At 49.3% G+C, this 42,543-nt stretch carries 41 protein-coding genes (1 of these 41 running past the window's edge); 8 read left to right on the top strand and 33 right to left on the bottom strand.

Annotated features, from left to right (window positions below; translation table 11 throughout):
• Positions 1–160 precede the first annotated feature (160 nt).
• From Q7Q81_RS02205 to Q7Q81_RS02130, 16 genes are all read right to left on the bottom strand, one after another.
• Positions 161–937, bottom strand: coding sequence for a YdcF family protein (locus Q7Q81_RS02205; RefSeq protein WP_304273343.1), 777 nt, complete (start codon positions 935–937; stop codon positions 161–163).
• A 145-nt stretch (positions 938–1,082) separates the two neighbouring features.
• Positions 1,083–1,967: a protein translocase subunit SecF gene (gene secF / locus Q7Q81_RS02200; RefSeq protein ID WP_303707777.1), complete on the bottom strand. Its 885-nt coding sequence runs from the start codon at positions 1,965–1,967 to the stop codon at positions 1,083–1,085.
• Positions 1,967–3,205 carry a protein translocase subunit SecD gene (gene secD, locus Q7Q81_RS02195; RefSeq protein WP_293721622.1) on the bottom strand — a complete coding sequence of 413 codons (1,239 nt, stop codon included), beginning with the start codon at positions 3,203–3,205 and terminating at the stop codon, positions 1,967–1,969. The genes secF and secD overlap by 1 nt, the downstream gene beginning before the upstream one ends.
• Positions 3,206–3,249: 44 nt before the next feature.
• Positions 3,250–3,834, bottom strand: a complete 585-nt coding sequence (locus Q7Q81_RS02190) for a 5-formyltetrahydrofolate cyclo-ligase (protein ID WP_304273341.1) — start codon at positions 3,832–3,834, stop codon at positions 3,250–3,252.
• The gene (gene yajC, locus Q7Q81_RS02185; RefSeq protein WP_148495370.1) at positions 3,834–4,106 is read right to left on the bottom strand and encodes a preprotein translocase subunit YajC; all 273 of its coding nucleotides are present in this window, start codon (positions 4,104–4,106) and stop codon (positions 3,834–3,836) included. The genes Q7Q81_RS02190 and yajC overlap by 1 nt, the downstream gene beginning before the upstream one ends.
• A gap of 159 nt (positions 4,107–4,265) precedes the next feature.
• Positions 4,266–5,381 (bottom strand): tRNA guanosine(34) transglycosylase Tgt, encoded by a 1,116-nt coding sequence (gene tgt, locus Q7Q81_RS02180; RefSeq protein ID WP_021721033.1) that lies wholly within the window; start codon positions 5,379–5,381, stop codon positions 4,266–4,268.
• A gap of 57 nt (positions 5,382–5,438) precedes the next feature.
• Positions 5,439–6,467: a tRNA preQ1(34) S-adenosylmethionine ribosyltransferase-isomerase QueA gene (gene queA, locus Q7Q81_RS02175; protein ID WP_304134523.1), complete on the bottom strand. Its 1,029-nt coding sequence runs from the start codon at positions 6,465–6,467 to the stop codon at positions 5,439–5,441.
• A 47-nt stretch (positions 6,468–6,514) separates the two neighbouring features.
• Positions 6,515–7,804 (bottom strand): SpoIID/LytB domain-containing protein, encoded by a 1,290-nt coding sequence (locus tag Q7Q81_RS02170; protein ID WP_304273338.1) that lies wholly within the window; start codon positions 7,802–7,804, stop codon positions 6,515–6,517.
• A 264-nt stretch (positions 7,805–8,068) separates the two neighbouring features.
• On the bottom strand, positions 8,069–8,671 hold the full coding sequence (locus Q7Q81_RS02165) for an epoxyqueuosine reductase QueH (RefSeq protein WP_304273336.1): 603 nt from the start codon (positions 8,669–8,671) through the stop codon (positions 8,069–8,071).
• A 26-nt stretch (positions 8,672–8,697) separates the two neighbouring features.
• Positions 8,698–9,705, bottom strand: coding sequence for a Holliday junction branch migration DNA helicase RuvB (gene ruvB / locus Q7Q81_RS02160; RefSeq protein WP_304273334.1), 1,008 nt, complete (start codon positions 9,703–9,705; stop codon positions 8,698–8,700).
• Positions 9,706–9,780: 75 nt separating this feature from the next.
• Positions 9,781–10,383, bottom strand: coding sequence for a Holliday junction branch migration protein RuvA (gene ruvA, locus Q7Q81_RS02155; RefSeq protein WP_304273331.1), 603 nt, complete (start codon positions 10,381–10,383; stop codon positions 9,781–9,783).
• Positions 10,384–10,878, bottom strand: a complete 495-nt coding sequence (gene ruvC, locus Q7Q81_RS02150; protein ID WP_021720245.1) for a crossover junction endodeoxyribonuclease RuvC — start codon at positions 10,876–10,878, stop codon at positions 10,384–10,386.
• A 98-nt stretch (positions 10,879–10,976) separates the two neighbouring features.
• Positions 10,977–11,717, bottom strand: a complete 741-nt coding sequence (locus Q7Q81_RS02145) for a YebC/PmpR family DNA-binding transcriptional regulator (RefSeq protein WP_009146253.1) — start codon at positions 11,715–11,717, stop codon at positions 10,977–10,979.
• Positions 11,718–11,823: 106 nt separating this feature from the next.
• The gene (locus Q7Q81_RS02140) at positions 11,824–12,327 is read right to left on the bottom strand and encodes an NUDIX hydrolase (RefSeq protein ID WP_304273329.1); all 504 of its coding nucleotides are present in this window, start codon (positions 12,325–12,327) and stop codon (positions 11,824–11,826) included.
• A gap of 15 nt (positions 12,328–12,342) precedes the next feature.
• On the bottom strand, positions 12,343–12,558 hold the full coding sequence (locus Q7Q81_RS02135) for a hypothetical protein (RefSeq protein ID WP_021720248.1): 216 nt from the start codon (positions 12,556–12,558) through the stop codon (positions 12,343–12,345).
• Complete coding sequence (locus tag Q7Q81_RS02130) at positions 12,545–13,681, bottom strand: DNA recombination protein RmuC (protein WP_304273327.1); 1,137 nt, start codon at positions 13,679–13,681, stop codon at positions 12,545–12,547. The genes Q7Q81_RS02135 and Q7Q81_RS02130 overlap by 14 nt, the downstream gene beginning before the upstream one ends.
• Before the next feature lie 196 nt (positions 13,682–13,877).
• Between Q7Q81_RS02130 and Q7Q81_RS02125 the strand changes: the two genes are divergently transcribed.
• The 5 genes from Q7Q81_RS02125 (at position 13,878) to Q7Q81_RS02105 (ending at position 20,206) form a co-directional block, all read left to right on the top strand.
• Positions 13,878–14,486, top strand: a complete 609-nt coding sequence (locus tag Q7Q81_RS02125; protein WP_304098929.1) for a TetR/AcrR family transcriptional regulator — start codon at positions 13,878–13,880, stop codon at positions 14,484–14,486.
• A 150-nt stretch (positions 14,487–14,636) separates the two neighbouring features.
• Entirely contained in the window at positions 14,637–15,761 is a 1,125-nt protein-coding gene (locus tag Q7Q81_RS02120; protein ID WP_304273324.1) for an efflux RND transporter periplasmic adaptor subunit, read from the top strand.
• Complete coding sequence (locus Q7Q81_RS02115) at positions 15,761–18,808, top strand: efflux RND transporter permease subunit (RefSeq protein WP_304273322.1); 3,048 nt, start codon at positions 15,761–15,763, stop codon at positions 18,806–18,808. Before Q7Q81_RS02120 ends, Q7Q81_RS02115 begins: the two co-directional genes overlap by 1 nt.
• 620 nt (positions 18,809–19,428) lie before the next feature.
• Entirely contained in the window at positions 19,429–19,932 is a 504-nt protein-coding gene (locus Q7Q81_RS02110) for an Rpn family recombination-promoting nuclease/putative transposase (protein WP_368502101.1), read from the top strand.
• A gap of 82 nt (positions 19,933–20,014) precedes the next feature.
• Positions 20,015–20,206 (top strand): hypothetical protein, encoded by a 192-nt coding sequence (locus Q7Q81_RS02105; RefSeq protein ID WP_304273320.1) that lies wholly within the window; start codon positions 20,015–20,017, stop codon positions 20,204–20,206.
• Between the two features lie 131 nt (positions 20,207–20,337).
• On the opposite strand, the gene Q7Q81_RS02100 is transcribed toward Q7Q81_RS02105, so the two are convergent.
• From Q7Q81_RS02100 to Q7Q81_RS02080, 5 genes are all read right to left on the bottom strand, one after another.
• Positions 20,338–21,561, bottom strand: a complete 1,224-nt coding sequence (locus Q7Q81_RS02100) for a nitrogenase component 1 (RefSeq protein ID WP_304273319.1) — start codon at positions 21,559–21,561, stop codon at positions 20,338–20,340.
• Positions 21,558–22,919: a nitrogenase component 1 gene (locus tag Q7Q81_RS02095; protein WP_304273317.1), complete on the bottom strand. Its 1,362-nt coding sequence runs from the start codon at positions 22,917–22,919 to the stop codon at positions 21,558–21,560. The genes Q7Q81_RS02100 and Q7Q81_RS02095 overlap by 4 nt, the downstream gene beginning before the upstream one ends.
• 9 nt (positions 22,920–22,928) lie before the next feature.
• Positions 22,929–23,693, bottom strand: coding sequence for a nitrogenase iron protein NifH (locus tag Q7Q81_RS02090; RefSeq protein WP_304273315.1), 765 nt, complete (start codon positions 23,691–23,693; stop codon positions 22,929–22,931).
• A 129-nt stretch (positions 23,694–23,822) separates the two neighbouring features.
• Positions 23,823–24,743 carry an ABC transporter substrate-binding protein gene (locus Q7Q81_RS02085; RefSeq protein WP_304273313.1) on the bottom strand — a complete coding sequence of 307 codons (921 nt, stop codon included), beginning with the start codon at positions 24,741–24,743 and terminating at the stop codon, positions 23,823–23,825.
• A gap of 22 nt (positions 24,744–24,765) precedes the next feature.
• Positions 24,766–26,622 carry a TonB-dependent receptor plug domain-containing protein gene (locus Q7Q81_RS02080; RefSeq protein ID WP_304273312.1) on the bottom strand — a complete coding sequence of 619 codons (1,857 nt, stop codon included), beginning with the start codon at positions 26,620–26,622 and terminating at the stop codon, positions 24,766–24,768.
• A 144-nt stretch (positions 26,623–26,766) separates the two neighbouring features.
• Here Q7Q81_RS02080 and Q7Q81_RS02075 point away from each other — a divergent pair, with 144 nt between their 5' ends.
• The 3 genes from Q7Q81_RS02075 (at position 26,767) to Q7Q81_RS02065 (ending at position 29,063) form a co-directional block, all read left to right on the top strand.
• Entirely contained in the window at positions 26,767–27,579 is an 813-nt protein-coding gene (locus tag Q7Q81_RS02075) for a MerR family DNA-binding transcriptional regulator (protein WP_304273311.1), read from the top strand.
• A 325-nt stretch (positions 27,580–27,904) separates the two neighbouring features.
• Positions 27,905–28,762 (top strand): Rpn family recombination-promoting nuclease/putative transposase, encoded by an 858-nt coding sequence (locus tag Q7Q81_RS02070; RefSeq protein WP_304273309.1) that lies wholly within the window; start codon positions 27,905–27,907, stop codon positions 28,760–28,762.
• 85 nt (positions 28,763–28,847) lie between these two features.
• A complete protein-coding gene (locus tag Q7Q81_RS02065) occupies positions 28,848–29,063 on the top strand; it encodes a hypothetical protein (protein ID WP_304222257.1) in 216 nt (71 codons plus the stop codon).
• Between the two features lie 177 nt (positions 29,064–29,240).
• Here the strand turns inward: Q7Q81_RS02065 and Q7Q81_RS02060 are convergent, their stop codons facing one another.
• The 12 genes from Q7Q81_RS02060 to Q7Q81_RS02005 form a co-directional block, all read right to left on the bottom strand.
• Positions 29,241–30,947 (bottom strand): ABC transporter ATP-binding protein, encoded by a 1,707-nt coding sequence (locus Q7Q81_RS02060; protein WP_304273307.1) that lies wholly within the window; start codon positions 30,945–30,947, stop codon positions 29,241–29,243.
• Between the two features lie 266 nt (positions 30,948–31,213).
• On the bottom strand, positions 31,214–31,636 hold the full coding sequence (locus tag Q7Q81_RS02055; protein ID WP_304273305.1) for a flavodoxin: 423 nt from the start codon (positions 31,634–31,636) through the stop codon (positions 31,214–31,216).
• A gap of 15 nt (positions 31,637–31,651) precedes the next feature.
• Positions 31,652–32,227 (bottom strand): DUF3793 family protein, encoded by a 576-nt coding sequence (locus Q7Q81_RS02050; protein ID WP_304273303.1) that lies wholly within the window; start codon positions 32,225–32,227, stop codon positions 31,652–31,654.
• A gap of 123 nt (positions 32,228–32,350) precedes the next feature.
• On the bottom strand, positions 32,351–33,574 hold the full coding sequence (locus tag Q7Q81_RS02045; protein WP_304273302.1) for a nitrogenase component 1: 1,224 nt from the start codon (positions 33,572–33,574) through the stop codon (positions 32,351–32,353).
• Positions 33,571–35,082: a nitrogenase component 1 gene (locus tag Q7Q81_RS02040; RefSeq protein ID WP_304273300.1), complete on the bottom strand. Its 1,512-nt coding sequence runs from the start codon at positions 35,080–35,082 to the stop codon at positions 33,571–33,573. Before Q7Q81_RS02040 ends, Q7Q81_RS02045 begins: the two co-directional genes overlap by 4 nt.
• A gap of 10 nt (positions 35,083–35,092) precedes the next feature.
• Positions 35,093–35,857 carry an AAA family ATPase gene (locus tag Q7Q81_RS02035; RefSeq protein ID WP_021720260.1) on the bottom strand — a complete coding sequence of 255 codons (765 nt, stop codon included), beginning with the start codon at positions 35,855–35,857 and terminating at the stop codon, positions 35,093–35,095.
• Between the two features lie 1,078 nt (positions 35,858–36,935).
• Positions 36,936–37,718, bottom strand: a complete 783-nt coding sequence (locus tag Q7Q81_RS02030; protein WP_304273298.1) for an energy transducer TonB — start codon at positions 37,716–37,718, stop codon at positions 36,936–36,938.
• Between the two features lie 2 nt (positions 37,719–37,720).
• On the bottom strand, positions 37,721–38,128 hold the full coding sequence (locus Q7Q81_RS02025; RefSeq protein ID WP_021720604.1) for an ExbD/TolR family protein: 408 nt from the start codon (positions 38,126–38,128) through the stop codon (positions 37,721–37,723).
• The gene (locus Q7Q81_RS02020; protein WP_304273297.1) at positions 38,125–38,745 is read right to left on the bottom strand and encodes a MotA/TolQ/ExbB proton channel family protein; all 621 of its coding nucleotides are present in this window, start codon (positions 38,743–38,745) and stop codon (positions 38,125–38,127) included. The genes Q7Q81_RS02025 and Q7Q81_RS02020 overlap by 4 nt, the downstream gene beginning before the upstream one ends.
• 109 nt (positions 38,746–38,854) lie before the next feature.
• Complete coding sequence (locus Q7Q81_RS02015; RefSeq protein WP_210684671.1) at positions 38,855–40,864, bottom strand: TonB-dependent receptor plug domain-containing protein; 2,010 nt, start codon at positions 40,862–40,864, stop codon at positions 38,855–38,857.
• 96 nt (positions 40,865–40,960) lie between these two features.
• Positions 40,961–41,818: a ChaN family lipoprotein gene (locus Q7Q81_RS02010; RefSeq protein ID WP_304273296.1), complete on the bottom strand. Its 858-nt coding sequence runs from the start codon at positions 41,816–41,818 to the stop codon at positions 40,961–40,963.
• A 1-nt stretch (position 41,819) separates the two neighbouring features.
• On the bottom strand, positions 41,820–42,543 hold the 3' portion of the coding sequence (locus Q7Q81_RS02005; RefSeq protein ID WP_021720600.1) for an ABC transporter ATP-binding protein. The gene runs 80 nt beyond the window's last position; 724 of the gene's 804 nt are visible here — the last part of the coding sequence; its start codon lies beyond the right edge, outside the window; the stop codon is at positions 41,820–41,822.

The following is a 42,543-nucleotide window of genomic DNA, read 5'->3' as shown; positions in this document are numbered from 1 at the left end:
AGACAAAGCAGCAGACAAATCAAAAACAGTATTTTTTTCATAATATCCCCCACTCAAAAATAATATTTACTTCTATCTGTTACTTATTATACAAAAAAGCAGTAAAATATGCAAATTCACCAACAAGTTTTCGTCGGACAGCTCTCACTTCATCTGCTTTTTAACGCTGCAAAAAGGCTCCTGCCATGCCGACATATTCGTGCAGCGCCATACAGGTAATATCAAATGCCTGCAGCTGCGGCACCAGCCAACGCGGATTAAAGCTGCCATGCGGATTAAGCGTGTAATCGCAGGGATAGGCAGCAACCTTAATGCCCTGCTCACCAAGATAATGCTCAAAAAACTGCATACTACGAGGCATATGCAGCGCGCTTGTCAGCAGCAGTACATTTTTGTAGCCGCGTTCACGGCAGAGTGCAGCAGTATAAGCAGCATTTTCCTGCGTTGTCCTTGCCTTGGTTTCAACGATAATCTGCTCCTGCGGCAGCCCCAGCTGCAGCAGAATACGCTCGGCGACCAGCGCCTCGCTTGCGCCATCGCTGAACACCTGCCCGCCGCTGATGAGCACCGACAGCGAATGCTGCTTCGCCAGGCGCGCTGCCGTCAGCAGGCGCGCCGCACCGGCGGACATCAGGCCGCCGCGCTCAGTGCCATCCGGTACGGAACCGACGCTGCCACCGCCCAGAACAACTATCACCTGCGCAGCGTCAGGCTGCTGCTGGCTGTAACGGTTCTCCAACGGCTGCCCCAACAGCTTGGCTCCCAATAAGGTAGAGCTGAAATATAACAGCAGCGTCAAAACAGCGCTTAAGCTGAAAGCAAAACGGCCGAAGTTTTGCCGCCGCCGCCACAAATAAACACTCAAGATTATTCCCAGGAGCACAAACAACCCCGGAGGCAGCCAAAATGCTGCGATAAATTTCAAAATATAAATCATTCCAGTTCTCCTTAACAACACCGATAAACACAAAAGCTTCTCTTGCGATATCACCTATTATTGTAGCTTTTTCAGCCGCCAAAAACAAGAAAAATAGCCTGCGACATTCATTTTTCCGAATGCACACAGGCTATAAGCTTTAATATTAATCTCTGCCGGGTTTCAGCTTACGCAGCATCATCCATAACGGACCTGCGAGGAAGGTGGAGGTATAAGCACCACTGGAGAAGCCTACCAGCATCGCAAAGGAGAAGTTGCGGATAGTTTCACCGCCCCAGATAAAGATAGCTACAACAGCAAACAGAGATGTACCTACAGTATAGATACTGCGTCCCATGGTCTGCCAGATACTGTTGTCTACCATTTCTGTCATGCTTTCGCTGCGGCGATGGATTTTCAGGTTTTCACGGATACGGTCGAAGATAACGATGGTACCGTTGACAGAATAACCTACAACCGTCAGCAAAGCTGCAACGAAGGAGGAATCAAGCTCCATATGGAAGAGGGAGAAATAGCTCAGAGTTACCAGTACGTCGATAATCAAAGCGACAATAGCTGCCAGAGCAAAGCGGAATTCAAAGCGGATGGTGATATAAGCAATCATCAGGAACCAGGAAAGCACAATCGCCATAACAGCCTGTTGAATCAGCTCGCTGCCGACGGTAGCACCAACGTTTTCAACACGCTGGATAGCAAAGTCACCAACCTTGCTCTTAAGGTCGGTCATTACCTGCTGACGCTGCTCGTCGCTGATAACGCCGGTACGAATCAGCACGCCCTTAGAGCTCTTGGCATTGCTGTCGCTGCTTTCCAGCTGGATAATAGCATTGCCCAGATTCTTTTCTTTAAGCACCTCACGTACCTGAGAAACGGTAACAGGATTTTTGAATTCCAAATCCATGATACTGCCGCCGGTAAAGTCAATGCCCAGGTTAAAGCCCTTGAAAAGCATGGAGCCGATACCGATAATCAGGAAGGTAATGGTAATAGCGAAGAAAATTTTATAACGCTTAACGATAGAGAACTTCATTATTTAGCCACCTCCTCTTTTGCTTTCGGTGCTTTTGCACCAAACAGGAAGGGACTCTTGGTGATGTTACTGTAAATCAAAAAGCGCAGCAGGAATTTGGTAACGGTTACTGCGGTAAACATACTCAGCAAGGTACCAAGTGCCAGGGTAACAGCAAAGCCCTTGATAGGACCGGTGCCCAGGTAGAACAGTACGGCTGCAGCCATGATAGTAGTAAGGTTGGAGTCAAGGATGGTTACGATAGCACGGCCAAAGCCGGAATCCATCGCACTGCGCAAAGTTTTGCCGCGCTTAACCTCTTCCTTGAAGCGTTCGAAAATCAGTACGTTGGCATCAACCGCCATGCCGACAGACAGGATAATACCTGCGATACCGGGCAGTGTCAATGTTGCACCCAGATAACGCATTACCAACAGCAGCAGCATTACGTACAGCAGCAGAGCAATGTCCGCAACTACGCCTGCCAGACGGTAGAACAGCAGCATAAATACAAATACGCCGATGATACCGATGCTGAAGGCTTTAACGCTCTTGTCTTTGGAATCCTGACCGAGGGTAGGACCAACGGTACGGTTTTCCATAACTTCGATTTTAACCGGCAGACTGCCGCTGCGCAGCAGGATTGCCAGATGCTCGGCTTCCTCAACGTTACGGGAGCCGGAAATCTGTGCATGACCGCCGGTGATAGCTTCCTGTACTACAGGAGCAGTCAGTACCTGGCCGTCAAGCTCGATAGCGATTTTTTTGCCTACATTGCGGGCAGTAAGGTCAGCAAATTTTTTGCCGCCCTCATCATTAAATTCCAAGCCTACTACAGCCTGATTGCCTTGGGAAACCTGTGCCTTAGCGTCCTTCAGGTCACTGCCTGTAAGAACAACCTTGCCGCTTTCATCCTTGAACTGCAGCATAGCGGTACGGCCCAGCATAGCAATAGCTTTTTCAGGGTCCTTTACGCCCGGCAGCTCAACAATAATACGGTCCTTGCCCTGACGCTGAATAACAGGTTCGGTCAGGCCCAACTCATTTACACGACGCTCAATAACCTTTACACTGCGGTTGACAGCGTCATCGTCAACCTTAAGTTCCGGCGTATCCACAGCCTGTAAAACTACATGAGTACCACCTTGCAGATCCAAGCCCTGTTTAATGGAATTAGCCAGAGGCGAGATGTATACGCAGAAACCGCCGATAATCGCCAAAGCGACAATCAGAAATTTCCCGAATTCATTCCAACGCAAAATAACTTCCTCCTTAAGATTTTTTTGGATTAACTGGATTTAATTTATAAGCTAAGCGGACTGAGAGTGGTAATCCCGCTTTCACTTGCTAAAAGCTGTACAAGCACGTCAAATTCATCCCGCGGCAGATTCGGCTGAATAAAAGCATCGTAAGCGATGCCCATGAGCAATGCGTTTTCCGCCTGCGGCAGAAAACGGTCGTAATAGCCCGCGCCCATCCCCAGTCTGCTGCCGTCGCGGCCGAAGGCCACTCCTGGCACCAGTACTAGGTCAAGCTGCTGCGGCTGCAGCAGCTTCGCCGGTTGGCGGACGCTGCGGATGCCGTAACGGTCAAGCTCAAAGTTCTGCATGTTTTCCAACTGAACAGGAGCCATCTCCGTTGCCGACTGCACCAGCGGCACGGCAACAGTCTTGCCGTCGGCCAGCGCCTGCTGCAGCACCATATCTACAGACAGCTCATTGCCAAAAGCCAAATAGCCCATGATGCAGTTCGCTTTGCGATATGCATCACAGGCCAGTATCTGACGGGCAGTCAGCAGGCTGCCGGAGGCAACCTGCTCTGCGGTCAATTGCAACCGCAGCCTTTTAAAATACTTGCGCAGCTCAACTTTTTCTTCTGCAATCACCATCAGGAATTTTTAGCGGGGTTTTGGAAGCCGCTGACAGCATTGCGCGCCATTTCGATTACTACGCCTTCGGCAACTTCTACCTTAACGCGTTTTTCGGAAATAGCAGTAATCTTACCATAGATACCGCCAATGGTAATGATTTCGTCGCCTTCCTTCAGGCTGTTTAACAAATCCTGTCTTTTCTGCTGCTCTTTTTTCTGGGGTTTCCACAGCATGAAATAGAATATGCCGCCCATTAAAAAGAAGGGCCAGAGAGAATTGAGCAAAGCCATTGTATCTCCACCTTGCATATTGAACACCTCCACATTTTATCACTTCCCGCAAATTCGGACATATTTGCAGGTTCCTTTTGCAAACATTTTAGTATGCAATAGTTTGGTTTATTTATACCACTTATATATATTCTCTGTAAATCGGAAAAATCCTTGTTATCAACGATAATTTTCTAAGAATCTTTCGCGGAACTCAGGGAAGCAGTCATTAGCGATAGCCTCACGGATTTCCTTGGCGAAATGCAGCAGGAAATGCAGATTATGGATAGACAGCAATCTCAGGCCGAAAATCTCCTCTGCCTTGAACAGATGGCGAATATAAGCACGGCTGAAGTTGCGGCAGGCATAGCAGTCGCAGCCTTCCTCAATCGGACGGAAGTCCTCTGCGTAGGTTGCGTTACGTACTACCAGACGGCCGGTATGCGTCATAGCGGTGCCGTTTCTGGCAACACGTGTCGGGAATACGCAGTCAAACATATCAACGCCCAGGTTTACTGCTTCTACAATGCAGTCGGCAGTGCCTACGCCCATAAGATAACGCGCCTTATCCTTCGGCATCAGCTCAGTGGTTTGCGAAAGGATATCGTACATCATCGGCTTCGGCTCGCCTACGGACAGACCGCCGATACCATAGCCGGCGAAATCAAGCTCCGTCAGCTGCTGCACGCTCATGCGGCGCAGCTCGGGATACATACCGCCCTGTACGATACCGAACATGGACTGATCCTCACGCGTATGCGTTTCCAGACAGCGCTTAGCCCAACGTGTGGTACGCTCGGTAGAACGCTTGGCGTAATCAAAATCAGCAGGATACGGAATGCATTCGTCAAAGGCCATTGCGATATCTGCGCCCAATGCCTCCTGCACCTGAGTAGAAACCTCCGGGGAGAGGAACTGCTTGCTGCCGTCGATATGCGAGCGGAACATTACGCCCTCTTCGGTGATTTTGCGCATAGCGCCCAGGCTGAATACCTGGAAGCCGCCGCTGTCGGTAAGCATACCGCGTTTATAGTTCATAAACTTGTGCAGACCGCCTGCCTTGCGCACCAGCTCGTGACCGGGACGCAAAAACAGATGATAGGTATTCGACAAAATAACCTGGCTGCCCATATCGTACAGCTCTTCCGGTGCCAGAGTCTTTACCGTTGCCTGTGTGCCGACAGGCATAAACATCGGAGTTTCAAACGTACCATGCGGCGTATGCAAGCGGCCAAGACGCGCACCGCTGCGCGGACATTCTTTAATTAGTTCGTAGGTTACTGCGTGTTTTGTCATATGCAACTCCTAAAAATATTTATCAGCGCCTTCGGCTTTACGGCGAAGGCAAAAATCTTATTTATTGAGGTCTGTAATAAACATGGCATCGCCAAAGGAGAAGAAGCGATATTTTTCTTCAACCGCCTTCTTGTAGGTCTGCAGCATAATCTCACGGGTAGACAGAGTGCTTACCAGCATCAGCAGCGTGCTCTGCGGCAGATGGAAGTTGGTTACGAGGTCATCCACCAGACGGAATTTGTAACCGGGATAGATGAAGATATTCGTCCAGCTGCTGCCTGCGTGCAGCTGACCGTCAGCGCCCGCAGCCTCCAGAGTGCGTACTGCCGTAGTACCTACCGCGATAATGCGGCGTCCTTCGGCCTTGGCCTTATTGACAGCATCCGCAGCCTCCTGAGATACGGTGTAGAATTCTTTATGCATCTTGTGGTCCTCAATCTTTGCCTCGCTTACGGGGCGGAAGGTACCGAGACCTACATGCAGGGTTACAAAAACCTCTTCACAGCCGATATCCTTGATTTTCTGCAGCAGCTCCTTAGTAAAGTGCAGGCCGGCAGTCGGAGCGGCAGCACTGCCGCGCTCACGGTTATAAACAGTCTGGTAGCGCTCCTTATCCTCCAGCGGTGCCGTAATGTACGGCGGCAGAGGAGTTTCACCCAGACGGTCAAGAATTTCTTCGAAGATACCGTCATACTTAAATCTTACTACACGTCCGCCGAAATCGGTATGCTCGATAACCTCACAGCTTAATTCATCGCTGAAGTTAATCTTGGCACCAACCTGCAGCTTTTTGCCGGGGCGCACCAGAACCTCCCAGTCGGTTGCATCTCTGCGGGTCAGCAGGAATACCTCAACATGGGCGCCGGTATCCTTTGTGCCGTGCAGGCGCGCGGGAATAACGCGGGTATCATTAAACACCAGCACATCGCCGGGCTTAAGATAATTTACCAGATCATAAAAATGCTTATGCTCAATTTCACCGGTCTTTTTGTCAACAACCAGCAGGCGCGAATGATCGCGCGGCTCCATAGGATGCTGAGCAATAAGCTCCTGTGGCAAATCATAATCAAAATCAGTTACTAACATGCAAAATTCTCTCTTTTCTTATATATTACAGGACGCATAGCTTCCTGCTAACGGACAAGCTGAGTTCCGGGATAATAATGTGCCAGAATCGTTTTATAGGTTGCTTTGGTATCGGCGTTAGCCATACCGCGCGCACCCCAGGCACTCAAACCGAGGCCAGAGCCTTTGCCCTTACCGCGGAAAATAATTTTTTCTTCCTTGCCGCCGCCCAATAAATGGTAGCTACGGACTAAATTTTTCCAGACAGGCTTTTTCGACTCATTGACCTTGATGCCTATATCCTTGCTGCCTATTTCCATACCGTAATGATCTTCGATAGGCACCTTGAGCGTTTCCGGCACCGGCGTACCGGTTTCGATATCAAATAAGGTACTGTTCAAGCCTAACAGATCCTGCAGCTCACTGCCGCTGATTTTGGCAGCGCCGGCCTCACCCGAAAGGATAATATATTTTACCCGTCCCGTGGGCGTTCTGTCAACACCTGCGTCATCAAGCGGGGAGAGGCGTATACTCGTCAGCTTGCCGGTGGTATAACCGCGCTGCGCTGCCAGGCTTTCCAAAAGCGCCGGAGCAATGCGGCTTTCCCAGGTATATTCCGGGCTGTCGCTGTCGCAATCCTCTACCGACTGCAGATAGCTTACGGCAGTACCGCGCAGATTCAGCGCGCTTTCGGTTCTGCCGCCGCTGCTTGAAGTAGTAACTGCCTCTATCGCATTACCGTAAGCATCAACCAGATACTGTCCTTTCGTCGCCTGAATCAGCTTCGTCACAGCATCCTTTTCAATGCGCTTGCCGGTGCCTCCGTAAGGCAGCTCCTTGTCGGTCGCAAGCAAAGCATAGGCCTTATTGCTGTGCTGCATTTTATATAAAGCGTAGCTGCGGGCAGCAACCGCCTGCGCCTTGATAACCTCATCAGGCCATACGGACATCGTTTTGGCAGGCAGTACGCTCGCCAGATAATCCTCCAGCGGCAGTCTGTTGACTACTAAAAGCTTATCCCCCTGCTCGGCCTGCAGTTGAAAATCCCCTTTATAACTGCGTTTATTGATTTGCGGTGACTTTTTGCCTGCCGCCGCAGCAACAACAGCTTCATTACCAAATACATTGTTATCATCAAAGAAAAGCTTTCCCTGCTGCGCATGGATGAAATATTTTCCCTTGGGCATCGTTGTCGTTTTTCCCGATGAATCACGCACTGTGAATTCATCCTCACAGCTCAGCTCTGCCGTTGCCTGCCCCACAACAATTCCTATGCGGATTTGCTCGGCGGCTGCCGCAGCAGAAGCAAATATAAAAGTAAATAACAGTACAGACAGTATCAGTAATTTTCTAAGCATATACTTTTCCTCGATTTTCGCACAACCCTTCCGTCTGCTCGCTTCGCTCGCAGCCACCTCCCCTTTCAGGGAAGATATCATGGGCTATCATAAAGATTCCAGTTGGCAATTACTTCTGACTTCTATATGCTCCCTGCCGTCGCAAAGCGACATTAGCACGACCAACAGTTTCTCGCAGCGCAAGCTCGCGACAAACTGGGTCTTAGCGTCAGGGAGCTGTCAAAATCACTAACGTGATTTTGACTGAGGGTTGTTTTACCCTAATTATCTGTTCACCATTTTAATATTTTTGCTTACAACCACAAACTTATCCTGTGTTGCTTCCGCTTTGGGCTTTTTGCGGATTTCGTAGCGGTCACGCTCGCTGAAGACACAGCCGCAGTACTGCTGGCGATACAGCCCCAGTTCCAGGCTGATATCCACACCGCGCTGATAGCCGATGCGGAAGTCCTCGTAATAGAACGGAATACCGAACTCCGCCGCTGCTGCCTCCGCCTCCTTTTTTATCAGCTCATGGCGCTGATAGGGGCTGACGAGCAACGTAGTCGAAAAGGCATCGTAGCCGTTTTCTTTGGCAAATTGCGCTGCATAGCGCAGACGCATACGGTAGCAGAAGGCGCAGCGCACGGTAGGCTCTGCCAACATGCCGCGGATGCATTCCTCGATAGGATAGCTTTTGTCGATAATAAGATTGTAGCGCTTTTTCTCACAAAACTCCCGCAGGGTGCTCAGCCTGTGCTTGAACTCCTTGTACGGATGAATGTTAGGATTAAAAAACAAAATATCAAAATCTGTTCCTGCCGCCGTCAGCTGCTCCGTAGGGTAGCAGGCACAGGGACCGCAACAGGCGTGTAATAATAATTTCATTTTTCCTCCTGAGCAGCTAAGCTGCTTTACTGATTTTTGGGAAACGGCATTCCCAGATATCTATAGGTTTCGCGTGTTGCCATACGTCCGCGCGAGGTGCGGTTCAGCATTCCCTGTTGCATCAGATACGGCTCGATTACATCCTCAATGGTTGAGGACTCCTCGCTCACGGCTGCGGCAATCGTTTCGATGCCTACAGGACCGCCGCCGAAGGTTTTGACGATGGTCGTCAAAATTTTGCGGTCGTTGCGGTCGAAGCCGTAGCGGTCAACCTCCAGCTTGGCCAGCGCTTCGTCTGCCAGCTGACGGTCGATAACCTCCACGCCCAGCACCTGGGCGAAATCGCGCACACGCTTCAGCAGACGGTTCGCGATACGCGGGGTACCTCTACTGCGGCGGGCAATTTCCAAAGCGCCTTCCTTGTCAATTTTTACATTCAGGATTTCCGCTGCACGCGTAATAATAAACTGCAGCTCCTCCGGCTTGTAAAATTCCAGACAGCACTGCACGCCAAAGCGGTCACGCAAAGGCGCTGCTATCGCGCCCAGGCGCGTGGTAGCGCCGATAAGCGTAAAATGCGGCAGATCCAGACGCACACTGCGCGCCGCAGGACCTTTGCCGATAATAATATCTAAGGCAAAATCCTCCATAGCGGAATAAAGAATTTCCTCTACGGTCTTGGATAAGCGGTGGATTTCGTCAATAAACAGTACATCATTATCGCCAAGGTTGGTCAGAATTGCTGCCAAATCTCCCTGACGTTCAATCGCCGGTCCGCTGGTAACGCGGATGTTGACATTAAGCTCATTGGCAATAATGTTGGCCAGCGTAGTTTTGCCCAAACCCGGAGGCCCGAACAGCAGCACGTGGTCCAGCGCTTCGTGGCGGGCAGCGGCAGCCTTAATGAAAATAGACAGATTATCCTTGACCTGCGTCTGACCTATATATTCATTTAACAGACGCGGACGCAGGCTGTACTGCCAGCCATCTGCTTCCTGTTCCGCCCCGGCAATAATTCTATCATCAAATTCCATAAGTTCCTCCTAGTAAGCCTTGTGCAGCCTACTGCTGCAGGCTCAAATACCGCCAGACTATTTATCTGTGGGAAATTACTTCATCATCAGCCTTAAGGCCTGCTTCAATATTTCCTCGCTCGTCTTGGTTTCTGCGCCTTCGATTTTCTTGATTACGGGCATAATCTCGCTGTTGCTGTATCCTAGGGAAGCAAGTGCTTCGATTGCCTCCGCTACAGCGCCGCTGCCTCCGGCAGCTACCGCCTCGCCGAAGCTGTCACCGCTTTCGGCAGCCACGGAGCCGACCTTGTCCTTCAGCTCCAGCAGCAGGCGCTCCGCCGTCTTTTTGCCGATACCGGGCAGCTTAGTGAGCACCTTGATATCACGGCTCTGCACCGCCAAATAAAAAGCATCCGGCTTTACTGCAGATAAAATACCCAAGGCCATCTTGGGACCTACGCCGCTGATGGTCAGCAGCAGCTCGAAGAGGTCATAATATTCCCGGCTCAAAAAGCCGTAAAGAACAATAGCGTCCTCACGTACCGCAGTATGAATGTGCAGGCGCACTGCTGCACCCTGCGTCAGCTGTGCCAGCTGTGCTGCCGGCATGAAAACGCGGTAGCCTACGCCGCCTGCCGTTTCGATTATGCAGTTGTCTACTCCCAGGCTGTCAACAGTGCCCTTCAATAAACCTATCATTTATCTGCCCTCCTGCCATCTGCGCGTAGACGCAGTATTGATGCCGCAGATAGCCGCTGCCAAGGCATCGGCCGTATCGTCCGGTTTAATTTTTTCGCGGATATTAAGCAGATGCATTACCATATATATAACCTGCTCCTTCGTCGCACTGCCTGTGCCTACTACCGACAGCTTAATCTGCATCGGCGTAAACTCCATCACCGGCAGTCCCTTGTTGGCCGCAGCCAAAAGCACAACGCCGCGTGCCTGTCCTACAGGAATCGCAGTAGTCACGTTACGGTTAAAAAACAGCTTTTCGATACTCAGCAAATCCGGCTTGAAGTGGTCGATAATATCCGAAATATCATCGTAAATCTTCTTCAGCCTCAGCTCCGGCAGCATATCCTTATCCGTCAGCACCGAGCCGTAAAAAACCGGGCGCAGACGGTTGCCTGTCATATCTACCAAGCCATAACCGCAGATGGCGGTACCGGGGTCAATTCCTAAAACCAGCATAAAAAACCTCTCAAAAAACAGAAAGCAGACATCAACTGCCTGCTTTCCTTTCTGCAACTATGCTTCGCGCACATTGCAGTTACTTCGTAATAATAATATTATTCCTCGTCGTCTTCCGGCAAGTCAGCGTTGGTGTAAACGTCTTGTACATCATCGCAATCATCCAATGCGTCCAGCATCTTTTGAACCTTTTCAGCGTCCTCACCGGACAGCTCAGCCATAGTATCGGGAACCATGGTGATTTCGGACATTGCAACTTCAATATTGTTATCAGCCAAAGCTTTTTCTACATCGTCATAAGCAGCCGGATCGGTGATAATTTCGAAGCCGTCTTCGCTGCTCTTGATATCCTCTGCACCTGCGTCCAGAGCAATCATCATCAGATCGTCTTCGCTAACACCGGTTTCGGCGCTTACTGCGAAGATACCTTTTTGTTTGAACATGTAGCTTACGCAGCCGCTGGCACCCAGGTTGCCGCCGTGCTTAGAGAATACGTGACGTACATCGGCAGCGGTACGGTTACGGTTATCGGTCAGGCAGCTGACCATCATAGCAACGCCTGCAGGACCGTAGCCTTCATAGGTAATCTCTTCGAAGCTTTGGCCTTCCAGAGCACCTGCACCCTTTTGGATTGCACGTTGAATGTTGTCTTTAGGGATATTGTTAGCCTTAGCTTTGGACAGAGCCAGCTTCAGCTTCATGTTACCGGTAGGATCAGCACCGCCCATACGAACGGCAATAGTGATTTCACGGCTGATTTTAGTAGTGATTTTGCCGCGCAGAGCGTCAGCCTTGCCTTTTTTATGTTTAATGTTCGCCCATTTAGAATGTCCTGACATTGTAAATTCCTCCAAACTTTCTCTTTGCCATATTTATTTAAGCATTTACCATAATATTTTACCACGCCGGCTGTGTTTTTTCAACCGCAAACGCCGGTATACAGCTTTATTTTGCAAAAACATCCTTAATACTGTCATAATGCAAAAAGATTCCCTGACGCGCCAGCTCCTGAATTTCCTCCAACGTTGCCAGCTTATATTCCAACGCCTCTTCGGTACGGATTTTTACCTCTTCCGGTGTAAACGGCAGCGTAAAGAGATAGCAGTCGACAAAATAATTATCACCCTCACCCGGATTTTCGCGATGATAGGTAAGCGCCGGTCCTCCTGTGCAGGCCGAAACATCCAGACCGGTTTCCTCCAGAACCTCACGGTTCACAGCCTCGCGTGAGCTTTCGCCCGCCTGCACCGCACCGCCGGGAACCTCCCACCAGCCGGCAGCCCAGGCCTTCGTCAGCACGCGTCTGGTAATCAGAAAGCGTCCTTCTGTATTGCGCACAACGCCAAGCACCGTCAGATGATACTCGCCGTCCTGCAGTATCCAGTCATTTTTCTTCATCGTCCGTCCGGTAAGACGGCGTTCACTGTCATAAATATCCCATTGCTCCATGATAAATTCCCCCTCTTAAAGTAAGCGCGGCAAATATTTGAAAATCAGCCAAAAGCCACAGGTCATGGCGAAGGCAATGCTGCCGCTGTCATAATCTATATAACCGAGATACAGGCTGTTTAAGCCCGTAACAAAAATCATATTCAGCCACATAAAGCCGTAGGCCCATAATAATATCTGTACCCACAGCGGCGGCTTTTTATAGGGATGAGGCTCATTATTCTTTGTCATGCTTATCTTCCTCATCTAACAGCTGTACAGCCTCCAGCTGCTTCTGCAAGCGTGCTGTATAGCGCTTGGTGGTGTGCAGAGCATTCTGCCCCTCCTCCAGCTTTTTGGCTGTTTTATCAAGAGCTGTTTCCAAGCCGGCAAGCTCCTGCTTAACCTTGTTCAGCAGCTGCCAGACCTCGGTAGTACGCTGCTGCACCGCCAACGTGCGGAAGCCCAGCTGCAGGCTGTTCACCAACGCCGCCAGCGTCGTCGGCCCCGCTACGCACACTCTGAACTTCAGCTGCAGCTCCTCTGCCAGTCCCGGCAAGGCCAAAGCCTCCGCAAACAGGCCCTCGCTCGGCAGATACATTACGGCAAAATCCGTCGAATACGGCGGGCAGATATATTTTTCGCAAATATCCTTCGCTTCGCTCTTCAAGCGTCGCTCCAGCTGCTTCGCCGCTGCATCCGCCGCCTGCGTATCACCGGCCTCACGTGCCTGCTGCAGGCGTTGGTAATCCTCCAGCGGAAATTTGGCATCAATTGGCAGCAGCACCTCCTGCTCCCGCTGACCGGGCAAGCGCAAGGCATATTCCACACGCAGGCCGCTGTGCGGACGCACCTCCGCATTTTCTACATATCTGGCACGGTCCAGAATATCCTTGAGGATATTGCCAAGCTGCATTTCGCCCCAGGTACCGCGCACCTTGACGTTCGAAAGAACACGCCGCAGCTCGTCCACCCCGCAGGAAAGGCTCTGCATCTGCCCCAAGGACTGGTGCACCTCGCCCAAGCACTTGTTGACCTGCGCAAACTTCTGCTCCAGCGATTGATTGAGGCGCTCGTCCACAGTCATGCGGATGCGCTCCAGGTTCTGGTCCGTCATATCCGCCAGACGCGCCACCCGCTTGTCAATCTGCTCGCTCAGCCTATCGCTCGCCGCCTGGTTTTCCAAGCGTGCCGCCCGCGCCAGCGTGCTCTGCTCGCCGCGCAGGTCGTACATGCTTTCCGCAAGCCTGCGCTCCAAAAGCTCCAGCCGCTGCGCCGTCATGTCCGCCTTGGGGCGTCCCTGTATCAATAATATTATCACACCTGTCAACAGCAGGGCTATGACAATCATCAAAGCTATAGCTAATGTACTCATTTTTCTATGCTGACCTCCGTTATTTTTTTATTATAGCAGAAAAGCCATACATAGCCAACATATTAACGAACAAAATTTTCATATTTAACAAGATATTTTCATAATATCACTTTTTTAACAAAATCAGCTTACATCTGCGCCCAAATCGTGTATAATATATTCATACATTATTTATTCCAACGAGGTATTACGTTATATGATAGATGAAAGTCCTAATCTCAACTCTGCTGATAAAATTCTCGAGGCCGCAACCAAGCTGTTTGCCATGGACAGCTTCGCTGCCGTATCTATTAAGCAGATTTCTGTTGCCAGCGGCGTCAACAGCGCGTTGATTTCCTATTATTTCGGCGGCAAAAAGAATTTATATCAGGAGGTTTTATATACCGAGGCAGAAAAATTTCTGAAGCTGCAGGACAAAATCCGTCAGCAGCCCGGTTCACCGCTTACCAAGCTGCGTACCTATGTAGACGGCATTGCCGAAATGCAGCAGCAGAACCCTTACAACATTCATCTGATTTACCGCGAGCTGCTGACTCCGCAGCCCATGTTTGAAAACTACGTGCGCAGCAAGCTGTACCGCATCCATCAGTTCATGACGGAGCTGGTTGAGGAAGCGATTGCCTGCGGCGAAATCGTTGCGGATATCAAAGCAACCCACGTTGCCTTCACACTGGAAGGTATTATCATGTTCTTCTTTTTGATGCATAGCCATATCTGCGAGCTAGGCAATTTCCAAAACGGCGCTGAGCTTGACTACCTGCTGCAGGCACTCAACACCTACCTTGCGTCACTTAGTAAAAAGTAAATATATTCCTTAAATAAAGCTGCTTCAAAGCAGCTTTATTTTTGTTTACAACTTTGTTGCTTGACGCTATCTTCTTTAGAACCTATAATTTAATTGAACGATTAAAAATTTTACAACAATAAAATTATTCTGCAAGGGAGCTGTTAAATCATGCAGTCTATTATGGAAAAACTTCCCAAACTTCCTGATAAAAAGAAACTTGTTGCCGGAGCTGCCGTTGTCGTACTGGCAGCCGCAGGCTGGCAGCTTTACAGCAGTATTATGCATAAGCCACAGGAGGCAAACTACATCCCCATCGTCCGGACTATGACGATCGGCGAAAGCATTGTCGATTCCTCCACCGTTTATCCAGGTGAGGTGCGCGGCCGCTACGAAAGCCAGCTGGCCTTCCAGACTGCCGGCAGAATCGCTTCCCGTCTTGTCAACGTAGGCGACCGGGTACACGCCGGCCAGATTCTGATGACCATCGACCCGAAGGACGTAAACCAAAGCGTAGAAGCTGCCAATGCGCAGCTGGCATCCGCAGTTGCCAACCAAAAGCTGGCAGCCGACAATGCGGCACGCTTTAACAAGCTGTATGCCGGCGGTGCTGTAAGCGAAGCAACGCGCGACCAATACAATACCCAGCTGGAGGCAGCCAATGCTACCCTGCGCCAGGCACAGGCCAACGCCAACGCCAGCGGCAACCAGCTGAGCTACACGCAGCTGACGAGTGATGCCGACGGCGTTGTGGCAGCCATCACCGGCGAAGCAGGCCAGGTAACGGCAGCCGGTACGCCGATGGTCACCATCGTGCGCAGCGGTGAGCGTGAAATCCAGATAAACGTGCCGGAAAACGTCAAGCTGAGCGTCGGCCAGCAGGCGGATATCAGCTTCTGGGCGCTTCCCGATGTTACGGCGAAGGGCACTGTCCGCGAAATATCGCCTATTGCCGACAGCATTACACGTACCTATAAGGTGCGCGTTGCTGTGCCGCAGCTGCCTGCAGAAGCCAAGCTCGGCATGACTGCCAAGGTCAGCTTTAAGGACGCCGCTGCGTCCGAGGACGAGCTGGTTATCCCGGCAACAGCACTGTATCAGGTAAATGGCAAGACTCAGGTCTGGCTGGTGCGCAATAACCGCGCTGTGCTGCAGGACGTTAAGGTTGCCGGCTATGTAGGCAACAATGTGCGTCTGGCAGGCGGCTTAAACAAGGGTGATATTCTGATAACCGCCGGCCTCAGCAAGCTTGTCGATAACCAACAGGTGCGTCTGACCAAAGGCGGTGATATCTAATGTCAAACAACGAAAAGCATCATGCGAACTGGGCAGAATGGGCTATTAACCATCGCCAGTTAGTTTACTTCTTCGCTGTGCTTGTGCTGATTATGGGTATGTTTTCCTTTAAATCGCTCGGACGCAGCGAGGACCCCAGCTTTGCCGTCAAGCAGATGGTAGTATCCGCAGCCTGGCCCGGCGCCAGCGCCAAGGATGTTGAGATGCATCTGACCAATACGCTGGAAAAGCAGATTCAAAGTCTGCCGCAGGTTAAAAAAATCACCAGCTATTCGCGTCCCGGCGTCTGCGTTATTACCGTAGCGCTCAAGGATGAGGTTGCCGGCAACACGGTACGTCAGCGCTGGCTGGAGCTGCGCAATATCGTCAACGACGGCAAAAAGGACTTGCCGTCGGGTACCGTAGGTCCGTTTTATAACGACCGTTTTGATGATGTTTACGGCAATATCTACGCAATTACCGGTGACGGCTTCACCTATGAGGATATGCGTAAATACGCCGAAAAAATTAAGCTCGACTTCTTCAGCGTGCCTGATGTCAAAAAGGTTGAGCTGGTGGGCGTGCAGCCGGAGAAAATCTTCGTGCAGATGCAAACCGCCAAGCTATCACAGCTGGGACTGGATATCAACAGCATTGCCAACACCATCAAAGCACAGACCTCGGTCAATGCCAGCGGTATGATTGAGGCTGATACAGCCAACTCCTACCTGCGCATTACCGGCAGCCCCGATAGCGTGGAAAATATTGCTGCCATCCCCATCAATGCCAATGGGCGTGTCTTCCGCCTGGGTGATATCGCAACCATCACCCGCGGTTATGCAGACCCGCCGGAAACAATGATGTACTATAACGGCAAGCCCGCAGTCGGCATCGCACTTTCTATGGAGGACGGCGGCGATAACATCAAGCTCGGTGAAAATCTGGCCAAGGAAATCGCCCGCATCCAAAAGGAGCTGCCGCTGGGACTGGAGCTTAATCAGGTTGCCAACCAGCCTGAGGTAGTAAAAAAATCCATCAGCGAATTCTCCGAAAGCCTTTACGAGGCAATTATCATCGTGCTGGTAGTCAGCCTGATGACGCTCGGACGCCGCAGCGGTTACGTAATTTCCTGCTGCATCCCGCTGATTTTGTTAGGCTCCTTCTGCGCCATGTTCGCTTTGGGCATTGATTTGCATAAGGTATCCCTGGGCGCACTGGTTGTTTCCCTGGGTATGCTGGTCGATGACGCCATCGTCGTTGTTGAGCTGATGGAGGTAAAAATGTCCGAAGGCATGCCGCGTAAGGAAGCAGCCTCCTATGCCTTCAAAACCTGCGCCTGGCCGCTTTTGACAGGCACCACCATCACCTGCCTCGGCTTTATGCCGATTGCCTTCTCTAAGGCCAGCGCTTCGGAATTTGCCTACAGCCTCTTCCCGGTTATGACCGTAACACTGATGCTGTCCTGGCTTGTTTCCGCAACCCTGGCACCGGTATTGGGTTATGAATGGATACGTCCCACTGTTATCAAGCAGGAATCTTATGACAACAGCTTCTACCGCGCCTTCCGCAAGCTGCTGCACTGGGCATTGGGACACCGCATCACGGTTATCGGCATTACTCTGGCAATGCTGGGACTTTCCATGTTCATGCTGCGCTTCGTCAGCCAGGAATTTTTCCCTGCCTCCGTACGTCCGGAGCTTTTAGTAGAGCTTAATATGCCTGAGGGCAGTTCGATTAAAACTACAGATGCCGCAGCACGCAAGCTGACGAATCTGATTAAGGATGATAAAGAATTAGACCATGTTTCCACCTACGTAGGCGAAAGCGCACCGCGCTTTGTGCTGGTAATCGACCCGGTACAACCGCGCGATAACTACGCACAGCTCGTTGTTGTAGCCAAGAGCGTTGAGGACCGCAAAAAACTGGAGAAGCGCATCAGCGAGCTTGCCGCCGAGCATTTGCCGGAGGCTATAGTTTACTCCCGCTCGATTCCGCTCGGTCCGCCTGCTCCCTATCCTGTTATGATCCGCGTCAGCGGCAACAATGACGCACAAGTTAAGGAATATGCGCAAAAAGTGCGCAAGGTGATGGCCGCCAATCCCTACGTCAACATGACACGTCTTGACTGGCTGGAGCAGACCAACGCCGTTAAGCTGAAGGTTGATAATGACAAGCTGCTGCAGATGGGGCTCACACGTCAGACTGTGGCTAACGCTCTGCAGGCACAGGTATCCGGTTATACCGTGGCAACCTACCTGGAGGGCGACCAGCAGATTGGTATCGTTTTCCGCCTGCAGCCTGACCAGCGCGCAGATATTTCGCAGTTGGAAACCATTTCCATTCCTACGAGCCAGGGTGCTGTGCCGCTGTCACAAATTGCGCATCTTGACTACACCAGCGAGGACAATATCATTTGGCGCCGCAACCTGCGTCCTACGATTACCGTTAACGGCGGTATTGTTGACGGAGTTACCGGCAACGATATCACCAAGCAGGTGTACAAGGAGCTGGAGCCTCTGCGCAAGGAGCTGCCTGCCGGTATGAGCATCGAAGTCGGCGGTTCGCTGGAGGACAGCAACGATACATTGAATTATCTGATGAAGCCTATACCGCTGATGCTGCTGCTGATTGTCGTTCTGATTATGCTGCAGATGCAGGATATCCGCAAGCTGCTGGTTATTATGCTGACGGCGCCCATGGGAATAATCGGCGTTATCTTCGGCCTGCTGCTGTTCAATTCCGCGTTGGGCTTTATGGCGGAGCTGGGCATCCTGGCACTCACCGGTACGATTATCCGTAACAGTATGGTGCTGGTTGACCAGATTCAGCAGCATCTTGATGCCGGAATGGAGCCTGCCAAGGCAATTACGGAATCGGCGATTGTGCGTTTCCGTCCTATTATGCTGGCGGCCTTCACTACGGTACTGGGATTGATTCCGATGTTCGCCAGCCAGTTCTGGAATGCGATGGCTGTGGCTATTGCCTGCGGCCTGACCGGTGCAACGCTGCTGACGCTGGTAGTGCTGCCGGTACTGTACGCGATTGTGTTTAAGGTTAAAGCAGAATAGAGTTACATTTATAGGATTTACTAAAAACTGCCTTGCTGAAAATTTCAGCAGGCAGTTTTTTGTGCTATATTTTGTGTTATAAAACATGAGCATCGCAATTATATATCGCGTTGTAACGAAAAAATTTCCCATGAATCGCTTAGTAGCCTAAGGCGTTCACGTTATAAAAAGCAAAGCGATTCACGGACGGTAATTTCGTGCGGAACAACGACGAAATTGCAATAAACTCGCGCTATACGAAGATATTTTGCTGCAGCAGTCAACTTAGCGCTCAAACAGTATTGCAATTTCTGTTATTCCAGGCACTCATTCCCTAAAATTTTTATGTTTTCACTGCGATATATAATCGCTTGCGGAAGTACGCAAAACTAAGCTTATTATTAACCTATGAGTTATGGTAAAGCATTTTTGGCTAAGCTTTTTTGTGCGAGCAAAAAAGCGACTGTTTCCCGCGCTTTCGCAAAGCGCGCCCCTTTCTTGTTACTTCTTTCGGGGACGAAAGAAGTAAATCCACTAATTGTAGTAAAAACTGACGATATTCAATCGTCAATGTACTGCTTTTTTGTCTTGCACTGTTTATGTATTTTTTACTATATCTGTGTTAAAATGGAAGAAGAAAAATTGCTATCATTTTTATCTGTGTTTTTGACTTCTTTGAACAGGATAATTACGTTTATACCTTTAAAAAATGTTGTCTGGAAAATCGGGAGTTGGAGCTTCCCGATGAAGCGACAACCATGATTTTAAACACAAAAGGTACGCATGGCGATATCTCCAAGGACATCAAGAGCTTTTATGATTATGTAAATAACCACATTGTAACTACTGATTTCACCAAGCAGATTGACGATGAAATCAGCTATCTGAAACTCGATACGAAAGTGAGGCGGGAATTTATGCTTATGGAAGCACGTTTGTTAGATGAAAGACGTGAGGGCGAAGCTGTGGGTATTGCCAAAGGCAAGGAAATAGGCATTGCTGAGGGTAAAGAAATAGGCCTTGCTGAGGAAAAACTCGCTACTGCTAAGCGCATGTTGGCTAAGGGATGCTATTCTCTCGAGGTTATCGCTGAGCTTACAAATTTATCTCTCGCTGATGTGGAGAAGCTGAAGGAAGAAGCTTAAGCACTCTAATACTGATTTCACCAAGCAGATTGACGATGAAATCAGCTATCTCAAATCAGATACGAAAGTGAGGCGAGAATTTATGCTTATGGAAGCACGTTTGTTAGATGAAAGACGTGAAGGCGAAGCTGCGGGTATTGCCAAAGGTGAAGCTAAAGAGAAACTCGCTACTGCTAAACGTATGCTGACTAAGGGATGCTATTCTCTCGAGGTTATCGCTGAGCTTACAAATTTGTCTCTAGCTGATGTGGAGAAGCTGAATGAAGAAGCTTAAGCGCGTAAAGCAAGCCTAATACAAAAATAAAAAATTAAACACAAATTACTAAAACCCATGTCCCGCCGAAATCGGCAAGACATGGGTTTTCTTTATTTTCAATGCATGCTTTAATAGCGTGCGCTATTTTTTTATCTTCTGCAATACGCCTGCATCCGCTCAAACAGGTAATCCGCTCCCTTTTCGCCCATAAACGGCATGTGCGTAGCCACAGCGCTGTTCATAAACGGTGCGCTGATAAGCACCTTCATATTATCTGCATCAGCCTGCAGCAGTGCCACATCATCTGCCAAAATAAGTGTATCCTGCAATCCACGGATTACCTGCAGCCAATCGCTCTCTTCAGCGTAGGCTTCCACATCTGCCGCCGGCTCGGCAATCGCCTTCAGGCTGTGCGCACACATTTTATGCAGTACAGTGATGCCGCCCTGCTCCAGAAAGGCACTCACGCCCTGTACCAAATCATAATCGCCCTTAACTACAGCCTTCTTTGGCTTGTTGTTACCCATCATAGTGAAAAGACTGAGTCTGGAAAGGCTCTTTTCCTTTGTTTGCAGGCGTAGCAGTACCATAGAATCCGGCTCCCTGCCTACCGCTTCTCCAACCTGCGCCAAAAAGCTCAGCGTACCGTTGTAACCGTAGGGAACAGCGTAAACATACGGCGTGCCGAATTTTTCCTGCAGGTATTTGGCAGCGGCAAGACCTTCGTTGCCCAGCACAATATTTACCTGTGCAAGGCCCATATCCTCCAGCTCCTCCACGCTCGTGTCGCAGCAAAGGCAGGCATTACAGCTCAGTCCCAACGCTTCGCCAAGCAGGCTCTTAATCTCCCAGATATCGCTTTCCATGCGGTACCGCCACATAGAGGCGCCGATGATGTTGTACACGCCCGCCTCCTGCGCTACATCCTTTTTTGGCAGATTGCGCACGAGCAGCTTATATGTTTCTGCCAAGCCGATACTGTAATCACCGCGGAAGCCTCCCTGTTCAAAGGCTACTAGCTTAGCCTTGACCTCATTTTGCATATAGCGGCACACGCCCTTGATGTCAGTTCCGATGACGGCAGTCACGGAAGAGGCTACGACGAAGATAACCTTCGGCGCATAGCTTTTATCCAATTCAACGATGGCATCCTCCAGGCGTGTTACGTCACCCATTACAACATCATCCTCGCTCATATGCGTAGTGAACATGCGGTTTTGAAAGCGCAGGCCCAAGCCGCCGTATAAGCCCATGCTGTAATGCGTAGTACCCGCAGGGCCGTATTCCAGCACGATGGCTCCCTGTACGGCCAAAAGGCTCCAGATAATTCCCATTCTGTCCGACGGTGTCGGTAAAAATCTAACTAAGCTCACAGGCCTGCCTCCTTTCTGAATACTTTGGCATCAGCCACAGCCTGCTGCAAAATTTTCAGCAGGAAGGTGTTGCATTCAAAGCCCAGCATTTTTCCTGCCGGGTCGCTGTGCAGCTGCGCAATTCCCTTGCGGCGCAAACGTTCACCAAATTCATGTCCTATGTAAATCCACGGATGTAGTACATCATAAACATATTGCAGCGGTGCTATATTAGCCGCCTTGCAGACATACGGGTCGGTAGTCGCCAGAATGCCTTTGATATCCTCAAAATGCTCTTGGCGCAGCTTATTGCTCTGAATCAGCTGCGGCACAAGGCCTAAACGGCACAGATAGCTGTTAAGCTCAAAGCAGTCGTACTGCGTATTGCCGAAAATATACGGTACTCCCTGTACAACAGGCAGCGTTTTCTGCTCCAACACCTTGCATTCGTCGAATTTTGCATTGACCTCCGCAGGCAGCGGCAGCTCTAGATAAGCAAACAGATGCTGATAGGCCTGCAGAATCTTTTCCGGTGCAGCAAAGCGGTTGAAGTAAACATAATGAATGTTATACTGCTCCTGCATAGCCTGCGCCAACGGCAGAGCAATATCATTGACAACAATATTGACCTTCGCTGCCGGAGCATGACGAATATCATCACTTGTGCAGCCGCTTGGCAGCTGTACGCCGATTTTCACGCTGGACTTTTGCAGCAACGCATACAGCTCCGTATCTGCAAAATCTCCGAAGCGCTGTCCCAAAACGTTGACACTGCCATCACCTTCCTGCGCCTGCATGATGCTTTGGCAGGCTGTAATGGCGCGTTCGAAGCCGGGGAAATGGTCCTCGCATTTAAAGTGCTCGGTATGCACCGCCATTACCGGAATGCTGTACTGCTTTGTCAGCTCCTCGGCAATGGCATCATAATCATCCCCGATAACCTCAATAACGCAAGTAGTCACAAGCATTACGCATTTAGGACTATACTCCGCTACAATCTCTTTGAACGCCTTGTGCATGCTTTCCGCACTGCCAAAGGTTACATCATGGCTGTTCAATACTACCGAAACGCAACGTCCGTTAATGCCACCGTAGCGGTCGCTGAGAGTCAGGCTTTTAGTATAATAGCTGCATTCATCCGTCCCGACGATAATCAGCAGACAATCCTTAATACCGCCTGCAATCATAGCAGCGCCCATCAGAGGGCAGTGGGTACCGGGAAAAAGAGCTGTTGTCAGCTGCGGAATATCCTTTATTGTCTGCACTCTGCTCAACCGGTTCAGACGGCCTAAAAGCTCGTTGCCGTCCATGCCCACAGCCTGCTGCGGCCCGCTCAGTTTTTCCTGCAGCTTGCGCCTCGCCTTTTCTTGTAAATCCATCTTTTTCTCCTATTCCTCTTCGTCCACGCTGAGCTCCAGAACACGCTCGGCCAGCTCGTTATATACATTTACCATTGGAGAATCCTTGACGAATTCGCTGACGGTACCGCCCTGATTTTCGGCGATCTGGATGTCGCCGCTGCGCGGAACATACTGCACAACCTCGGTACCGATTTCCTCCGCAGCTTTAGTAACCAACTCCTGCTCATTCTCAATGTTTTTGGCGTTGAGGATGATGCCCTTCAGGCGTGCATAACCGCGACGGCCAAAGTTTTTGATTGCCTGGGCAATATTATTCGCCGCATACAAAGCCATCATTTCGCCGGAGGATACGATGAATACCTCGCGTGCGTAGCCGCCGCGAATCGGCATAGCAAAGCCGCCGCAGACTACGTCACCCAATACGTCATAGATAACGATGTCAGGCTTATAGGTTTCAAAGGCCTCCAACTCTGCCAGCTTTTCAAAGGCAGAAATAATACCGCGGCCTGCGCAGCCGATGCCCGGAGTAGGTCCGCCGGCCTCTACGCACAGTACGCCGCCGAAGCCTTCAAAAACAATATCTTCCAGCTTCAAGGACTCGCCCTTTTCCTTTAATTGCTCCAATACTGTCGGAATGCGTTTGCCCTCCATAAGGTTTTTGGTACTATCACTCTTCGGGTCACAGCCTACCTGCATAACCTTGTAGCCCTTTAAGGCCAGTGCTGCCGATAAATTGGAGGTGGTGGTGGATTTGCCGATACCGCCCTTACCGTAAATTGCAATTTTTCTCATAACCTTCTCCTTTTATGTTTTGTAATAGCCGGGAAATGTTCTGAACATAAACTTTCCCCATACCATATATTTACATATTCTAAAAAACAAGCAGGAACTATTTTTCGTAGTTCACTGCTTGTTTTTTTATTATAGGGTTGTGCGCATAATACGTTTTAATTCTTCCAGATTTTTCATCACATACTGACTGGAGCAATGCATATATTTCATCGGCACAATAACAACCTTGCCGGTTTGCACGGCTGAAACAGTCTGATAGCTGGGATCATTTAAAATTTCTTCCTTGCGTATCTCTGCATTTTTGTGTTGTCCGCCAAAGGACCAGTCCAACACTATTATTCTTTGGGGATTCATAGCAATAATCTGTTCCTTGCTGAGATAAGAGGACTGCGGAAAATCGTACTTTGCAGCCATATTTTCAATATTACATGCTTCGCAGATGCTGGCAGGCATCGAGCCCTTTTGACCGATACCGCCGTTAGGATGAATCAGCAGAACACTTTCGATTTTCTGTCCACCGGCAGAAGCCTTAAGATATGCAGCAACCTTTTCTGCCAGGCTGTCGGCAGCAGCCTTAGTATCTGCTACCTCACCCACAATTTTAATATAATCCGGAATTTCCTGTATAGTCTTGGGCTGACGCAAGACACAGGTCTTGATGCCGACACTGTCAAGAGTGTCCGCCAGCTCGTTAGCTCTGCCGTCAGTCAGAATAACAAGATCCGGTTTAAATTTCATAATCTGCTCAGGATTATTTTCGCATACAGGTATGCCCTTCAGCTTTTCGTAGCAGTTCGACAAATCCTCTTCCCTTGCCCACATATCCGTAGCAATTATCCGTTCTGTCGGTATAAGGTCCGTCAAAATATCTGTAGCGCTGTAATTTAAGCAAACTATTCTTTTAGGTGCTGATGCAAAGGTTATTTTCTTGCCTCTGGCATCAACAACGGTATAACCGCTGCCCTGCTCCTGCGCGGACAAGGACTCCTTGCCACAGCCGGTGACTAACAATAAAGACAATGCCATTATTACCAGAAACAGCTTTTTCATTGTTCACCTTCAAAGCATTTTATTAAAATGTTCTTTCATAAGTAATGAACCAGTCACGGTACGGCAGCAGACAGCCTCTGGAAGCAGCCATCTCTTCGGTTCTGTTCAGAATGTTGTTGACAGCAAATTTCACGCTGTTTTCTTTATCGAACTGATAGGTAGCATTAAAGCTCAGATATTGCTTGATGCCATTGCCGGAATACGGTGCGTAAGACAGATAACGCATAGCAGCATATTGATGTAACAGGTTGGTTGCCAGCTTGCCGTTTTTATAGCCTAAAACGCTGTTAATCAGCAGCTTATCATCGCAGTTTCTGAAATCGGCACCCGGTTTATCAATCTGCTTAGGATCGGAATATGCAACAGAGGTCTTGAAGCTCCAGTGGTCGCTCAAAACGCCTTCATAGGAAACCTCTAAGCCGGTGTTTTTGAATTTATTGGCATTGACAACCATGCTGTGGTCATCGTCGATTTTCTGCGTAAAGATTCTGTTGCTGATATCCAGATGGTACAAAGAAACCTTTAAGAATTCACGCGGAGACAACAGCTTCTTCCAGCCGATTTCATAGTTCCAGCCGGTTTCGGGGCCAAGGTTATCATTGAAAATCATAGAATCGCTGTCGGAATATTGGTCACCGATGGTAGGCATACGGAAGGATTTGTTGACGTTCAGGAACACGGTATCCTTATTGTTAAGCTTGTGCAGTAATTGTAAGGACGGCAGGAATTCATTCTTCATATCGTCATACATTACTTCACGGCCGCCGAAGGATAAGGTTGTTTTGTCGGTCATGTTGTCAACAGCCTGAATATATACAGCCTTTCTGTGACGTTTAATCATATCCAGGTCGAAGGATGTGCCTTTAACGTTACCGTGAGAATCTGCTTCCAAAGCCACTTCCGCACCGGCAGTAATGTTGAACTTGCCGATATCAAAATTATACTTAGCATCTACGCCATAGTTCCAGCTGGTTCTGCGCAGGGATTTTTTAGGCATAAGCTCGTAAGCTACGTTATAAGCATTGTTTTTGTATTTACGCTTCTGACCGAATACGGTAACATCCAAGCCTTTGTTGTTGTATGCTACATTAAGATCATGGAAAACGATATTGGTTTCGTTGGAGCCTGTCTTTTTGAGGGCAGTAAACTTATCGTAATCGTTCTGGTTATCGGTAAGCATATATCTCATAGATAAATTATCATTTGGCTTATACTTTAACATAGCACTGTGTTTTTCCATCCACATGCCTTTAGAGGTTTTCTTCGCGGTATACCAGTTACGTTCCGCAATTCTGTCATGTGTATATGCCATAGCGAATTTATCTTCGCTTACATTCAAGGTAGCCAGACGCTTGCCTCTGCTGCCGTAGCCTGCACTTGCGGAAATTTGCGGAGTCTGCTTAGTAACAATATTGATAACACCGGTCAAGGTATCGGTGCCGTAAAGAACTGCGCCGGTACCGCGGATTATTTCGATTCTTTCAACAGCATTAACGGGAATAGCGTCCAGGTTACCGAAGCCCTGCATATTTAAAGGAACACCGTCAACCAGAATAGTCGGGTTACGGCTTGCGCCGGTCAGACCTCTCATACCAAACGTAGAGCCAACACCGGTAGGTTGAGCGGCAATCGCACCCGCAGCATATTCCAATACTTCCTGTACGTTGCTGCCGTTGTAGTTTTTAATATCTTCCGCAGTGAAAATTTCGGTAGTAGCAGGAGTATTCAGCTCCTGCTTAATTTTCTCCTGAGAAGCTGTTACTACAATTTCGTCCAAATTATATTGATCCAGCTTTTCTGCTGCAAAGCTTACGCTTTGAGGCAAAATTCCCAAAATAATGAATAAAGCGGCAACTTTTTTTCGGTTCAGTTTCAACATAAAAATACAATACCTCCTAACAACTTCATCATACACTCATGCACTAACTCAATGCTAATACTCTAGCATTATTATGTTGTTTATGTTATGATGATACAGTATACTCCATATAGTAACTATAATGTCAATAGGAGAGATTTTTAAATGATAGACAAAAGCAATTTCTTTTACGCAAGTGACTTGGCGCAATTATATAACATATCAAAACAGACGCTGATTTTCTACGATAAAAAGGATTTGTTTAAGCCTGATTATGTAGATTCGAACGGTTATCGCATGTACTCGCTGAAACAGTTTTTCATCTTGGGAATTATTTTGGATTTGAAAACAATGGGCTTCCACCTTAACGATATAAAGAATTTTTTGGAGCACCGCACCCCTGAAGATACGCTTTCTCTGCTCAATAAGCAATTACATAAATTGACAAAGCAAATAGAACTCACTACAAAATTATGTGATAATATAAAATCTAAAATTAATACTATAAACATCTACAATGATTGCAAACTGAACGAAATTACCTTGTCCTATAGAGAAGCGGAATATTTTTTGGTAAGTGAGCAAATCCCGCTTTCGTTACCGCAAAAGGAACGTTTTTTAGCTGCTGCCACCCTGCTGAATTCGGCTGTCGACCAAAACGGGCTTAAAGAATATAGTATCAGCGGTTTTATTTTTAATGACACAATTACCGATTTTTCTCCGGAATCCTACAAAGTTTTCTGCAAGACTAATAAAAAAAGGCACAATTACATAAAGCCTTACGGCCTGTATCTGCAAATCTGCGTTAATACCAATTTTGCCGACGCGGTAAATACAGCAAAACCGTTTTTAATTAAATTTTGTCAAGCACTGAATTTAAAAACAAATAATATTATTTATATCAAAACATTAAGAAATTACTGGTCAACCGATTCGCATGACAACTTCATTTCTAAAATAGAAGTACCCGTATTATAAGCGGATTATAGTAAGTATAATGTTCGCAGGAAAAGTTCCTCTTCCCTTGACATTCTCCTGAATTTCAAGTAAACTTAAACCATGTTCTTCCAAAACTGCAGGTAACATTACGCTTCCAGCAACCTTACCTGCGGACAATTAAATAAGCAGTATATCCTGCAGATGCACTTTTTCTGCAGAAGCTTAAGCAAGGCCATTTATCTGGTACATTCTAAGAGTAGTACGAACTGACGATTTTTTAATCGCCAGGGTACTGCTCTTTTTTGTTTTTGCGCTGCTTATGTATTTTTTATTGCATCTGTGTTAAAATGAAAGGAGAAAAACCATGCAAGACCTGGCAACAAAATTTGAGAACCTGACTATCCAAAGCGATTTCATCTTCAAGAAAGTTATGTCGCGCAAGCGCATCTGCAAGCATCTGTTGGAGGAGCTGCTGCAAATTGAGATTGCGGATATCAACTATCTGGAGGCAGAAAAGACGCTTGAGCCTGAGTACACCAGCCGCGGCATCCGCCTTGATATCATCGTAGCAGACGATAAACACACGCATTATAATCTGGAGATGCAGGTGAAAAACAATAAAAATCCCGAAACGGATACCTACGTCCTGCCCAAGCGTTCCCGTTATTATCAGGCGCTGCTTGATATTGATTTGCTGCAGAAGGGACAGCCGTATGACCTGCTGCCACCGACCTTTATCATTTTTATCTGCGTTTTTGATTTCTTTGAACAGGATAATTATGTCTATACCTTTAAAAAGCGTTGTCTGGAGAATTTGGAGCTGGAGCTTCCGGATGAAGCAACCACTATGCTGTTGAATACTAAGGGTACGCATGGCGACATCTCCAAGGACATCAAAAGCTTTTATGATTATGTAAACAACCACATTGTAACTACTGATTTTACTAAACAGATTGACGATGAAATCAGCTATCTCAAATTAGATACGAAAGTGAGGCGGGAATTTATGCTTATGGAAGCACGTTTATTAGATGAGAGGCGTGAAGGCAAGGCTGAGGGCATTGCTGAAGGCGAAGCTATCGGTCTTGCTAAGGGCGAAGCTGAACATAAACTTAAAGTCGCTAAGCTCATGCTGGCTAAAGGTTGCTATTCTCTGCAGGAAATCACGGAACTTTCCGGTTTATCTCTCGCTGATGTGGAGAAGCTAAAGGAAGAGTCTTAACCACATTGTAACTACTGATTTCACCAAGCAGATTGACGATGAAATCAGCTATCTGAAACTCGATACGAAAGTGAGGCGAGAATTTATGCTTATGGAAGCACGTTTATTAGATGAAAGACGTGAAGGCAAGGCTGAGGGCATTGCTGAAGGCAAGGAAATCGGACTTGCTGAAGGCGAAGCAAATGCCAACATTGCTACTGCTAAACGTATGCTAGCTAAGGGATGCTATTCTCTCGAGGTTATCGCTGAACTTACAAATTTATCTCTCGCTGATGTGGAGAAGCTGAAGGAAGAAGCTTAAGCACGTAAAGCAAGCCTAATACCAAAATAAAAAATTAAACACAAAGCACTAAAAACCCATGTCCCGCCGAAATCGGCAAGACATGGGTTTTCTGTATTCTCAGTGCACACTTTAAGAGCGTGCGCTATTTTTATTTTATTATCTTCTGCAGTACGCCTGCATCCGCAAGCCTCTGCTTTACTCCTTCTGATACAAATTATAATAACGCCCTTTGCGCGCCAGCAGCTCCTCATGGCTGCCGCACTCCGCAACAGCGCCCTCGTCAAGCACCACAATCTTGTCTGCATGACGGATAGTGGAAAGACGGTGCGCAATAATCAGCGTAGTACGTCCTACCGCCAGCTCGTCGAGCTCCTTTTGTATCTGCTGCTCCGTAATATTGTCGAGCGCACTTGTAGCCTCATCCAACACTACTACCGGAGGATTTTTGAGGAAGACACGCGCAATCGCCAAACGCTGCTTCTGGCCGCCGCTCAGCTTCACGCCGCGCTCACCAACCTCGGTATCGTAGCCTGCAGGCAGCTTTTGAATGAACTCATCCGCCGCCGCAGCCTTCGCTGCCGCCTGCACCTCGTCCGCTGTCGCATCCGGTTTGGCGTAGGCTATGTTGTAGCGCACGCTGTCGCCGAAGAGAAAGACATCCTGCTGCACCAGGCCGATTTGCCTGCGCAGTGATTCCTGCGTAAATTCACGGATATCGCAGCCGTCCAGCAGAATTCTGCCGCTTTGAGGCTCGTAAAAGCGCAGCAAAAGGCTGGCGATAGTTGTTTTGCCTGCTCCCGTAGCGCCCACAAAGGCCACAGTTTCACCTGCTGCCACGCTCAGCGAAAGGTTGCGGATAACAGGTCTGCCGTCCGCATAGGCAAAGCTGACGTTATCAAAGGTGATGTTCCCCTTGCATGGCGGGCAGATTTTAGCATCCGGTGCATCAATAATCTCGGGCTTTTCCTGCAGCAGCTCATAAAAACGCTTGAAGCCTGCCATGCCGCGCTGATATACCTGAATGAAGCCTAAAAGCTGCATCAGCGGCTTCATAAACAGGCCCACGTAGAGGAAGAAGGCCACCAGCTCACCGAAGCTCATCAGTCCCTGATTTATCAGCAGACCGCCAACGACTAATATCGCCACATTGATAAAGTTGCTGAAGAAAATCATACTGCCGACGAAATAAGATGTTATTTTGAAGGATTTTTTACATACTGTCAGATAGGCATCCGCCTTTTCCATAAACTGCGCCATATCGCTGCGCTCGCCCGCGAAGGCTTTGATCAGACGCACGCCGTTAATGCTTTCCGCAGCCTTGCCCGTTACCTCGCCCATTGCCACACGATTGGCAAAGAAGGCCTTTTTCATGCGCAGGTTGACGAAAACGGTATGCACTGCCTTCACCAGAAGCAGGAAGGCAATAAGGCTGCCCAGCATAGGATTCATGTAAATAAGAATAACCATCGTGCCGCCCATCGTCAGCCCGCAGACGATAAGATCAATCGGCGCATTGCCTGCGAAGCCGTTAATTTCGCTCAAATCGCTTGTGAGGCGTGACAGCAGCTGCCCGCTTTTGTTTTTATCATAAAAGCCGAAGGACAGCTTCTGCAGATGGCTGAACAAATCATGGCGCATATCACGTTCCATGGAATAGCTCATGGACTGCGCCCAGTATATAATGCCAAAATGCATGCCAAAGTTTACCAGATACATGGCAAGCAGTGCTGCCGACCATTTAAGAAGCAGCGGCAGATTCTTAAGCGGCAGCTGCTGTTCCAACATCAGCTTCACTACATAGGGAAAGAACAGCTCGAGCAGCGCACGCAGCAGCGAGCCAATCACGAGAAAGAGCAGGATGCTCTTATATGGTTTATAATAGCTGAGAAATGTTTTGAACATAAAGCTTTCCTATCCTCTATTCATATATATTCTAAAGCGCGGGCAGCAGCTTTTGCCGATGTGCCTGGCGTAAAACGCTGCCGCGGCGTTATATACTTTCTTTTATGATGATACAGTCTACACTATATAGCAGGTATAAAGTCAATAGGATGTGTTCTTAAATAATATCATAAAGCGAGTTATTTGCCAATTGCTATAACGCAAGCGCTTCACTAAAAAACTGCCCTTCTGAAAATTGAAAGGCAGTTTTTTGTGTTGCTTCAGCCTTACTCGGCAAGCAGCTTGCCTGCTTCCGCCAGCTTAGCCATTGCTTCGTCATCGGGAGCACCCAGCGCCAGTACGCCGTCAGCTACAAGTGTCGCACCCGCGTCCTTAACGCGTGCTTCCCAATCCTGCATATAGCTTCCGCCCCAGCCATAGGAGCCGAACAGAGCAACCTTCTTGCCAGCAAGCTTGTCTTCAAGTTCAGTGAAGAACGGCTCAAATTCACATTCCTCAAGCACCTCTGCGCCCATTGCCGGGCAGCCCAGTGCCAATGCGTCATAGCCTGCAGCCTCGTCAGCGCTGATCTCGCTGACATTTTTTACAACAGCCTCCGCACCGGCAGCGTTAATTGCTTCGGCAATAGCGTCAGCCATCATTTGTGTGTTACCGGTACCGGTCCAAAAAATTACAGGAATTTGTTTCATAGTTCAATTGCCTCCTTATAATGTAGCCACAGCTACCTTGAGCGACATGCCTGCCGCCAGTTTTTGCAATATAATATCACGAAAAAGCTCATAGGCCGCAAAGATGCTGCGTGCCTTGGGCACATCGCCATAAACCTTCCAATAGCCGCTGTACTTGCAGTCCGTTCCCTTGTTGAGCACAAAGCCCAGAATATCCTCAAGCGGATAGCCGAGGAAGACACCGATTTCATGTGGAAAGGTCTTCTGTGTATTCAGCCGCTGCTCAAGCCTATACAGGTAATCTTCTGCAGAAGCTCCGGCTTCATAGCCTGCGGCAATAAGATACGCCTGATAGCCGGGATTACGCAGTGCCTGCGCCAGCTGCTCCTCATTATAGACCAAAATGAGCACACGCTTAGTACATGCGCACAGACGACGGAAGACTATTCCCCGCTCTGCGAACTGAGCGTTGTACTGTACAAGCAGCGCGTCTATTTCTTCAGCATCGTCAGGCATCAGCGAAAGTAGATTCGCTGGTTTTATGCCTGCCAATACAGGCGCGCAGTTATACGCCAAGAGCTCGTCGAACGACGTAAATCCAAACAGCTTCATAGATTTCATCCTTTCGGTTAGGTATTGCTAACTTCATGCTTATTGTAGCATGTTTTATTGTAGTTAGCAATATGTAACACGAAAAGTTTTCATGAAAACGCTTTGAAAATTTTTTGACACTGCTTATTTCTGGTAATAACCCTGGATTTGCTCCAGCAGGAAATCAGCACCCTTTTCGCCCATAAACGGCAGGTGTGTTGCCACTACGCCATTTATAAACGGTGCACTGATGAGCACCTTCATGTTGCTTGCATCTGCCTGCGTGAGCGCCACATCGTCCGCGAAAAGCAACGTGTCGCGCAGCTCACGGATTGTCTGCAGCCATTCGCCCTCCTCGGCGTAGGCTTCTACATCTGCCGCAGGTTCGCTAATGGCCTTCAGGCTGTGCGCGCACATTTTGTGCGTCACGCTGATGCCTGCCTGCTCCAGGAAAGCGCCCACACCCTGCACCAGGTCATAATCGCCCTTAACAGCGGCCTGCCTTGGCTTGCTGCCGCCCATCATGGCAAACATACTGAGCATGGACATGCCCTTTTCCTTCATTTTGATGCGCATCAGCACCATGGGCTCAGGAGCCTTACCAACTGCTGCGCCTACCTGCTCCAAAAAGCTTACGGTGCCGCTGTAGCCGTAGGGAACGGCATAAACATATGGCGTACCGAACTTTTCTTCAAGATATTTGGCAGCGGCAAGGCCTTCGTTGCCCAGCACAATATTTACCTGTGCCTTGCCCATAGCCTGCAGCTCGTCTATGCTGGTGTCGCAGCAAAGGCAGGCATTGCAGCGCAGGTCCAGCGCTTCATCCAGCAGGCTCTTTACCTCCCAGATGTCGCTAGCCATGCGGTAGCGCCACGCAGAGGCGCCGATGATGTTGTACATGCCCGCCTCCTGCGCTGCATCCTTCTGTGGCAGGTTGCGCACCAGCAGCTTGTAGGTTTCGGCCAGGCCGACGCTGTAATCACCGCGGAAGCCGCCCTGCTCGAAGGCCACAAGCTTAGCCTTGACCTCGTTTTGCATATAACGGCACACGCCCTTGATGTCGGTGCCGATGACGGCAGTTACGGAAGAGGCAACAACGAAGATAACCTTCGGCGCATAGCTTTTATCAAGTTCGATAATTGCTTCCTCTAAGCGTGTTACGTCGCCCATGACAACATCGTCCTCGCTCATATGCGTGGTGAAGAGGCGGTTTTGAAAGCGCAGGCCCAAGCCTCCGTATAAGCCCATGCTGTAGTGCGTAGTGCCCGCTGGGCCGTACTCCAGCACGATAGCTCCCTGTACAGCCAGAAGGCTCCAGATAATTCCCATTCTGTCCGATGGTGTCGGTAAAAATCTTACTAAGCTCACAGGCCGGCCTCCTCTCTGAACATTTTGGCATCAGCGACAGCCTTCGCCACCGCCTGCAGCATGAAGCTGTTGCATTCAAAGCCCAGCATTTTGCCTGCCGGGTCGCTGTGCAGCAGGGCAATGCCCTTGCGGCGCAGGCGTTCACCGAACTCATGGCCCATATAGAACCACGGATGCAGTACGTCGTAAACATATTGCAGCGGTGCGATATTCGCCGCCTTGCAGATGTACGGGTCGGTTTGCGCCAGAATGCTTTCGATATCCGCAAAATTAGCCTCGCTCAGCTTATTGCTCTGAATCAGCTGCGGCACCAGGCCCAGGCTGCACAGATAGCTGTTGAGCTCGAAGCAGTCATACTGCGTATTGCCGTAGATATAGGGCACGCCCTTGACGTCAGGCAGCACCTTCTGCTCCAATTCCTTGCATTCCTCAAATTTAGCGCCAATCTCCGCAGTCAGCGGCAGCTCCAGATAATTAAACAGATGCTGATAGGTCTGCAGGATTTTTTCCGGCGCTGCGAAGCGGTTGAAGTAAACGTAAGGAATGCCGTACTGCTCCTGCATAGCCTGCGCCAACGGCAGCGCGATATCATGCACGACGATGTTCACCTTCGCTGCGGGAGCACGGCGGATTTCCTCGGCAGTGCAGCCGCTGGGCAGCTGTACGCCCAGTTTGACGCCTGCTGCCGCTAAAAATGCGTGCAGCTCCGTGTCGGCAAAGTTGCCCATGCGCTGGCCTAAAACGTTGACGCTGCCGTCACATTCCTGCTTTTGCATCATGGTGGCGCAGGCAGTGATGGCGCGCTCCAAGCCGGGGAAATGGTCCTCGCACTTAAAGTGCTCGGTGTGCACCGCCATTACCGGAATATTGTATTGCTTGGTCAACTCTGCGGCAATGGCGTCGTAATCATCGCCGATTACCTCAATTACGCAGGTGGTGACGAGCATCACGCATTTCGGCTGATATTCCGCCACTATTTCTTTGAAAGCCTTGTGCATGCTTTCGGTACTGCCGAAGGTCACGTCATGGCTGTCGAGCACAACGGAAACGCAGCGTCCCGCAATACCGCCGTAGCGCTCGTTGATGGTGAGGCTTTTGGTGTAATAGCTGCATTCGTCCGTGCCTACGATTACCAGCAGGCAATCGTTGATACCGCCTGCCACCATCGCCGCACCCATCAGCGGACAGTGGGTGCCGGGGAACAGCGCTGTTGTGAGCTGGGGCACATCCTTGATTGTCTGCACCTTGCTCAGGCGGTTCAGGCGGCCTAAGATTTCGTTGCCGTCCATGCCTGCAGCCTGCGGCGGCATACCCATTTTCTCAGCCATTTTGCGCATTTCGTCCTTCTTTTCGCCTTTCATTGCCTGCATCATGCTCATCATCTTGCCCATGTCGGGCATAGCGCTCTTGTCACCGTTTTTCTGCTTGGCCTTGATGGCTTCGATGGCGCTTTTGGGCATGCCCATTTTTTCGGCCATCTTCCACATTGCATCTTCCTTTGAGCCCATGTACTGCCTCCTATTCTTCTTCGTCCTCACTCATAGCCAGCACACGCTCGGCTAATTCGTTGTACACCTGTACCATTGGGGAATCCTTGACAAATTCGCTGACAGTGCCGCCCTGATTTTCGGCGATTTGGATATCGCCGCTGCGCGGAACATATTGCACAACCTCGGTGCCGATTTCTGCAGCAGCCTTGGCTACCAGCTCCTGCTCATTCTCAATGTTTTTGGCGTTGAGGATGATGCCCTTCAAGCGTGCGTAGCCGCGACGGCCGAAGTTTTTGATGGCCTGAGCGATGTTGCTTGCCGCGTAGAGGGCCATCATTTCGCCGGAGGATACGATGAATACCTCGCGTGCATAGCCTCCGCGAATGGGCATGGCGAAGCCGCCGCAGACTACGTCGCCTAAGACGTCGTAGATGACGATGTCAGGCTTGTAGGTTTCAAAGGCTTCCAGCTCGGCCAGCTTTTCAAAGGCGGAGATGATGCCGCGGCCTGCGCAGCCGATGCCGGGGGTGGGGCCGCCAGCTTCTACGCACAATACGCCGCCGAAGCCTTCAAAAACGATGTCTTCGAGCTTAAGAGCTTCACCTTTGGCTTTCAGTTGTTCTAATACTGTGGGGATGCGTTTTCCTTCCATGAGGTTTTTGGTGCTGTCGCTTTTGGGGTCGCAGCCTACTTGCATTACTTTGTAGCCTTTTAATGCGAGGGCTGCGGATAAATTGGAGGTGGTGGTGGATTTGCCGATGCCGCCTTTACCGTAGATTGCTATTTTTCTCATGTTTTTCTCCTTGTGGGTTATAGTTATTGAGGGTTATTATTGATGTTCAATGCGAAGTATAGCCTGCTTGCTTACGCTTGTGTGCTATGATACTTTTTGCCCGGGGCGGCAAAAAGTATCCAAAAAACGCCCTTAACGGCTGCTCCGCCGGATTCCGGCGACTAGATTCGCAAAATTTTTCACGTCGCTGATTTTTGCGTGCCGTTCATCCGCAGGATGCGTCAACACTCCAGCGAAAAATTCCTGTGCCTGTCCGTTGCTTGCGCAGTTCGCTTGACATCGATGTGCTTGCGGGCCCGTCGTCCGTTCCGGTCTGCGCAGCGCCAAGGGTAGTGTGCTAAACGTTCTAGCTAAGAATGATGTGTTGTTTGTTTAAGCGTAGGATAGACGTGCTTTGCCTACTCTTGCGTTGCTATGATACTTTTTGCCCAGGGCGGCAAAAAGTATCCAAAAAACGCCCTTAACGGCTGCTTCGCCGGATTCCGGCGACTAGATTCGCAAAATTTTTCACGTCGCTGATTTTTGCGTGCCGTTCATCCGCAGGATGCGTCAACACTCCAGCGAAAAATTCCTGTGCCTGTCCGTTGCTTGCGCAGTTCGCTTGACATCGATGTGCTTGCGAGCCCGTCGTCCGTTCCGGTCTGCGCAACGCCGAGGGTGGTGTGCTAAACGTACTAGCTAAGAATGACGTGCTTTTTGTTCAATGCGAAGTATAGCCTGCTTCCCTTACTCTTGCGTTGCTATGATACTTTTTGCCCTGGGCGGCAAAAAGTATCCAAAAAACGCCCTTAACGGCTGCTTCGCCGGATTCCGGCGACTAGATTCGCAAAATTTTTCACGTCGCTGATTTTTGCGTGCCGTTCATCCGCAGGATGCGTCAACACTCCAGCGAAAAATTCCTGTGCCTGTCCGTTGCTTGCGCAGTTCGCTTGACATCGATGTGCTTGCGAGCCCGTCGTCCGTTCCGGTCTGCGCAGCGCCAAGGGTAGTGTGCTGTTTGTTTGAGCGAAGCAAAGACTATCATGCTTTACGATAGTTTGAGCGTAGTTTAAGTGAAAATTCCTTATTATAAAGCCTATTATTTATATTCTATTACAAATGGGAAGCCTTGTACGAAGTAGCAGCGTACTTTTTGGCCGGCGTCATTTTTGGCAGCACTGAAGCGCCATTTGTAAAAGGCGCTGAGGGCGTTGTTATCCAGAGTGCTGTTGCCGCTGGAGCGCACTACTACGGCGCTTTCTACGCGCCCGTCAGTTCCTATAACCCCACGCACGACAACGCGCCCGCCGATTCCCGCATCACGCAGCGCCTGCGGATAAACCGGAGCCGCAGTTGAGGCTACACGCGGAGGCACCTTGGGATTGCGTGCAATGCCGGGGCCTGCACCGTCGCCAATGCCGCTACCGTGTCCCGCACCGTGACCGCTGCCACTGCCGCTGCCTGCACCAATACCACTGCCGCTGCCTGTGCCATGGCCGGTTCCGTGACCGCCGCCGCTGCCACTACCGTTGCCACTGCCGCTGCCTTTTTTTGCACCTGCAGGCACATGCTTCACTACATGCTTCACAACCTGCTTATGCTCTATCTTGCCATCAGGCAGAGTAATCGTTTCTTCCTCCACGACTTCCTCCACCTGCTCCTCGCCATCGTCGGCAGCATCAGCGATAGCTTCATCGGCGCCACCTCCGCCTCCGCCGCCAGCATCAAAGAACACAACGGTGTCAGCATCCGCAACCGGCGGCTGCATAGCAAAGACGCCCGAAAATGCCAGTGCGACGAACAATATAAAATGTATTATCAGTGAACCGCAAAAGCCAAAGCGCTGACGTGCCTTCGCCTGCAGCTTTTCTATCTGCTTCATCGTTACTTACCGCCATCCGTCGCCAGGCCGAAGCGTGCTACGCCTGCACCCTTCAGCTTATCTACCAGCTTAATCACCTCGCCGTACTCCAGCGCCTTTTCCGCACGGATGACAACGGCGAAGTTTTTGTTCTTCTTCTGCTCCAGGCCTGCCTGCAGCGCCAAGGCCTCCGCATCCGTTTGGGCATCGCCCAGATAAATGCTGCCGTCGGCCTTCATCGTCACGGCGAAGGTGGTCGTAGTATCCGTCGCCGCATTTTTAGCCTGCGGCAGCTTCACCGGAATCGTTTTCAGGTCAATCATATACATCGTGCTCAGCATAAAAAAGACCAGCAGAAAGAACATAATATCAATCATCGGGATAATCATCAGCGGCGGCGTTTTCCTGTTACGCACATCTCGCAGCTTCATGATCTTGCTCTCCTTGTTTCAGCCTCCAACAGTGCGCTGAAGCACTGCTCCATATCCGTAATCATGTTGTCCATACGGTGAGCGAAATAGGAATGTGCGCACAGTGAAAGAATAGCTACGCACAAGCCCGTTGCCGTCGCTATCAGCGCTTCGCCGATGCCGCCGGTAATCGCCATCGGCGCACCCGCTTCTACGTTGAAAATGCTGAAGGCACCGATCATGCCCACGATAGTGCCCAGCAGTCCCAGAAGCGGGGACATCGTTACGATAATGCCCAGGTAATCCAGCTTATCGCGCAGCGTCGCCATAAAAATACCGGCACGGCTTTCGAGGAAGGCGCTCTTTTCTGCCTTACCGCCTGCAATTGCCGCCACATCAGCAAGCATCTGCGCGCACTGACCGCTTCCCTTGTGCGCCAGCTCTGTCGCCACAGCAAAATCACCGCTGCGCACGGCGGCGCAATAGCGGGAGGCAAAGACAGCGCCGCTGTCCACGCTCTTATAATATATAAACCGCTCAATGGCGATTGCTATCACAGTTATAGAACAGGCGAGCAGCGGCCACATAACCAGTCCGCCCTTCTGAAAGTACATTATTAAATCTGTTATTGCCTGCATATTTTCCTCACAAATCTACAAATGCTGTCGTACTTTTACAGGAGGTGCATACTGCTCCCCAAAGTACAGAAAGGAGCAGTATGCTGATATTATGGAATCAAAACTCTAATTAAAAGGTCATCTCTGCGCCGACACGCCAGGTGCGGCCGTCGATAGTATAGCTATGATTTTCATCATAGGGTAAGGTCTTGTCAAAGATATTGTCTACACCGGCATAAACATGCAGGTTTTTAGTAATTTGCTTGTCTGCAACAAAGTTAAACGTGTTAAAGGTATAGGTATTAACATTGCTGGAAACCTTGTACAGATAATCTACATACCACTTAGACCACAAAGTTGCGGTAAACGGCAATTCTGCATTATCAGTATAACTTAATTGGACAACACCGTTTTGTCTTGCTCTGTTATTCAGACGAGCATTAGTGGTTTTATCCTTAGCATCCGTGTAGTTATAAGTAGCCTTAACATTCCAATTATCATTGAAATTGTAACCAACCTCTGCTTCTGCACCACTGATTTCCGCTTCGCCTACATTGTAGTATTTGCTCTTGACAACCATGCCGACACCGGGAACATAGCCACGGTAGAACATATCGGAATCAATAAGATTATCTATTTCATTATGATAATAACCTAATTTGCCGGACCATTTACCTTGCTCTGCTTCAAAACCGATGTCGAAATTAGTTGCTTTCTCAGGTTTTAAATCAGGATTACCTAATACCTGAACATTCATCATGCCCATGCGTTTATCCATGGTAGAGTACAATTCATATACTGTCGGCGCACGGAAGCTCTTGCCATAGTTGACCTTAAAGCGGCTATTATCGCTGAAGCTATAGGTAGTACCGATTTTAGGAGATGTATGACTGCCGAAGGCATTGTGATGGTCAAAACGCACAGCAGGAATAAGCAGCCATTTATCAGTAATTTTCCATTCATCCTGCAGATAAGCAGCATAAGTATCTACATCCTTTTCAGAACCTGCTTTAGTGATACCTGCAAAGGTTTCGCTATATTTGTTATCACCGCCACCGCCGAAACGTGTACCACGCATATTGGTCGTAGTCCATTCAGCGCCATAAGTCATAGTGTTTTTATCATTCAGCTTCATGCTGTTTTTGCCTTCAAACACCAAAGTATCATACGAGGTATGGTCAAAATCGGTAATAGCATTATTTTCGTTTGTTACGTTGCTTTTCTTTAATGTATTGTAATACATACGCAGATTATAATCGTTTTTATTATCCTTGCCATAATAGGTCAAAGCATAATCGGAACGGTTGTTATCATAATTATAAACACCTTTGTCAGTGCCTTCACTGCTATTACTGGTGAACTGTTCACGCATAAAATTCAAATCTAAAGCAAGACCACGGTTAGCATCAAAGGCATAATCAAAACCAAGATTTAAGAAACGGCGAGGTCCATACATATTGGAGCTGCTAGTATCATAACCTTTGGTTTTATTGTAATAGCCGCTAACCTCTTTACGGACATCTTCAATACCGCCGCTGGCTTTTACACTTACTTTGCCTTGACGTCCGGAAGAATAATAGAAGTTTGTACCCATTTCTTTAGTGCCGGTATGAGCACCGATACTTGCATGCTCTTGGTTGGCTTTCTTTGTAATGATGTTAATAACACCACCCATAGCATCGCTACCATACAAAGCAGAACCATTGCCACGAATAACTTCAATGCGTTCTACATCTGCAAGATTGATACGGCTCAGCTCATAGGCATTCATTGTAGAACCGGTGTTTTCGGCAGCCATACGACGACCGTCAACCAAAATCAACGTATGCTTGCTTTCCATACCGCGAACCATAACCACATTGCCGGTCATGCCAACCTCTTGCACATCAATGTTAGTTGCAAAACGCAAGGCATCGCGCACGTTATAAGCAGCAGTATTTTTGATATCCTCTTGGGTAATAACCTCAACGCTTTGCGGAACCTCTTTTTTCTCCAGCTGTGTCTTGGTTGCGGTCACAACGTAATCCGCACCGCTGTATTCATCGTAATTATCTGCCTCCGCAGCAAATGCCATATGGCCAACTGCACTGACAACACAGGCAGTAAGTAATGCTATCTTCTTTTTGTTTAAATTTCTCATAATGCACCTCTTTTTTCTACTTGTTTTTTTATGGTATATTTCACACCCGTAAAGTCAGCAACTGCTAACTAACGGATAAAAAAATATCGGAAGAATTTATTTTCTGTCGAACCATACGACAAAATCACCCGCAGGCTTTTCGCCCTTCTGTTTGCGCTCCAGCGGTGTGATTACGGCAACCTTGAGCTCAGGACGCAAAGCTTCCAGCTTTTGCGCTGTACCCAGATGCGCATCGGAATGGAAGCAGCCATTGATATGCAAAATCTGCATATTCTGATGTGCGTCGGCAAACGCAGCAATACTCTCGGCCATCTTGTCATCCTTCAGGCATTGCGCCGCATAAACTGCTGCTAAACGCGCTGGCGGCATCTTCATCGGAGCTGCCGGCGAGCTCATCTGCGCATAGAATTTATCCTTATACGCGCCCTCGGGAGCATAGGTATGCTTGGGCAGCCATTGCTGATACTGCGCCTCCACGCCCTCCGTCGAAGCGTTGTTTTTCGCTACGTGCGCTGCCAAAAAGCGCGGTACGTTAGCGGCAATAACGGGCATTTTCTTTTCTTTGGCAAAATTTACCAGCGGAGCATAATCCGTGCCGTAATTAGGCCAGGGGCGGCTTGCAGCGAGAAAATTTTCTTCGCTCATAGTACCTGCCAGAAATTTATTCAGCTTATCCTGATTATCTGCCTCAAACATTTCCATGGATAAGGCCAGTTTCTCGCCTTTTGCCTTATACATTGCCTTCAAAAGCTCTAATTCATATTGGTGTATTTCACTTTGGTCATGATATTCACCAAAGAAGACTACATCATACTTTTGCAGCTTACTTGCCAGCTGCGCTGCTGTTAAATTTTTACCGCTCTGCGCATCGCTGAACTGCGCCGCACCTGCGGCACCTGCGCACAGGCACAACATTGCCATGCTAAGAGCGATTGTTTTCATAAATTTATTCATCTTAATCATGCTCCTCTACACTATACGGAAAGCACACGGGGTACTGCGTCCCGTTGGCCTCGACACGCATGATCACAGCCTTCACATCATAAAGCTCTTCAATTACAGACTGCGTGAACACCTCGTCCGTAGGTCCGTCTGCCATGATGGTGCCCTTTTTCAGCGCAATCAATCGCTCACTGTAGCGCGCCGCATGGTTCAAATCGTGCAGCACCATGATAACCGTCAGGCCCATTTCGTTATGCAGGCGCACAACAAGCTCCATCAGCTCCAGCTGATGATGCACGTCCAGATAAGTAGTAGGCTCATCGAGCAGCAAAATCTTCGGCTTCTGCGCCAGCGCCATGGCCAGCCACGCGCGTTGACGTTCACCCCCGCTCAGTGTATGCACAAGGCGCGTACGCAGCGGTCCCAGCTCGGTAAACTCCAGCGCCTCCTCAATCGCCAGACGGTCCTCCTGATTGAGGCCGTCGAAAAATTTACGGTACGGCATGCGTCCGTAGCACACCAGCTCCTCCACCGTCGTGCCTCCGGGAGCGTTCGCACTCTGCGCCATTACTGCCAGTGTGCGCGCCACCTCTTCCGTAGACATCTTGTTGATATCCTTACTATCCAGATAAACAGCACCGCTCGCAGGCTCCAGCAGGCGGCAGAGTGCCTTCAGCAGCGTCGATTTGCCGCTACCGTTCGGTCCGATAATCGTCACAATCTCCGGCTGGGAAATA

This window comes from Phascolarctobacterium succinatutens, assembly GCF_958453765.1.
Classification (GTDB): Bacteria; Bacillota; Negativicutes; order Acidaminococcales; family Acidaminococcaceae; genus Phascolarctobacterium_A; species Phascolarctobacterium_A succinatutens_B.
Note: the sequence above shows the minus strand (reverse complement) of the source record. Positions and strands in the feature narration are given on the sequence as shown.

Bases quoted from the DNA above. Each gene is read 5' to 3' on its own strand.
- Q7Q81_RS02165 (WP_304273336.1), bottom strand. From the start codon at position 8,671: ATGAAATTATTATTACACGCCTGTTGCGGTCCCTGTGCCTGCTACCCT.
- Q7Q81_RS02205 (WP_304273343.1), bottom strand. From the start codon at position 937: ATGATTTATATTTTGAAATTTATCGCAGCATTTTGGCTGCCTCCGGGG.
- Q7Q81_RS02135 (WP_021720248.1), bottom strand. From the start codon at position 12,558: ATGACAAAGAATAATGAGCCTCATCCCTATAAAAAGCCGCCGCTGTGG.
- Q7Q81_RS02060 (WP_304273307.1), bottom strand. From the start codon at position 30,947: ATGTTCAAAACATTTCTCAGCTATTATAAACCATATAAGAGCATCCTG.
- Q7Q81_RS02020 (WP_304273297.1), bottom strand. From the start codon at position 38,745: ATGCAGGCAATAACAGATTTAATAATGTACTTTCAGAAGGGCGGACTG.
- Q7Q81_RS02010 (WP_304273296.1), bottom strand. From the start codon at position 41,818: ATGAATAAATTTATGAAAACAATCGCTCTTAGCATGGCAATGTTGTGC.
- Q7Q81_RS02015 (WP_210684671.1), bottom strand. From the start codon at position 40,864: ATGAGAAATTTAAACAAAAAGAAGATAGCATTACTTACTGCCTGTGTT.
- Q7Q81_RS02095 (WP_304273317.1), bottom strand. From the start codon at position 22,919: ATGGATTTACAAGAAAAGGCGAGGCGCAAGCTGCAGGAAAAACTGAGC.
- Q7Q81_RS02035 (WP_021720260.1), bottom strand. From the start codon at position 35,857: ATGAGAAAAATAGCAATCTACGGTAAAGGCGGCATCGGCAAATCCACC.
- yajC (WP_148495370.1), bottom strand. From the start codon at position 4,106: ATGGCTTTGCTCAATTCTCTCTGGCCCTTCTTTTTAATGGGCGGCATA.
- ruvC (WP_021720245.1), bottom strand. From the start codon at position 10,878: ATGCTGGTTTTAGGAATTGACCCCGGTACCGCCATCTGCGGTTATGGC.
- secF (WP_303707777.1), bottom strand. From the start codon at position 1,967: ATGAAGTTCTCTATCGTTAAGCGTTATAAAATTTTCTTCGCTATTACC.
- Q7Q81_RS02120 (WP_304273324.1), top strand. From the start codon at position 14,637: ATGCAGTCTATTATGGAAAAACTTCCCAAACTTCCTGATAAAAAGAAA.
- Q7Q81_RS02065 (WP_304222257.1), top strand. From the start codon at position 28,848: ATGCTTATGGAAGCACGTTTATTAGATGAAAGACGTGAAGGCAAGGCT.
- Q7Q81_RS02190 (WP_304273341.1), bottom strand. From the start codon at position 3,834: ATGGTGATTGCAGAAGAAAAAGTTGAGCTGCGCAAGTATTTTAAAAGG.
- Q7Q81_RS02040 (WP_304273300.1), bottom strand. From the start codon at position 35,082: ATGGGCTCAAAGGAAGATGCAATGTGGAAGATGGCCGAAAAAATGGGC.
- ruvB (WP_304273334.1), bottom strand. From the start codon at position 9,705: ATGGAATTTGATGATAGAATTATTGCCGGGGCGGAACAGGAAGCAGAT.
- Q7Q81_RS02080 (WP_304273312.1), bottom strand. From the start codon at position 26,622: ATGTTGAAACTGAACCGAAAAAAAGTTGCCGCTTTATTCATTATTTTG.
- Q7Q81_RS02130 (WP_304273327.1), bottom strand. From the start codon at position 13,681: ATGAGTACATTAGCTATAGCTTTGATGATTGTCATAGCCCTGCTGTTG.
- Q7Q81_RS02115 (WP_304273322.1), top strand. From the start codon at position 15,761: ATGTCAAACAACGAAAAGCATCATGCGAACTGGGCAGAATGGGCTATT.
- Q7Q81_RS02170 (WP_304273338.1), bottom strand. From the start codon at position 7,804: ATGCTTAGAAAATTACTGATACTGTCTGTACTGTTATTTACTTTTATA.
- Q7Q81_RS02070 (WP_304273309.1), top strand. From the start codon at position 27,905: ATGCAAGACCTGGCAACAAAATTTGAGAACCTGACTATCCAAAGCGAT.
- Q7Q81_RS02140 (WP_304273329.1), bottom strand. From the start codon at position 12,327: ATGGAGCAATGGGATATTTATGACAGTGAACGCCGTCTTACCGGACGG.
- Q7Q81_RS02090 (WP_304273315.1), bottom strand. From the start codon at position 23,693: ATGAGAAAAATTGCAATTTACGGTAAGGGCGGTATCGGCAAATCCACC.
- tgt (WP_021721033.1), bottom strand. From the start codon at position 5,381: ATGACAAAACACGCAGTAACCTACGAACTAATTAAAGAATGTCCGCGC.
- Q7Q81_RS02025 (WP_021720604.1), bottom strand. From the start codon at position 38,128: ATGAAGCTGCGAGATGTGCGTAACAGGAAAACGCCGCCGCTGATGATT.
- ruvA (WP_304273331.1), bottom strand. From the start codon at position 10,383: ATGATAGGTTTATTGAAGGGCACTGTTGACAGCCTGGGAGTAGACAAC.
- Q7Q81_RS02075 (WP_304273311.1), top strand. From the start codon at position 26,767: ATGATAGACAAAAGCAATTTCTTTTACGCAAGTGACTTGGCGCAATTA.
- Q7Q81_RS02145 (WP_009146253.1), bottom strand. From the start codon at position 11,717: ATGTCAGGACATTCTAAATGGGCGAACATTAAACATAAAAAAGGCAAG.
- Q7Q81_RS02125 (WP_304098929.1), top strand. From the start codon at position 13,878: ATGATAGATGAAAGTCCTAATCTCAACTCTGCTGATAAAATTCTCGAG.
- queA (WP_304134523.1), bottom strand. From the start codon at position 6,467: ATGTTAGTAACTGATTTTGATTATGATTTGCCACAGGAGCTTATTGCT.
- Q7Q81_RS02030 (WP_304273298.1), bottom strand. From the start codon at position 37,718: ATGAAGCAGATAGAAAAGCTGCAGGCGAAGGCACGTCAGCGCTTTGGC.
- Q7Q81_RS02085 (WP_304273313.1), bottom strand. From the start codon at position 24,743: ATGAAAAAGCTGTTTCTGGTAATAATGGCATTGTCTTTATTGTTAGTC.
- Q7Q81_RS02055 (WP_304273305.1), bottom strand. From the start codon at position 31,636: ATGAAACAAATTCCTGTAATTTTTTGGACCGGTACCGGTAACACACAA.
- Q7Q81_RS02105 (WP_304273320.1), top strand. From the start codon at position 20,015: ATGCTTATGGAAGCACGTTTGTTAGATGAAAGACGTGAAGGCGAAGCT.
- Q7Q81_RS02050 (WP_304273303.1), bottom strand. From the start codon at position 32,227: ATGAAGCTGTTTGGATTTACGTCGTTCGACGAGCTCTTGGCGTATAAC.